This is a genomic window from Stenotrophomonas maltophilia group sp. Smal32, from assembly GCF_030237085.1.
GTDB classification, from domain to species: domain Bacteria; phylum Pseudomonadota; class Gammaproteobacteria; order Xanthomonadales; family Xanthomonadaceae; genus Stenotrophomonas; species Stenotrophomonas maltophilia_Q.
On the sequence record NZ_JASJSI010000010.1, the window covers coordinates 1 to 56208 of the forward strand.

Annotated in this window: 54 protein-coding genes, 1 tRNA gene and 1 pseudogene; 38 read left to right on the top strand and 18 right to left on the bottom strand. The window is 62.9% G+C overall.

What is annotated here, in order from left to right:
* The 4 genes and pseudogenes from QRO91_RS04030 to QRO91_RS04045 all read left to right on the top strand — a co-directional run.
* Window positions 1-138: pseudogene (locus tag QRO91_RS04030) on the top strand (methionyl-tRNA formyltransferase); the annotation flags it as partial.
* 3 nt (window positions 139-141) lie between these two features.
* Window positions 142-1473 carry a 16S rRNA (cytosine(967)-C(5))-methyltransferase RsmB gene (rsmB, locus tag QRO91_RS04035; RefSeq protein ID WP_049428930.1) on the top strand — a complete coding sequence of 444 codons (1332 nt, stop codon included), beginning with the start codon at window positions 142-144 and terminating at the stop codon, window positions 1471-1473.
* Window positions 1474-1496: 23 nt separating this feature from the next.
* Window positions 1497-3218, top strand: a complete 1722-nt coding sequence (locus tag QRO91_RS04040) for a glycosyltransferase family 39 protein (RefSeq protein ID WP_049428931.1) — start codon at window positions 1497-1499, stop codon at window positions 3216-3218.
* Between the two features lie 117 nt (window positions 3219-3335).
* Window positions 3336-4625: an O-antigen ligase family protein gene (locus QRO91_RS04045; RefSeq protein WP_049428932.1), complete on the top strand. Its 1290-nt coding sequence runs from the start codon at window positions 3336-3338 to the stop codon at window positions 4623-4625.
* Here QRO91_RS04045 and QRO91_RS04050 read toward each other — a convergent pair.
* Entirely contained in the window at window positions 4598-5719 is a 1122-nt protein-coding gene (locus QRO91_RS04050; RefSeq protein ID WP_049428933.1) for a glycosyltransferase family 4 protein, read from the bottom strand. The genes QRO91_RS04045 and QRO91_RS04050 overlap by 28 nt on opposite strands.
* Before the next feature lie 43 nt (window positions 5720-5762).
* Window positions 5763-6581, bottom strand: coding sequence for a glycosyltransferase family 2 protein (locus tag QRO91_RS04055; RefSeq protein WP_049428934.1), 819 nt, complete (start codon window positions 6579-6581; stop codon window positions 5763-5765).
* Here QRO91_RS04055 and QRO91_RS04060 point away from each other — a divergent pair.
* Window positions 6580-7638: a CDP-glycerol glycerophosphotransferase family protein gene (locus QRO91_RS04060; protein WP_049428935.1), complete on the top strand. Its 1059-nt coding sequence runs from the start codon at window positions 6580-6582 to the stop codon at window positions 7636-7638. The genes QRO91_RS04055 and QRO91_RS04060 overlap by 2 nt on opposite strands.
* A gap of 69 nt (window positions 7639-7707) precedes the next feature.
* On the opposite strand, the gene QRO91_RS04065 is transcribed toward QRO91_RS04060, so the two are convergent.
* The 4 genes from QRO91_RS04065 to QRO91_RS04080 all read right to left on the bottom strand — a co-directional run bounded on the left by QRO91_RS04065 (window position 7708) and on the right by QRO91_RS04080 (window position 11962).
* Window positions 7708-9246 (bottom strand): PH domain-containing protein, encoded by a 1539-nt coding sequence (locus QRO91_RS04065; protein WP_049428936.1) that lies wholly within the window; start codon window positions 9244-9246, stop codon window positions 7708-7710.
* A complete protein-coding gene (locus QRO91_RS04070; protein ID WP_049428937.1) occupies window positions 9243-9743 on the bottom strand; it encodes a PH domain-containing protein in 501 nt (166 codons plus the stop codon). The genes QRO91_RS04065 and QRO91_RS04070 overlap by 4 nt, the downstream gene beginning before the upstream one ends.
* 75 nt (window positions 9744-9818) lie before the next feature.
* On the bottom strand, window positions 9819-10955 hold the full coding sequence (ribA, locus tag QRO91_RS04075; protein WP_100443698.1) for a GTP cyclohydrolase II RibA: 1137 nt from the start codon (window positions 10953-10955) through the stop codon (window positions 9819-9821).
* A gap of 86 nt (window positions 10956-11041) precedes the next feature.
* On the bottom strand, window positions 11042-11962 hold the full coding sequence (locus tag QRO91_RS04080; RefSeq protein ID WP_049429435.1) for a lauroyl acyltransferase: 921 nt from the start codon (window positions 11960-11962) through the stop codon (window positions 11042-11044).
* 61 nt (window positions 11963-12023) lie between these two features.
* Between QRO91_RS04080 and dtd the strand changes: the two genes are divergently transcribed.
* The 20 genes from dtd (at window position 12024) to QRO91_RS22555 (ending at window position 31630) form a co-directional block, all read left to right on the top strand.
* A complete protein-coding gene (dtd, locus tag QRO91_RS04085; RefSeq protein WP_043034581.1) occupies window positions 12024-12464 on the top strand; it encodes a D-aminoacyl-tRNA deacylase in 441 nt (146 codons plus the stop codon).
* Window positions 12465-12554: 90 nt separating this feature from the next.
* The gene (gene rpoD / locus QRO91_RS04090) at window positions 12555-14408 is read left to right on the top strand and encodes an RNA polymerase sigma factor RpoD (protein ID WP_197650459.1); all 1854 of its coding nucleotides are present in this window, start codon (window positions 12555-12557) and stop codon (window positions 14406-14408) included.
* 630 nt (window positions 14409-15038) lie between these two features.
* The gene (locus QRO91_RS04095) at window positions 15039-15317 is read left to right on the top strand and encodes a hypothetical protein (protein WP_197650460.1); all 279 of its coding nucleotides are present in this window, start codon (window positions 15039-15041) and stop codon (window positions 15315-15317) included.
* 40 nt (window positions 15318-15357) lie between these two features.
* Window positions 15358-15433: transfer RNA gene (locus QRO91_RS04100), tRNA-Ile, on the top strand.
* 176 nt (window positions 15434-15609) lie between these two features.
* Window positions 15610-16824: a phage integrase central domain-containing protein gene (locus tag QRO91_RS04105; RefSeq protein ID WP_285310273.1), complete on the top strand. Its 1215-nt coding sequence runs from the start codon at window positions 15610-15612 to the stop codon at window positions 16822-16824.
* Window positions 16825-17176: 352 nt separating this feature from the next.
* Window positions 17177-17434, top strand: coding sequence for a hypothetical protein (locus QRO91_RS04110; protein ID WP_285310274.1), 258 nt, complete (start codon window positions 17177-17179; stop codon window positions 17432-17434).
* A 14-nt stretch (window positions 17435-17448) separates the two neighbouring features.
* The gene (locus QRO91_RS04115) at window positions 17449-17649 is read left to right on the top strand and encodes a hypothetical protein (RefSeq protein ID WP_139727774.1); all 201 of its coding nucleotides are present in this window, start codon (window positions 17449-17451) and stop codon (window positions 17647-17649) included.
* Window positions 17646-18047, top strand: coding sequence for a S24 family peptidase (locus tag QRO91_RS04120; RefSeq protein WP_285310275.1), 402 nt, complete (start codon window positions 17646-17648; stop codon window positions 18045-18047). The genes QRO91_RS04115 and QRO91_RS04120 overlap by 4 nt, the downstream gene beginning before the upstream one ends.
* A 570-nt stretch (window positions 18048-18617) precedes the next feature.
* Window positions 18618-19550, top strand: coding sequence for a DUF6387 family protein (locus tag QRO91_RS04125; RefSeq protein WP_285310276.1), 933 nt, complete (start codon window positions 18618-18620; stop codon window positions 19548-19550).
* A 142-nt stretch (window positions 19551-19692) separates the two neighbouring features.
* Window positions 19693-19893: an AlpA family transcriptional regulator gene (locus QRO91_RS22540; RefSeq protein WP_019338908.1), complete on the top strand. Its 201-nt coding sequence runs from the start codon at window positions 19693-19695 to the stop codon at window positions 19891-19893.
* Between the two features lie 301 nt (window positions 19894-20194).
* On the top strand, window positions 20195-20371 hold the full coding sequence (locus QRO91_RS22545) for an AlpA family phage regulatory protein (protein WP_167692585.1): 177 nt from the start codon (window positions 20195-20197) through the stop codon (window positions 20369-20371).
* Entirely contained in the window at window positions 20371-21066 is a 696-nt protein-coding gene (locus QRO91_RS04130) for a phage antirepressor N-terminal domain-containing protein (RefSeq protein ID WP_285310277.1), read from the top strand. Before QRO91_RS22545 ends, QRO91_RS04130 begins: the two co-directional genes overlap by 1 nt.
* Window positions 21056-21589: an HNH endonuclease signature motif containing protein gene (locus QRO91_RS22550; protein WP_404830223.1), complete on the top strand. Its 534-nt coding sequence runs from the start codon at window positions 21056-21058 to the stop codon at window positions 21587-21589. Before QRO91_RS04130 ends, QRO91_RS22550 begins: the two co-directional genes overlap by 11 nt.
* Window positions 21590-21593: 4 nt before the next feature.
* Window positions 21594-22094 (top strand): hypothetical protein, encoded by a 501-nt coding sequence (locus tag QRO91_RS04135; protein ID WP_285310278.1) that lies wholly within the window; start codon window positions 21594-21596, stop codon window positions 22092-22094.
* 1401 nt (window positions 22095-23495) lie between these two features.
* Entirely contained in the window at window positions 23496-25172 is a 1677-nt protein-coding gene (locus QRO91_RS04140; protein WP_285310279.1) for a D-Ala-D-Ala carboxypeptidase family metallohydrolase, read from the top strand.
* 3 nt (window positions 25173-25175) lie between these two features.
* Window positions 25176-27437, top strand: coding sequence for a hypothetical protein (locus QRO91_RS04145; RefSeq protein WP_285310280.1), 2262 nt, complete (start codon window positions 25176-25178; stop codon window positions 27435-27437).
* A gap of 563 nt (window positions 27438-28000) precedes the next feature.
* Complete coding sequence (locus QRO91_RS04150; protein WP_051007173.1) at window positions 28001-28702, top strand: hypothetical protein; 702 nt, start codon at window positions 28001-28003, stop codon at window positions 28700-28702.
* Between the two features lie 353 nt (window positions 28703-29055).
* Window positions 29056-29307 (top strand): hypothetical protein, encoded by a 252-nt coding sequence (locus tag QRO91_RS04155; protein WP_285310281.1) that lies wholly within the window; start codon window positions 29056-29058, stop codon window positions 29305-29307.
* A gap of 635 nt (window positions 29308-29942) precedes the next feature.
* Window positions 29943-31115 carry a hypothetical protein gene (locus tag QRO91_RS04160; RefSeq protein WP_285310282.1) on the top strand — a complete coding sequence of 391 codons (1173 nt, stop codon included), beginning with the start codon at window positions 29943-29945 and terminating at the stop codon, window positions 31113-31115.
* A gap of 137 nt (window positions 31116-31252) precedes the next feature.
* Window positions 31253-31630, top strand: coding sequence for a 4-fold beta flower protein (locus tag QRO91_RS22555; RefSeq protein WP_404830225.1), 378 nt, complete (start codon window positions 31253-31255; stop codon window positions 31628-31630).
* A gap of 395 nt (window positions 31631-32025) precedes the next feature.
* Here QRO91_RS22555 and QRO91_RS04165 read toward each other — a convergent pair whose 3' ends face one another.
* The gene (locus QRO91_RS04165) at window positions 32026-32547 is read right to left on the bottom strand and encodes a hypothetical protein (RefSeq protein WP_285310283.1); all 522 of its coding nucleotides are present in this window, start codon (window positions 32545-32547) and stop codon (window positions 32026-32028) included.
* A gap of 61 nt (window positions 32548-32608) precedes the next feature.
* The gene (locus QRO91_RS04170) at window positions 32609-33412 is read right to left on the bottom strand and encodes a hypothetical protein (protein ID WP_285310284.1); all 804 of its coding nucleotides are present in this window, start codon (window positions 33410-33412) and stop codon (window positions 32609-32611) included.
* Window positions 33413-35429: 2017 nt separating this feature from the next.
* Between QRO91_RS04170 and QRO91_RS04175 the strand changes: the two genes are divergently transcribed.
* A complete protein-coding gene (locus tag QRO91_RS04175) occupies window positions 35430-35591 on the top strand; it encodes a hypothetical protein (protein ID WP_019658981.1) in 162 nt (53 codons plus the stop codon).
* Window positions 35592-36468: 877 nt separating this feature from the next.
* A complete protein-coding gene (locus QRO91_RS04180; protein ID WP_285310285.1) occupies window positions 36469-36918 on the top strand; it encodes a BLUF domain-containing protein in 450 nt (149 codons plus the stop codon).
* Here the strand turns inward: QRO91_RS04180 and QRO91_RS04185 are convergent.
* Entirely contained in the window at window positions 36900-37190 is a 291-nt protein-coding gene (locus QRO91_RS04185) for a hypothetical protein (protein ID WP_285310286.1), read from the bottom strand. The genes QRO91_RS04180 and QRO91_RS04185 overlap by 19 nt on opposite strands.
* A gap of 61 nt (window positions 37191-37251) precedes the next feature.
* Here QRO91_RS04185 and QRO91_RS04190 point away from each other — a divergent pair, with 61 nt between their 5' ends.
* Window positions 37252-37866 carry a hypothetical protein gene (locus QRO91_RS04190; protein ID WP_285310287.1) on the top strand — a complete coding sequence of 205 codons (615 nt, stop codon included), beginning with the start codon at window positions 37252-37254 and terminating at the stop codon, window positions 37864-37866.
* A 464-nt stretch (window positions 37867-38330) separates the two neighbouring features.
* Here QRO91_RS04190 and QRO91_RS04195 read toward each other — a convergent pair whose 3' ends face one another.
* A complete protein-coding gene (locus QRO91_RS04195; RefSeq protein ID WP_285310288.1) occupies window positions 38331-38891 on the bottom strand; it encodes a fasciclin domain-containing protein in 561 nt (186 codons plus the stop codon).
* Between the two features lie 157 nt (window positions 38892-39048).
* On the opposite strand from QRO91_RS04195, the gene QRO91_RS04200 reads away from it, so the two are divergent.
* Entirely contained in the window at window positions 39049-39516 is a 468-nt protein-coding gene (locus tag QRO91_RS04200; RefSeq protein ID WP_285310289.1) for a hypothetical protein, read from the top strand.
* 179 nt (window positions 39517-39695) lie between these two features.
* On the top strand, window positions 39696-40301 hold the full coding sequence (locus QRO91_RS04205) for a hypothetical protein (RefSeq protein ID WP_285310290.1): 606 nt from the start codon (window positions 39696-39698) through the stop codon (window positions 40299-40301).
* Window positions 40302-40476: 175 nt separating this feature from the next.
* On the opposite strand, the gene QRO91_RS22560 is transcribed toward QRO91_RS04205, so the two are convergent.
* The 3 genes from QRO91_RS22560 to QRO91_RS04215 all read right to left on the bottom strand — a co-directional run bounded on the left by QRO91_RS22560 (window position 40477) and on the right by QRO91_RS04215 (window position 43211).
* On the bottom strand, window positions 40477-40767 hold the full coding sequence (locus tag QRO91_RS22560; RefSeq protein ID WP_171956542.1) for an excisionase family DNA-binding protein: 291 nt from the start codon (window positions 40765-40767) through the stop codon (window positions 40477-40479).
* Between the two features lie 20 nt (window positions 40768-40787).
* Complete coding sequence (locus tag QRO91_RS04210) at window positions 40788-41150, bottom strand: hypothetical protein (RefSeq protein ID WP_285310291.1); 363 nt, start codon at window positions 41148-41150, stop codon at window positions 40788-40790.
* A 237-nt stretch (window positions 41151-41387) separates the two neighbouring features.
* Window positions 41388-43211: an FG-GAP-like repeat-containing protein gene (locus tag QRO91_RS04215; protein ID WP_285310292.1), complete on the bottom strand. Its 1824-nt coding sequence runs from the start codon at window positions 43209-43211 to the stop codon at window positions 41388-41390.
* Between the two features lie 477 nt (window positions 43212-43688).
* Between QRO91_RS04215 and QRO91_RS04220 the strand changes: the two genes are divergently transcribed.
* Both QRO91_RS04220 and QRO91_RS04225 read left to right on the top strand, forming a co-directional pair.
* Window positions 43689-44330 carry a hypothetical protein gene (locus QRO91_RS04220; RefSeq protein ID WP_049429448.1) on the top strand — a complete coding sequence of 214 codons (642 nt, stop codon included), beginning with the start codon at window positions 43689-43691 and terminating at the stop codon, window positions 44328-44330.
* 61 nt (window positions 44331-44391) lie between these two features.
* Entirely contained in the window at window positions 44392-46167 is a 1776-nt protein-coding gene (locus tag QRO91_RS04225) for a serine hydrolase (protein WP_285310293.1), read from the top strand.
* Window positions 46168-46185: 18 nt separating this feature from the next.
* Here QRO91_RS04225 and QRO91_RS04230 read toward each other — a convergent pair whose 3' ends face one another.
* Window positions 46186-46578: a DoxX family protein gene (locus tag QRO91_RS04230; RefSeq protein WP_100443696.1), complete on the bottom strand. Its 393-nt coding sequence runs from the start codon at window positions 46576-46578 to the stop codon at window positions 46186-46188.
* Window positions 46579-46696: 118 nt separating this feature from the next.
* Here QRO91_RS04230 and QRO91_RS04235 point away from each other — a divergent pair, with 118 nt between their 5' ends.
* Together QRO91_RS04235 and QRO91_RS04240 are read left to right on the top strand one after the other, a co-directional pair.
* Window positions 46697-47116: an H-NS family nucleoid-associated regulatory protein gene (locus tag QRO91_RS04235; protein WP_049429450.1), complete on the top strand. Its 420-nt coding sequence runs from the start codon at window positions 46697-46699 to the stop codon at window positions 47114-47116.
* A gap of 49 nt (window positions 47117-47165) precedes the next feature.
* Window positions 47166-47573 carry a hypothetical protein gene (locus QRO91_RS04240; protein WP_049429451.1) on the top strand — a complete coding sequence of 136 codons (408 nt, stop codon included), beginning with the start codon at window positions 47166-47168 and terminating at the stop codon, window positions 47571-47573.
* Window positions 47574-47596: 23 nt separating this feature from the next.
* On the opposite strand, the gene QRO91_RS04245 is transcribed toward QRO91_RS04240, so the two are convergent.
* Window positions 47597-48238: a glutathione S-transferase family protein gene (locus QRO91_RS04245; protein ID WP_049429466.1), complete on the bottom strand. Its 642-nt coding sequence runs from the start codon at window positions 48236-48238 to the stop codon at window positions 47597-47599.
* A gap of 475 nt (window positions 48239-48713) precedes the next feature.
* Here QRO91_RS04245 and QRO91_RS04250 point away from each other — a divergent pair, with 475 nt between their 5' ends.
* Window positions 48714-49166, top strand: coding sequence for a PA2169 family four-helix-bundle protein (locus QRO91_RS04250; RefSeq protein WP_049429452.1), 453 nt, complete (start codon window positions 48714-48716; stop codon window positions 49164-49166).
* Window positions 49167-49237: 71 nt separating this feature from the next.
* Here QRO91_RS04250 and QRO91_RS04255 read toward each other — a convergent pair whose 3' ends face one another.
* Complete coding sequence (locus tag QRO91_RS04255) at window positions 49238-52594, bottom strand: autotransporter domain-containing protein (RefSeq protein ID WP_285310294.1); 3357 nt, start codon at window positions 52592-52594, stop codon at window positions 49238-49240.
* 188 nt (window positions 52595-52782) lie between these two features.
* Here QRO91_RS04255 and QRO91_RS04260 point away from each other — a divergent pair, with 188 nt between their 5' ends.
* Entirely contained in the window at window positions 52783-52983 is a 201-nt protein-coding gene (locus tag QRO91_RS04260; protein WP_197650466.1) for a hypothetical protein, read from the top strand.
* A gap of 156 nt (window positions 52984-53139) precedes the next feature.
* On the top strand, window positions 53140-53490 hold the full coding sequence (locus QRO91_RS04265; RefSeq protein WP_005411161.1) for a VOC family protein: 351 nt from the start codon (window positions 53140-53142) through the stop codon (window positions 53488-53490).
* Window positions 53491-53505: 15 nt separating this feature from the next.
* Here QRO91_RS04265 and QRO91_RS04270 read toward each other — a convergent pair whose 3' ends face one another.
* Complete coding sequence (locus QRO91_RS04270) at window positions 53506-54135, bottom strand: TetR/AcrR family transcriptional regulator (RefSeq protein ID WP_049429455.1); 630 nt, start codon at window positions 54133-54135, stop codon at window positions 53506-53508.
* Window positions 54136-54261: 126 nt separating this feature from the next.
* On the opposite strand from QRO91_RS04270, the gene QRO91_RS04275 reads away from it, so the two are divergent.
* Window positions 54262-55734, top strand: coding sequence for an MFS transporter (locus tag QRO91_RS04275; RefSeq protein WP_049429456.1), 1473 nt, complete (start codon window positions 54262-54264; stop codon window positions 55732-55734).
* A gap of 11 nt (window positions 55735-55745) precedes the next feature.
* On the opposite strand, the gene QRO91_RS04280 is transcribed toward QRO91_RS04275, so the two are convergent.
* Window positions 55746-56039: a KGG domain-containing protein gene (locus QRO91_RS04280; RefSeq protein ID WP_197650467.1), complete on the bottom strand. Its 294-nt coding sequence runs from the start codon at window positions 56037-56039 to the stop codon at window positions 55746-55748.
* Window positions 56040-56208 lie beyond the last annotated feature (169 nt).

Sequence of the window (56208 nt, forward strand, 5' to 3'; positions counted from 1 at the left end):
GCGCGTGGCCGCGACGGCATCGACATTGCCTGTGGCCAGGGCGCGCTGCGCCTGCGCGTGCTGCAGCGTGAAGGCGGCAAGGCGATCACCGCTGCCGACTACCTCAACGCTCGCCGCGATCTGCGCGTGGGGGCATAAGCGGTGTCCAAGCAGAACGATTTCTCCGTCGCCAAGGCGGCACCGGGCGCGGCCACGCGCATGCTGGCCGCACGCGTGCTGGCACAGGTGTTCACCCGTGGCCGTTCGCTGAAGGCCGAACTGGCCTGGGCACTGCCGAAGCTGGCCGACAGCCGCGACCGTGCGCTGCTGGAAGCCCTGTGTTTCGCTGTGCTGCGCCGTCGCAGCACGTATGACGCGGCCTTGCAGGCCTGGATGCAGAAGCCGCTTTCGGCGCGTGATGCCGACCTGCGTACGTTGCTCATGGTCGGCTTCGCCCAGCTGGACGTACTCGAACTGCCTGCGCACGCGGCGCTTTCGGCCACGGTCGATGCGGCGCGCGCGCTGGGCCGTGAGCGCCAGGCCGGCCTGGTCAACGCGATCCTGCGCCGCGCCCAGCGCGAGGGATTCCCCGAACAGCCTGCGCGCGACGCCTTCCCGGAATGGTTGGCTGATGCGATCGAACGCGATTGGCCGACGCAGGCCGAGGCGATCTTCAGCGCCAGCCTGCAACCCGCGCCGTTGTGGCTGCGTGCCAACCGCCAGCACGGTGGTCGCGACAAGGCCCTGGCGACGCTGGCCGAGGCCGGCATTGCCGCTGAAGCCACTGCACTGTGTGCCGATGCGTTGCGCCTGGCGGCCCCCGTTGCCGTGAACCAGCTGCCGGGCTTCGGCGACGGTGCACTGTCGGTGCAGGACCTGTCGGCGCAATGCGCGGCCGATGCGCTGGCGCCCGCGACCGGTGCCCGCGTGCTGGATGCCTGCGCGGCACCCGGCGGCAAGTCGGCGCATCTGCTGGAGCGTGACCCGAGCCTGCGCCTGCTGGCGCTGGATATCGACGCGCGCCGGCTGGCCCGTGCGCGCGACACCTACACCCGCACCGGTGTGGGCGAACATGCGCAGACCCTGGTCGCCGATGCCAGCGATCCCGGCGCGTGGTGGGACGGCGTGCCGTTCGACGCGATCCTGCTGGATGCGCCGTGTTCGGCCACCGGCGTGATCCGCCGCCAGCCGGATGTGATGTTCCACCGTCGCGCCGAAGACATCGATGCACTGGTGGGCGTGCAGGCGCGCCTGCTGGAGGCCTGCTGGTCGATGCTGCGCCCGGGCGGCGTGCTGCTGTATGCCACCTGCTCGATCCTGCGCGCCGAAAACATCGACCAGGTGCGCGCGTTCCTGAAGTGGCATCCGGACGCCGTGGCACAGCCTCTGGGTGACGCATTCGGCGTGGATTGCGAGGGCGTGGCACGCCAGCGGCTGCCCGGTGACAACGATGCTGACGGTTTCTTCTACGCGCGTCTGATAAAAGCAGGCTGACCCCCGCTGCCGTTTCGAGTCCCATGCTGAAAACCCACGCGTCGCGCCAGACGTGGTTGTTCGTGGTGGTGGCCCTGCTGGTGCTGGGGGCCGGTCTCGGTCTCCGCGATCCGTGGCCCTCTGACGAGCCACGCTTCGCGCTGGTGGCCCGGCAGATGGTCGACAGCGGTTACTGGTTGTTCCCGCATCGCGGAACCGAGCTGTATTCGGACAAGCCGCCGATGCTGATGTGGTGGCAGGCCTCGCTGTACGGCCTGGTTGGCCACTGGCGCGTGGCCTTCCTGCTGCCCTCGCTGCTGGCCGCACTGGGTACGCTGTGGTGCGTGGTCGACCTCGGGCGCCGGCTGTGGACGCGCCAGGTCGGGCTCTACGCCGGATGGGCACTGCTGTTCGCGCTGCAGTTCACCTTCCAGGCGAAGAAGGCGCAGATCGATCCGCTGCTGGTGCTGTTCATCACCCTGGCCAACTATGGCCTGCTGCGCCACCTGCTGCTGGGCCCGGCCTGGCGCTGGTGGTGGCTGGGCTGGTTCTTTGCCGGTATCGGGGTGATCACCAAGGGCGTGGGCATGCTGGCGCTGCTGATGATCGTGCCGGCGGCCATCGCTGCAGCCCTGCACTGGCCCCGTGTTTCCCTGCACGCGCGCGATGGCCGCTTCTGGCTGGCACCGCTGGCCTTCCTGCTGGCGGTATCGCTGTGGCTGGCGCCGATGCTGCTGGCCGCGCTGGGCACCGGGTCGGACGAGTACCGTGCCTACATCAACGACATCCTGGTGCGGCAGACGGCCCGCCGCTACACGCAGTCCTGGGACCATCACCAGCCGTGGTGGTACTTCTTCGGTGTCATGCCAGCGATGTGGATACCGGCGTTCCTGGCGCTGCCATGGGCGATCCCGGCGTGGCGCCGGCGCCTGTGCCGCCGCGATCCACGCTACCTGCTGCCGCTGGCCTGGTGGGTGCTGGTCGTGCTGTTCTTCTCGATTCCCCAGGGCAAGCGTGATGTCTACATCCTGCCGGCGCTGCCGATGTTCTGCCTGGCGCTGGCACCGCTGCTGCCCGGGTTGCTGAAGCGACGGGATGTGCAGGCGGTACTGGGAGGGTTTGCCGCGTTGCTGGCACTGGGATTGAGCCTGGTCGGGGCGCTCGCGTTGCTGGGTGATCCGCGCTTCGAGGTGAACCTTGCCCATGGACGTGGACTGCCGCCCGGCGCCACCGATGCATTGGCGTGGACGATCCTTGCGATGGGGCTCTGGGGTGGCTTGAGCCTGGTGGTGGCTGGCTGGCGTCGAAGCCATCTGGCGCTGGTATCGACCCTGGCCGTGGCCTGGGTGCTCTACGGCCTGCTCGGCTACCCGTTGCTGAATGATTCAAGCTCCGCGCGTGGTCTGATGCGTGACGTCGGCACGCGTCTCGGGCCAGACGCGGAGCTGGGGCTGGTGGCCTGGAAGGAACAGAATCTGCTGATGGCGGACCGCCGCGCGGCAACCTTTGGATTCGAGAACCGCTGGCATGAACAGCTGCAGGCGGCCGTGCGCTGGCAGCGCTTGTCCCCCCTGCATCGCTGGTTGCTGGTGAATGACGATGCGATGCAGGGGTGCATTGATCGTTCGCAGGCGGAGATGGCCGGCATATCCAACCGCCGTCGCTGGTGGCTTGTTCCCGCCACGGCGGTGTCCGGGGCCTGCGTGCCTGACCTGAAGGAGCTGGAGCGCGAGTACCGGCTGCAGGGGCCACCGGATGCGGACTGAACGAATGAGCGACAGACGTGGCCAGCCTGCATCAACCAGCGGCCTGCTCTGTCCTAGAATGAGGACCGCTCCCGGCACCGTGCCGGTCTATCGCTACCGACCTGCCGACCGCACCACGTGACTCCGCTTTCCCTGCCTACCTCCCGCACGACGGGCCTGCTGGCCGGCGCCTACGCCGTGGTGCTGGGCGCGTTGCCGACGTTGCTGATGATCACCATGGAGGGCGGCAGCGCGGGGTTCTACCTGGCGATCCTGCTGTCGGTCGTCCTGCTGCTGGTCCCCTCGGCTGCTCCGCGCCTGCTGCCCGGTTCCGCCCGGCGCTATGCGTGGATGGGCATCGGCATGGGCGTGATGCTGGCCGGCGTGCTGATCAGCCTGGGCGTGCATGGCATCTGGAAGGGATCGGAGGTCGAGAAGGCCGCGCGCCTGTTGTCGATGCTGCTGATCCTGTTCGCCGCGCTGCGGGTGCCGCGCAGGATCCTCGCGCGGGCGATGCTTGGCACCCTGCCCGCAGTATGGGCGGCAGCAGCCATCATTGGCTGGTTGGCGCTGGAGACAGGCGTGCGGCCTGCCACCCAGCAGTTCAATGCGGTGACCTACGGCGACCTGACCCTGTTGTTCGGTGTGCTGAGCCTGTTGTCGCTGGGCCTGCCGGTGACCCGTTTCACTCGCATCGAAGCCACGCTGAAGCTGCTGACCGGCATCCTTGGCCTGGTCGCATTCCTGTGGACACAGACCCGCGGTGGCCTGCTGGCGATTCCCTGCTTCCTGCTGATCGGCCTGCTGGTGATGGGGCGCCGGCTTGGCCGGATGAAGATCCTGCTGGGCCTGGTGCTGGCGGCCGGTGTCGGCATTATCGCCACCCATGATGGTGCGCTGCGCGATCGCATCGATGCTGGCGTGAGCGAGTATGGCGATTGCAGTGCCGACCACCTGGCCGATACCTCGGTCTGCATCCGCCTTCAGTTGTGGACCGCGGCGGGCTACATGATCCGCGAGCAGCCGGTGTTCGGTGTCGGTGGTGGCGATCGCTTCCGCCAGGAACTGGAACGACTTGCAGGACAGGGAAAGGTGTCGGCGATGGTCGCGCGTGATTTCGGCGAGACCCACAACGACCTGCTGTATTTCCTGGCCACCTACGGCGTGCTGGGGGGGCTTGGCCTGGTGCTGGTCTACGTGGCCCCTGCGCTGGTGTTCGTGCCACGCCTGTGGCGTGGCGACGAACGGTCGCGGTTGCATGCCGCGGCAGGGTTGAGCATCTGCGTGGCATTCGCCGTCTTCGGGGTCACCGAAATGATGCTGCGTGACATGCGAACCGCTTCGTTCTATGCCGCCTGGGTTGCCCTGCTGCTGGCCCTGTCCGAGCCGCGCCGGGCAGATCAGGCCGAGGCCAGCACCGCTTCGTAACTGGCCAGGGTCGCCCCGGCGAAAGTCTGCAGGCCGAACTCGCGCTCCGCATGGCGGCGTGCGGCCATGCCCATCGCCGGCAGCGCCTGGCGTTGTTCATACACCGCCCGCACCTGCGCGGCGATGGCGGCCACGTTGCGGGTGGGCACGACCCAGCCGTCGACACCCTGCTCGATGTTTTCCGGCAGTCCCGCGTAGTCGCTGACCAGCATCGGCCTGGCGCTGGCCATCATTTCGCGGCAGGCGAAGGAGATCGTTTCGATGTCGTTGGACAGTACGAAGCCGACGTCGCCGGCGGCGATCAGTGGCCGCGTATCGGCCAGCAGGCCGGTGAAGTGGACCTGCGCGGCGACGTCACCGAGGGCCTGCACCTGCGCGCGTTGCTGCGCGCTGGGCAGGTGCCCGGCGACCGCCATGTGCACGTGCGGGCGGATCGCGTCGGGGAGCAGGGCAATGGCCTGCGCCAGGTCGATCCAGCCCTTGTAGTCATCGGTGCCGGCGTTGCTGACCAGCAGCAGCGCATCCGGGTCCTGCGTCCATTGCCGTCGCATCGCCTGGCCGGCGTCGGCCGGCAGCGGTGCGAAGCGGTCCAGGTCGACGCCGTTGCGGACAACATCGATCGGGCAGCGTCGGTAGGGCCCCTGCTCGAGCAGACGCCCGGTGTGGGCCGAAACCGCAATCACACGGTCGGTGGCCCAGCGTGCCCTGACGGCATTGCCCAGTGTACGGGTGGGCTTGCTGTTGTGCTTGGTCAGGATGATCGGTGGGCGGCGCATGCCGAGCAGTCCCTGCATCACGAAGCGGTGGTCACGAGCACCGTTGACGTGGACCAGGTCGATGCCCTCGTCACGCACCAGCCGGCGCAGCGCGTGTTGCTCGGCCAGTTGCTGTGGCAGGGTCGGCAGGCCGCTGCCAAAGGCCATCGGCAGCGGGGTGGCGATTCCTTCCTCGGCCACCGTACGCAGCAGGCGGCTGTCGGCGGGGGCTGCGACATGGAGCGTGTGCTGGCCATGCAGGGCTCGCGCCAGCGACACGATGTACGTGGTGTGGCCGCCACCGTCGCCGTAGTGGAAGTTGGTGTAGAGGATTTTCATGGGGGATCTTCAGGCAACGCGCGGCAAGTGTGACACAGCCGGCTCAGGGCCGTTCCACGGGAGCCGGAGGATCGGCCACCGCCTGTCCGTTGCCCAGCATCCACAGCATGATGGTTTTCTGCCGTACGTAGTTGGCACGCACATAGGCATAGACCAGGCCGTGCCAGCCGTCGCGGAAGCCGCCGCGGAACAGGAAGCCGCGCCAGAACCGCCAGGCCGGGGCCAGCACCAGTTTGCCCAGCGTGGCCCGCTTGCCACGCGCGAATTCGTGCTCGGCCATCATCCGCGCGTACTTCTCGGTCTTGGCCAGCTGCTGCTGCAATGATCGATAGGGGTAGTGGATGAGATCGCCGCGCAGGGTGCCGACGCTGCCGTCGACGCTGGCCGCCTCGTGGATCTCGCGCTTGCCGCGCCAGCCGCCCTGGCGACGGTCGAACAGGCGCATCACCCGGTCCGGGTAGGCATTGCCGTGGCGCAGGAACCTGCCAAAGTATTCGGACAGGCGAGCGAAGCGGTAGCCGGCGTGGTCGGCGAAGCCGCCGTCACGGGCCTGTTCGATGGCCGTACGCAGCTCGGGGCTGATGCGCTCGTCGGCATCCAGGCACAGTACCCAGTCGTGGCTGGCCTGTTCGACGCAGAACGCCTTCTGGCTGCGGAAGCCCTCGAACACGCGCTGCAGCACGCGGGCACCGGCCGCCTCGGCGATGGCCACGGTGGCATCGGTGGACTGCGAGTCCACCACCACGATCTCATCGCAGAAGGCCAGCGAGGCCAGGCAGTCGCCGATGCGCCCGGCCTCGTTGAACGCGATAATGCACGCCGAGATGCGAGGCCGTTCGATGGGAGCGGTCGTGGAGGACATGATGGCCGGATACCTGTTGTTTGCGACGGAGCGCTATGCGCTGCCTATTCTCGCCCCGTTGGCGCAGGCCTTGCACGCGTCCGGGCAGGAAGTTGCGGCCTGGTTCGAAGGCGGCGCAGCCGGCAGCAGCTTGCCGGGGGTGCCCAACGTTGGCCTGAAGCAGGCCCTGGCAATGCGCCCGCGGGCGGTGTTCAGCGCGGCCAACTGGGTGCCGACCTTCCTTTCGGGGGCCAAGGTACAGCTGTTCCATGGCTTCAATGTGGAAAAGCGCGACAGTGCGCGCGGCCACTTCCGGGTGCGCGGCATGTTCGACCTGTACTGCACGCAGGGGCCGGCCACCACCACGCCGTTCCGCGAGATCGCGGCCCAGCAGGGCCACTTCGCGGTGGCCGAGACCGGCTGGCCGAAGCTGGACCCGCTGTTCCGCGATGACGGTGGCGAGAGCGCCGCACTGCGCGCGCCGGCCGGCGACCGCCCGGTGATCCTGTTTGGTTCTACCTTCACCGAGCGGCTGAGCGCGGCCCCGCACCTGCATCCGCAGATCGCCGCCGATATCGCGGCCGGTGGGCGTTACTGGCTGCTGACCCTGCATCCCAAATGTCCGCCGGAACTGTTCGAGCGCTACCGCGCGCTGGCCGGTACCAATGCCCGCTTCATCGAGCCGGAGCAGGTGATGGCCGCGCAGCGTGCCGCCGATGTGCTGGTGTCGGACACCTCGTCGATCGTTTCGGAATTCATCGTCCAGCACAAGCCGGTGGTGACCTTCCGCAACCGCGTGCCGAAGCCGCACATGATTGATTTCGACGACCAGGCACAGTTGCCGGCGATGCTGCAGCGCGCGCTGCACCCGGACGCCGCGCTGCAGGCGGAAATCGTGCGCTACGCCGATGCCATCCACCCGTACCGCGATGGCCTTTCCAGCGAGCGCGTGATCGCGGCCACCGAGGATTTCCTGTCCGGTGAAATGGGGGCGCTGCGCCGCAAGCCGTTCGGCAGCTGGATGCGCGACCTGCAGATCCGCAAGGATCTGGGCTACTGGGGCCCCTCGCAGCGATGATCGGGGGGATGTAGAGCCGAGCCCACGCTCGGCTCTACAGTAGATCCACGCCATGCGTGGATGCCCGCATCACCAGCGCAGCTTGCGCCGCGCCAGCGCGGCCGCCAGTTGATCCATCGCCTGCTGTGCCTGTGCCTGCGGCAGATGATGCAGGGTGAGTGCCACGTCGCCATGTGCACCGGCGGTATCCAGTTGCAGGCTGCTGGTGCCCAGCAGCTTGTCCAGCGGTGAACGCTGCAGGCGCAGGCCCTGCACCTTGTCCAGCTCGGCCCAGCGCCACCAGCGTTTCCACCAGCCGCCGCGCACGGCCACATAGTGCTCGTCCAGATACCAGCCCATGCGCGCCATCTGCCGGTGTGCGACCAATAGTGCGACCGGCAGCCAGGCCAGCACGACCAGGCCCCAGGGGCCCCAACGCCAGTACGCGGCGACGGCCAGCAGTGGCACCAGCAGCAGCGCGCCCAGGCACAGCCGCCACCAGCCGCGCTGCGGAATGGACTGCCATTGCGCTGGCGGCCAGTGCAGCTGGGGTAGCAGGTGCTGCACCAGCTGTGTGCAGTGTTCGCGGGTTGCCAGCGGCGCCAGTTCGCGCAGGGCGCGGTCCTCATCACGCGAAGGGCCACCGGCGGCACTGTCGATGCGCAGCTGGCGCAGCCCGAACCAGCGCTGCAGGGTGCCTTCGCGCAGGGTCCAGGCCTGTATGCGGCGACGTGCCACGCTGCTGCGGGTGCGGCTGAACATCCCGGCCGACACCGTCAGGCGGCGGTCCTGCTCGACGAGGGTGAAGCCGTGGTAACGCAACAGGGTCAGCACCACTGACAGCATGCGCAGCGCCAGCCAGCCCAGCAGCAGGGCTGCCGCCACCAGCAGGAAGGCACCGGTCACGCCGGGATGCAGGTGGCTGGCATAGCCGAAGGCCTCACGGCCGCCGCGCTGGATGGCATCGTCCATCACCGGCCGCGGCACCGTCTGGAACAGCACGCCGAACGCGGCCACCGCCAGTGCCCAGCCGCGGTTGGAGAGCAGTCCCATGCGCACCACGTCCCAGCTGGACAGTCGCAGCAGCACGTGTTCGCTGTCGACGTCGGCAATGGGCGGCGCATCCACGGCGTCGTCGGCCTGCGGCGCCTGCCCGCGCTGGCGGACCAGCCGTTCCAGCGCCAGTGCCTGGTCCAGCTTCAGTACCCGCATCTCCGCTTCCGGGCGCACACCGCCGGCCGATTCCAGGCGCAGCTCGGCCACGCCGAACAGGCGGTGCAGCGGGTTCTGCCGCACTTCCACGTTGTGGATGCGGGCGAACGGGATCTCGCGGCGGTTGCGCGCCAACAGGCCACTGCGCACGGTGATCGCGTCGCTGCCGATGCGGTAGCGGTAGCTGAGGTACTGCAGCACCGACACCAGGACCAGCGCGGCAATTGCCGTCAGCGGAATCAGCTGCGCCCACATCGGATCGCGGTCGCCGCGCTGGCCGAACACCAGCAGCGCGACCAGCGGCAGCAAATAGTGGCGCAGCTGCATCAGCAGCACGAACAGCCACGACCACGGGTGCAGCCGGTGGTCCTCGGTGCCGGCGGGCAGCGGTGCAGGCAGGGGGGGCGGCAGGCTCACAGGGCGTCGGCGTCCTGGTCGAGCTGGTGGGACAGGGTGTCGCGCAGGCGTTCGGCGTCGGCTTCGTCCAGGCCGCTCACGGTCACCGCACTCATGCGGGTGCCGGCGGTGTGCACGATCAGCGTGGCCAGGCCGGCACGGCGCTCCAGCGGGCCCCGGCGCAGATCGAGATGCTGCACTCGCGAGAGCGGGATACGTGTTTCCAGCTGCCACATGAGGTCGCGGCGCAGGCCCAGGCCCTGTGCGTCCAGCCGCCAACGGGTGCGGACCAGGCGTCGACGGCCCAGCCATGCGCCAAAGGCGATTCCCATGAGCAGTCCGGCTGCAGCGGTCCACAGGCCACCGGGCAGATCGAAGAACCACGCCGCCGCCGCCAGTGGCAGGCCCGGGATGAACAGGCCGCCAAAGGCACCTTCCAGTGCGGCCAGGCGGGCCGCACGTTGCGGCAGTGACTGCCAATCGGTGTCGGGTGGTGCAGGAATCGAGGCGTCGGTCACGCGGGCTCCGTCAGGCAGCAGGGCGGGCGGTAGCGGCCATGGCCGCACCGCGCAGACGGTAGCAGGTCGGCTGCGTTACTGGGCAGCCTGGATCAGCGCATCGACATCCAGCAGGTGGCCGGCGCGGTCGGCCTTGGTGCGCAGGTAGTGCTCGTTCTCGGCGGTGATCTCGCCGGTGACCGGAATGCAGTCCAGCACCTCGATGCCGGCGTTGCGCAGGCGCTGCGCCTTGGTCGGGTTGTTGCTGAGCAGGGCCACGCGGGTGATGCCCAGGCCGCGCAGCATCGCCACCGCGCTGCCATAGCGGCGTTCGTCGGCACCGAAGCCCAACTGCGCATCGGCGTCGATGGTGTCCAGGCCGTCGTGCTGGTAGCCATAGGCGCGCATCTTGGCGGCGATGCCGGTGCCGCGGCCTTCCTGGTCCAGGTACAGCAGCACGCCACCGCCCAGATCCTTCAGTTTGCGCAGGCCGCGCCGCAGCTGGTCGCCGCAGTCGCACTTGAGTGAACCGAACAGGTCGCCGGTCAGGCACGAAGAATGCACGCGCACCGGCACCACGGCCGACAGATCCGGCTCGCCGACGATGATCGCGACCTGGTCTCGCTGCGCCACGCCGCCGCGGAAGACTGCGAAGGTGGTCATGCCGACGTCGCGCAGCGGCACTGGCGAACGCGCCACCAGTTCGTAGTCGTGGGCCGCATGTGCTGCGCCTTCGGCCAGGTCGCACAGGGCCACCTCGGCCGCACCGTCGAAAGTATGGTCATCGACGTCCAGACGCACCGCGACCATCGCTGGCAGCAGCAGGCCCAGGCGGGCCAGTTCCACCGCGCCGGCATCGAAGGCGTCGCCGGCACTCCAGCCTTCCGGCATCGGACCGGGTTCGCGCAGGTAGCCCAGCGAGGGCAGGGCATCGAAGGCCACACCGCTCAGCGGCAGGCGCGCGCCCTGCGGTGCCTCCACGCCGAGCACGCGGGCACGGGTGGCGGTCAGGAACAGATAATGGCGCTCGCGGGCGGCAGTGGCGAAGGCGGCGAAGCTGCTGGCCGTGGCGCTGTCCAGCGCGATCACCGCCAGGCGCTGGCCCTGGCTATCGTGGAGCAGCACCGGGCGACCGGCACGCAGTTCGGCAACCGCGCGCTCGCAGCGGATCGCGGCCGGATCGCCGAACAGGGAAGAAGCAGCAGACATGGCAGGACCGGGGGAGGCGGACATCGCAGTCTCTATGGGGGCGACGGCGTCGTATTCAACGTGGTGCGGCCGCGGGTAGCAGGGACCGCGCGGCCCGGGGCGCGAGGCCGTCAGTGGGGATGCTCTTCGGTCGCGTAGGGATCTTCCTCATCGCTGCCCGGTGGCCGCAGCGTATAGCGCTTGTAGGTCCACTGGTACTGCGCCGGGTCGCGGCGGGCGATGCGTTCGATGCCGGCGTTGAGGGCGGTGGCCGCCACCAGCGGGTCCGGATCGGCCACGGCCGGGTCGGTCGGCTCGATGTGCAGGGCGAATTCCATGTCCGGCCCGATGCGTTCGCACCAGCCATAGAGCACGGTGGCGCCGGTGCGTTCGGCCAGCCGGTTGACCAGGGTCATGGTCAGCGCCTGCACGCCGAAGAACGGCACGAACACGCCATCGCCGGCCTTGGGCTGCTGGTCGGGCAGGATGCCCGTGGCACCGCCGTCCTTGAGCACCTTGAACAGTTGGCGCACGGCCGGGCCTTCGGCGCGCACCTGCTGCACGTTCTGCCCGCCGCGCACCAGCTGCAGGAAGGCATCGCTGGCTTCGTCCTCCGGCGGCTTGTAGACGATGGCGATCTGCCCGCGCGAGGCCAGCCACTGGTTCAGCAGCTCCCAGTTGCCGTAGTGCGGGGCGGCCACGATCACGCCCTTGCCGCTGGCCAGCGCCGCGTCGTACAGGGCCTCGCCATGGCGCTGCTTCAGGTGCAGGCGCAGGTTGTCGGCCGGCGTCTGGCTCCACAGCCGCAGCGTTTCGATGGCCTGCAGGGCGGTGGAGCGCAGCAGTTCCCGGTGCAGGCGATCGCGGGCAGCGCCGTCCAGCTCGGGGTAGGCCAGCTCCAGGTTGCGCCGGGTGACACGGCTCTCGCGGGCATTGAGGGCGATCCACGCCCACGCCAGGGCGCGCGCGAACGCCCGCAGCAGCGGCCAGGGCAGGCGGGCGAACAGGGTGGTGGCGCGGTAGACCAGCCGGGCTTTGCGTTGCGGATTCATCGGCGCCAGTTTAGCCAAGGGCGCTGCTATCGTGGCCGGCCCTGTTCATTGGAAGCCCACGATGCTCGTCCTGATCCAGCGTGTCAGCCAGGCCGCCGTCCATGTCGACGATGAGGCCGTGGGGCAGATCGGGCCCGGCCTGCTGGCCCTGGTCGGCATGGAGCCGGGCGATACCGAGGCCCAGCTGCGGCGGATGGCCGAGCGCCTGCTGGGCTACCGGGTATTTGCCGACGAGGCCGGGAAGATGAACCGCTCGCTGCGCGATACCGGCGGCGGCCTGCTGCTGGTCAGCCAGTTCACCCTGGCCGCCGACACCCGATCGGGCATGCGGCCGAGCTTCACCACGGCCGCGCCGCCGGACGAGGCTGAACGCGGGTTCAATCGTTTTGTCGAGATCTGTCGTGAAAATCACGCGCCAGGGGTGGAAACGGGCCGATTTGGTGCCCATATGGTCGTCAGCCTGGTCAATGACGGTCCCGTGACCTTCCTTCTCAGGCCCTGAGCCTGCGGGACCACCGCCCGGCAGGCGGGGCCCCGGGCTGGTATAATGCTACGTTCCCTATTTCTCCCTAGCCGGTGGCGCGAGCACTACATGGCCAACGAACGTCCTGCCCAATCCGAAATCAAGCAACTGATCAGCAAGGGCCTGGAACAGGGCTACCTGACCTACGCCGAAGTCAATGACCATCTGCCGGACGACATGGTCGACCCGGAACAGATCGAAGACATCATCGGCATGATCAACGGCATGGGCATCGATGTCCATGAAGTTGCGCCGGATGTGGAAACCCTGCTTCTCAACGATGGCAACACCGGCAACCGCGAAGTCGATGACACCGCGGCCGAAGAAGCTGCCGCCGCGCTGAGCGCGCTCGACACCGAAGGTGGCCGTACCACCGACCCGGTGCGCATGTACATGCGCGAAATGGGCACCGTCGAGCTGCTGACCCGCGAAGGCGAAATCGCCATCGCCAAGCGCATCGAGGAAGGCCTTTCGCAGGTCCAGGCTGCCCTGGGCCAGTTCCCGGTCTCGGTCGAGTCGCTGCTGACCGATTACGAAGCCCACAAGGAAGGCAAGAAGCGCCTGGCCGAAGTGATCGTCGGCTTCAACGACCTGTCCGACGAAGAGCCGGCACCGCCGGCCGCCGCTGCCGATGACAGCAGCGATGCGGACGCCGAGGGCAACGAGGACGAGGACGATGATGTCGAGGGTGGCGAGGAAGAAGCCGCACCGACCGGTCCGGACCCGGAGGAAGTCGCTGCACGCATGCAGGCGTTGAGCGATGCCTTCAACGCCTTCAAGAAGGCCGCGACCAAGGGCGACAAGAAGAACCTGCCGCGCCTGCGCGAAGAGATGTCGGCGGTGTTCGTCACCCTGAAGCTGCCGCTGCCGCTGACCGATGTGCTGACCAAGCAGCTGCGCGACACCATGGCGTCGATCAAGGCCCATGAGCGCCGCGTGCTGAACCTGGCGACCGTCACCGCGCGCATGCCGCGCAAGGACTTCATCCGTTCCTGGGAAGGCAACCAGACCAACCTGGAGTGGGTGGAAGACGCACTGAAGCGCAAGCAGAAGTGGTCGTCGGCCCTGCGCGAAGTGAAGGACCAGATCATCGCCGAACAGCAGGCGACGATCGACATCGAGACGCTGACCCAGCTGGACCTGGAAGAGCTGAAGGAAATCAGCCGTGCCATGGCCTACGGTGAAGCCAAGGCGCGCAAGGCCAAGAAGGAAATGGTCGAGGCGAACCTGCGTCTGGTGATCTCGATCGCCAAGAAGTACACCAACCGCGGCCTGCAGTTCCTCGACCTGATCCAGGAAGGCAACATCGGCCTGATGAAGGCGGTGGACAAGTTCGAATACCGTCGCGGCTACAAGTTCTCGACCTACGCCACCTGGTGGATTCGCCAGGCGATCACCCGCTCGATCGCCGACCAGGCGCGCACCATCCGTATCCCGGTGCACATGATCGAGACGATCAACAAGTTGAACCGCATTTCCCGCCAGATGCTCCAGCAGTACGGCCGCGAGGCTACGCCGGAGGAGCTGGCCAAGGAAATGGACATGCCGGAAGACAAGATCCGCAAGGTGATGAAGATCGCCAAGGAGCCGATCTCGATGGAAACCCCGATCGGCGACGACGAGGATTCCCATCTGGGCGACTTCATCGAGGACACCAACGTGGAGTCCCCGATCGAGAACACCACCAACATCAATCTGTCTGAAACCGTGCGCGACGTGCTGGCCGGCCTCACCCCGAGGGAAGCCAAGGTGCTGCGCATGCGCTTCGGCATCGACATGAACACCGACCACACGCTGGAAGAGGTCGGCAAGCAGTTCGACGTGACCCGCGAGCGCATCCGCCAGATCGAAGCGAAGGCCCTGCGCAAGCTGCGTCACCCGAGCCGCTCGGAGCAGCTGCGCAGCTTCCTGGATATCGATTGATATCGGGCGGTTGTTGAAGCGTTGAGAGAAACCCCGCCTGGTGCGGGGTTTTTCTTTTTGGGGTGCCTGCGCTTTCTGTAGAGCCGAGCCATGCTCGGCTGCTGTTCGCGATGACGTATCCGGCGGGTCTTCTTAACTGGCGTCGGCTGCTTGCCGCACCTTGTGACGCAACTGGCCTGAGAATTGTTGAGGCCTTCGCTGCGATTCGCTGCCGTGGGAAGTGGTCATTCAGCCGAAACCCCAAGTGCCTCAATGAAATGAGTAGCCGGATGTGAGTGATAAGCGCACGCAATGTCGCATTCACCAATTGAAGCCTCTAGCCTTCCTTCCACACAGTCCTCCGCAGGTGATCAACACACCGTCGTAGGCGGACTGTCTGCTGCAACAGCAGGCAATCCAAGGTCAAACCGCAACTCTCGCCATTGCGGTGAGCCAAGGGTTTCTGGCCGGGTGGCGCGCAGTCATACAAGACCCTGCAAGGGGGAAAGCTGCGGGCGGCCCTACGACCGTGTTGAAGCGCCCGGTCGCCTCTCTCAACAGGAGGCGGAAGAGGTTCGACGAATCGTAGGAGAGTGAGTATGGAGCTGAAGGAAATTGCTGCCGGGCACGGTAGGCGTGAATCGGACGCGCATGACTGCGCGTTTTGCGCCGCTACTGGATTGGGAAGATGTGATGCGCGACGAGCGCGAGGATTCACTGGGATTCGCCCGAAGAGCAACATTGGCGTTGCTGACGCAGTCGGGTGCTGGGTTGCTTGCGAGCTTCGGAGGCGACAAGCAGAAGGGGCTGGAAGAGGCCGGGAGGACGGTGGCGCTGTTCCACGCACACCTGCGGCGGCAGGTGTGGTTTGCGGACGTGGCGGAGAAGCGGTTGGGACGTGCTGCTGAGGCTCTTGCTGCTGCCGGGTAGCCTATCGAGCGCGGCCTCCACTACACTGTGGCGCTGCGCAGGGCCTATAGCTCAACGGTTAGAGCAGGGGACTCATAATCCCTTGGTTTCAGGTTCGAATCCTGGTGGGCCCACCACATTGACGTCCAGCGAAGTCCAGAGACGTCCGCAAAACCCTTGAGTTGCTTGATTTAAGCCCTGCGAGGCATCCAGCGCCGTCCAGCGGCATCCACTTGCATCCACAAAAAAAGTGAGTCAGGCTGTGTGTCAGCGGGCTAGACGCCCCTAAACGACTCACAGGCGCTCGACTCACATGCTGACCGACACCAAGTTGCGCTCGCTCAAGCCGAAGGCCAGTCCCTTCCGTGTGGCTGATGCCAACGGCTTGTGCATTGAAGTGCGCCCCTCGGGAGCCAAAGTGTGGCGCTACCGCTACCGCTATCTGGGAAAGGCCAGCATCGTTACGCTCGACGAGTACCCGTCGATGTCGCTGCAGGCTGCCCGCGTCGAACGCGACCGTCTGCGCTCGCTCCTGCGCGGCGGGGCTAATCCCGCTCAAGTGGCCAGGGTTGAAAAGGCAGTCCAAGGAGAACGGGCTGCGAACACCTTCGGAGCCATCGGCTTGGAGTTGCTCGCCAAGCGAACGAAGGAGGGCCTTTCCCCTGGATCGGTTGTGCGTGAGCGTCGGCTGATCGAGAAGGATCTGGCTGGACTGGCGGATTTGCCTATTGGGGACATCACCGCCCCCGTACTGCTGGCTGCGCTGCGGAAGTTGGAACAGCGCGGTGTTGTAGAAACCGCGCATCGCGCCCGGGCACATGCTGGGCGGGTCTTCCGCTACGCCATCGCGACGGGGCGTGCTGACAGAAATCCCGCTCAGGACCTCACAGGGGCGCTTGAACAGCCTCAGACCAAGCACTTTGCCAGCGTGACTGATCCTGCCGTTATAGGAGGCCTCCTGCGCGCGCTGTGGGGCTACCAGGGGGCACTGGTCACGCAAGCCGCTCTAAAGCTGGCCCCAATGGTGTTTGTTCGCCCTGGAGAGCTTAGGCAGGCGAAGTGGGCTGACATCGACCTTGATGCTGCAGAGTGGCGCTACGTCACCAGCAAGACCAAAACGCCGCACATCGTCCCTCTGTCCGATCAGGCCGTTGAGGTTCTCCGGGAGCTGTACCCGTACACGAAGCGGAGCGAATTTGTCTTCCCTGGCGTCCGCAGCTCGCTGAAGCCAATGAGCGAGAACACGATGAACGCGGCGCTCCGAAACCTTGGCTTCGACTCAGATACGATGGTTGGCCATGGCTTCCGAGCGATGGCAAGAACCGTGCTGGACGAAGTGCTTGGCTATCGCCCGGACTACATCGAGCACCAGCTGGCGCATGCCGTAAAGGATCCGCTTGGGCGGGCCTACAACCGGGCAACCCACCTGCCGGAACGCCGGAAGATGATGCAGGCCTGGTCTGACTATCTCGACCAGCTGCGCGTTACAGAACCGAACGTGCTGGTGTTCAAAGCCAAGCGCGCCTAATCACCGGAGATAGGCCTTTGAGGAGGGCCGAACAAAGAAGCACAGCCGCATAAACAAAGCGGCCGAGAAAGGGGCGGGAACCCCTAGCTCGGCCTACCACAACCGACTATTGGAGAGTCGATCATGGATTGCAGCATTGTACTTGTTGCGCCTGAACGGGCGCGCTCGGCCAAAAAATGGCCATCAAACACCATCGTGGCAACTCGCCCAATCACGCTCGTCCGAGTCCACCGGTGGCTCGCCCTCAACGACGACGCGAACACATACAAGCTTTGCACGGCGCTATTTGTCGCCGCCTTGGCATTGGCCACTGCTTCCCCTACGTCAGTCGCTACATGCCTGGAGGTGATCTATGGCTGCTTCTGAGGTGACCATTGAGGCCACGTATGGCGGGATTCCAGTGCAGGACAACGCGCCCACGTACAAGATCTGCGCCGGCATCGACACATCGCACGCACTTGGTGACGCCAGCCTTTACGTCAGTTTTGTGCGTTCCTTCTTCAGAACTTGCATGGAGAACGAATCGGTTCCCTCGTTCGATGATCTTGCCGTTCTAGATCATCTCCTGGAGCAATCCCAAGCACTCCGCCGTGCATCGAGGGCCGACTAATGGACGCGACAGCGATGGAAGGGCGTCTCACTGAGCTGCGCCACGCGCTCAACGATGCAGTACAGGCTATATGGGACATCCAAGGTGTAACCGATCTGCTCCTCAACTCCGGCGAGATGGGAGAGTCAGCGATCCCTCCTGCGGTTCGGGCTGTGGTCAATTTGGTCAACGAGAGAGCCGCCTCTGCTGCCGAGAAGATCGAGGAGGTTCTGTGAGCCGGGCAATCAGCCAAGCTATGGCAAGCTGTAACGGAGGGGAGCTTGCGAGTCCGTCGAAGGCCATGAAGGCGGCCCCTGTGGTTGACTGCTCGGCCGGCGAGCGCACGGGAGCAAGTGTCGCCTACGTGTCGGTCAAGGATGATCTGAACGCTCCAGCCTTGGAGGCTGGCGACGTCCTGTTGGTCGATCTCGGTGTTACCCGATGGGGATATGACGGTGTCTACGTCGTAGATATCAACGGAGAGGCTGTTGTTCGCTTTGTACAGGACCGAGGCGGTGGAGGACTTTACATGTACTGCCTGTCGCTCATGGATCAAGGGCAAGTGCTGCCGCGCGAGTCGGTGTCCATTCTGGCTGCAGTCAAAGCCGTTACGAAGATCAGGAGGGTCGCGTGAATAGATTGAGCACGCCTCGACATAGGCGCCCAGTCCGCTTCAACCGGACTCGTGCGAACCCCCTCCAGCGCCTCCCCTTCTATCGCCAGAGCCATGCAAAGGTGGGTGATTATTGGCGGATGCCGGAAGTCCATGGTCATCTGATGGGCAGGGAGCTGGGGAGGGTCTGCTGTATCGCCTTCCTTCAGGCGCTTAAGGCTGCTGCAGCAGACCCACGCACTAGCAAGAGTGCCCACCTGGCCGATATTGTCTGCTCGGCAGTTGAGGCCTACGGGGGGAGTCTGGACAGCGCTCAGCGAGGCGTTGTCGATGGATTCTTTGGGTCTGGATCACCGCTGAGGGAGGTTCTGATGCGAGGCCTTGAATCCAAGAGGGGGGCTGACTACACCATGGAGCAATTGGAGGATGCTCTCAGCGACTTGGCATCGGTCACCGTTGAGGAGTACGCCGGTAGACGCATGGTTCCAGCGCAATGTCTGATCCCTGATAGGTCCGACCATCCTGCTTTCGAATTGTCATCCCTGGACGCAAGGCCTCAGTAAGAGGCAGTTTCAATTGAGGAGGAACTACGTGGCCAGCACCAAATCCGCTAGCCGAATTCCCACTTGGTTCGATCTGAATGCTTACGACGATTTGACGGGCTTCGCTACTGAGAACTGGTTGAATCTCATAGTTGAACTCTCCATCGTGAGTGACGTCAGCGAGATCCTGCACTCTGTTGTAGAGGATGACGCTGAGCATCGAGTGGAGCTCGAAAAGATGTTCAGCACACTTCAGAAGAGCCTGGGTAGGCAGGGGCACGAGTGGTGGAAGGAAAAGTATGCCTCCAACCCAGAGATCTACGCCTTTGGGAGCGTTGCATCGATCACCAATTGGACGGTCGCGCAAATGGCAGCGCGTCTAGAAAAACTGGAGGGTTCCCAGGAGTTGGTTGGTAGCTCTCGACGCGTCATCGAATGTGAGCTAAGTGCGGATTACGAAGCGTGGCTGGAAGCTAAGGAACAGGTCCGGACCTATGAGGAATTCGGTCGTATACCGTTCTTTGTCGCGCTCCGTGACTCCCCTGAGTTCGCTAAGTCAGCACTGCCTTTGACCAACAATAGGGCTGTCGCGATTGATCTAAGCGTTCCAGATGCAACCATTCGGCAGGACTTTGATAAGTGGCTGGCGGCGATGAGGCAGCTAGACAGTCATCGTGCGGCCAAGCGCCCGTTCTCTCGAGCGGACTATTCCCGCTGGATACAGAGTGGCTACGTGCCACTGCTTGTACTGGATCACTGGCGTCGACTCACGGGGGACAAGATCACTTACGGGGACATGTGCGACGCGGCGTTTCCAGCCGGGCGTAGAGTCGAGGTTGATGACATCCGAAAGACTCTGCTGCCGAACGCTCGAGCCTGGGCTTCCAAGGAAAATATAGAGGCTTTGGCAGTTCAGGCTGCGAATGAGGATGCGGCGCAGATGCAGGAAAATTCAGGGGGGGAGAAATCTTCCGGAAAGTAGAAGTGTCGCAATACGGACGGAACAAAATGAGGGCCTCATTTGTCCCTTCTAGTGCAGATGCTGTGTGCTTAGTTTTACATCCGCCCGGACACAGCCGGGCGGGTGCGGACGCCGGTTCGTACCCATCTAACAGGTACGGACAATGGTCATTTCCACGAACGCTCTCGACCCCCTGCTCCACCGAATCCCCGACGCCTGCCGCCGGCTCAGCGTCAGTCGGACGACCCTCTACGAGTTGATCAAAGCGGGCGAGATCCGCTCGGTCAAAATTGGAACTCGATCCCTGATCCCTGAGGTCGATCTCCAGCGAGTGCTGTCCTCCAGACTGGAGGCCGTGCGATGAGCGGATTCGACTTCTCCGATCTGAGCCCAGATCAGCGACGTCTGCTGGACCTCGGTGGCTGGACCGCAGATCACCCCCATGCCGAGACCAAGCCGGGCCGTAAGGACGCCTGGGGCTTGATCGAGCGCGGGCTCCTTCTCGCTGTCAGCGTTCGGAGGCGTGACAGCTACGGCTCTTACTCCCTCACTGAGTACCGGGTGCCGGACACGGCCCGCCGGGCTTGGGCTCAGCATAAGGGGACCTCGGTATGACCTCCGATGCTATCCGGCTTGGGCGTGTGGCCGCTCAGGGCCGAACCCTAATGCGCCTGCCCGAGGTGATCGCGGCTTGCGGTATGTCCCGCTCTCTCATCTACAAGATGGCGAAGGATGGTAGGTTCCCCCGACCTATCCGAGTAGCTGCGCGCTTGTCTGCCTGGGACTCGGAGGCGGTGCGGTGCTGGATCGACTCCCGTTGCGAAGAGGGGAGGGCCGCCTAATGGCTACTGGAATCATCCACGTCGAGTTCCACGGCGCCGAACTCATCGGCCGTCTCCACCAAGGACAACCCTTTGTCGCCATGCGGCCCATCGTGGAAGGCATGGGTCTGGATTGGTCCAAGCAGCTTGAGAAGCTGAAATCTCACCCCGTCCTGGCTCGGCAACTGTCTACCTTAAGGGGGATGGTTGCTGGCGATGGCAAAAGTCGCCAGATGCAGGCATTGCCCCTGTCTAGGCTCCCGTTCTGGCTGGCCACAGTTAACCCTAACAAGGTGAAGGCTGCCATTCGGGAGCGCGTGGTGCTGTTCCAAGAGCAGGCGGCTGACGTTCTCGCGGCGGCATTCCTCTCAAATGACACGAGGCAGGATGCGGCAATGGCAAAGCGTGTCGCAGGCACCGTAATGTGCCGGATCCTGCACGACACCCTGGTTGGGCTGGGCAGGGACCCGAAGGGTTACGACTACGCCACCGAGCATCGACTCGTGAATCACTGCATCACTGGGGTCTTTGGCGGTGTCTGTGAGGACTCGCTTTCCACAGCCCAGCTCAAGCTGCAGCAAGAGCTCAGGATGCAGAACGCGGTGTGGATCGGGCAGGGCAGGTCATATCGTGAGCGCAAGCCTCTCCTTGAGCAGCATGCAGCCACTTGGTGCAGCACTCAGCAGATCGGTTGGGAGGCATCCAATGCTTCCTAACGCGACTGACAGGCTATTGCATTACGCCAGCGGTCTCCTCGTCTCGCCGAGTACTGGGGAGCTATGGAGCGCCTGCGGGCGGACAGTAGGCCGGAGATACCGTGACGGGTACATCAGGGTCATTCACCGCCGGGCAGGTGGTTCCTGCACAACCTGGTATGCCCACAGGCTCGTGTGGGAGGCCGTCCACGGTCCTGTACCCAAGAGGATGGAGGTGGACCACCTCGATGGTGATTCGTCGAACAACAGGCTGGACAACCTGCAATTGGTGACTGGTTCGGAGAATCGCCGACTTCAACGCGCACGGAACATAGCCAAATTCGGTAGCCCCTCCTCCCAGTGCAAGCTCAGCGTTGCAGAGGTGGAAGCGGTCCTGCGCACGGTGGGAATCGTTCCAACCAAGGTTTGGGCGCGCCGCTACGGCGTGAATAGTTCAACTATCAGGTGCATCCGCAAGAAGAAGACTTGGCGTCACGTGGACGCAGGAACGACCTGTAGAGCCAAACGTCCTAAGCGCGGCTGAGGCCGTGTTCCTTGCCCTTGGGGGGCACATGCACAGTACAAGCCAAGACCGCGCCCAGCGGTCTCCAGAGGGCGGCGCAAGCTATGGCCAGGCGCAACCCCAGAAGAACACTGACAGGCGGCGCCAGAAGCTCGTAGGGCGGTCGAAGGGCGCGCCGTTCCTGATGCTTGAGCACAGGATTTCCGACTCGCCGGAGTTCGGCCGGCTATCTGGTAACGCCGTAAAGCTGCTGCTGGAACTGGCCCGGCAATACAGGCCTGGCAAAAACGGCGATTTGAGCATCCCTTGGTCGATGCTCTCAACCCGTGGTTGGAGGAGCAAGGCGACCGTGCACGGCGCCAAGCTTGAGCTCCTCTCCGCAGGCTGGATCATCGAGACGCGCAAAGGTGGCAAGAACATGTGCAGCCTGTACGCGCTGACCTATTACGCCGTCGATGAGTCCGAAAAGCACCTTGAGCCACCGACCGTAACTCCACTGAACCTGTGGAGGAATCGCAATGGGTAGTCGCTATGTAGGCCAACTAGGTCGCTATGCAGGCCAATCCCGCTATGAGTTGGCCCGCATAGAGACCTACGAGGTCGCAATGCAGGCCAGTCAGGCGGTTATCCACACCCCTTCGAGGTCGCTATGTGTACACCCTTCTAGATATATACCAAGCGGAGCGCGCTCTTCTTGCTTCAAGGCATTGGCTTTAGGGCTTCAGGCCACGGCGGTCGTTTCTGAACGCCTCCAAGGAGAAGCGCGAACCGGTTCGCGAGGCGGAGTAGTCCGTCTGGCGGACGGGTCGTGCTGGGAGGCCGACCATGGCATCTCGAGAACATGAGCGGTACTTGGAGATGGTGCTGCTGGAGAACGAGGCAGTCGATTTGGTTGTGAGGAGCATCGCTGGTGCGTTTGGCTTCGGGGCGCCAACACGGCCCACAGTCCGGCATGCGACGAGGCGCTGCTCCAGTGAGGAGTCCTGCCCGGATGACGGTGCGTACCTACCTATTCATCGAGTGCACTCGATTGAGCAGGCCGCATCCAAGTACCTGCCGACGCAGGCGGCGGCCCGCAAACAAGCGCTGGATAGGTTCAGCCCGAGGGATCGCCAAGCGGTGCTGGATTTTGACCAGTTGGCAGTGATGCGCTCGTCGGCTGCGGCTGATCGTACTCGCCAGCTACGGAGCTGGAAGACGCAGGGTTCGCTTACGGCCGCGCCTGTCAGGGGGCAGAGCAGGCTGATGCTGCACGCTCTCGCGGATGCTCAGCTGGACGGTCCACTTGGCGCCTGGCTGATGCTGTACGCCATCGGTGACGAGAGAAGCTGGCCGTTGGTCTGTATGCACATGACCGCATGCGGCCATCCGGAGTGGGCTGCGTTGGAGGCGGCGCGGAGATTGCTGGTGAGTCGGCCTCAGCGGTCCTATCGGGAGGCGGCGAAAGACCAGGCCCTCCAAGAACAACGGTTTCGTACCGAGGTCCAGTCGGCTGAGAGGCGCCTGCTTGAATGGCTGAGTCGCGCCAGCCGGAGAGTCGCCGATGCCATGGGGAGCGCTTGCGAGTGAGGGACAGAAGCGCCGCAGCGTTGCCTTGAGGGCCTACGACAGACTGGATCGCGATAGGGAGTTCAACCGACGCAATATTGCGTCCGTTACCTACATCGACGTTAAGGGCGAGGTGAGGCGAGCAATCCAAATGACCAAGGTCGAATTCATTCGTGAATGGACGGCATTAGACCTAGGTGGACGCGGGAGTCAGAAACACCCAGATCCCGACCTATCTAGTAGGACCCCACGTCCCCCCAAGGGCGGGTCCAGGCGGCAGCCCCCGAGAGCTGCCGCCTTCTTTTTTTGCCGATGAAGGCGCGCCAGGCGCCCCTTCCCACTCGCAGCCAAGCGACTACAGACGGAGCTCCCGAATCTAATGGCCACCTTCTATGAATCTTTTGCTCAAGGCATGCAGAACGGTCTTGAGCGCCAAAAGGCAGTTACGCAGCGCAACATGCTGGCAGAGTTGCAGCAGCTGGCACCCAAGGTCATCGCGGGAGATTTGCCCGCGACCGATCGGGCGTTCGCCCTTGATCCGAAGACCGCGCAGGCCTATCAGACTGAAGGAGGCCGTCAGCACGAGAAGCTGATTGGTTTGGCGAAATCCCTGAAGCAGTACGCCAACAGCCCTCAGATGCAGGCGGGTATCTATCGCAGCGCAGTTCCTTACCTCAAAAGGAACTTCGGCGCAGAGATCCCCGACCAGTTCGATGCCACTACGGTGATGCCCATCGTTGAGCAGGTCCTCTCGGTAGCGAACAACACCCCAAACATCAGCGGTCAAACGCCTACCGATGTTCGCTCCTTCGAAATGATGACTACAGGGCTGTCGCCGGAACAGAAGGAAGAGGCACGCCAGATCCGGCTTGGCTTGAAAGGACGAGCCTCCAACGCTGGCTATGGATTCTTCGAATTCCAAGGAGCGGACGGTCTTAAGCGCATGGGCCGGAATAACCCGCGTACGGGATCGCGTGAGGTGTACGACGAGTCCACTGGGGAATTTGTTCCGCTGGGCGGCACTACTGGGATGGTCACTGCTCCGCAAGCCCCGACTGGTCCGCAGCCTGTAGCTACTCCGGCAGACGGCAATCACTTCGCGGCATTCAGCCAATTGGCGACTGAATTCCCGTCTGTGACCATGACCAGCGGTGCGCGCTCTGCCGAACGGAATGCCCAGGTTGGAGGTCAGCCCAACAGCCAGCATCTCAACGGCACTGCAGCAGACTATGCAGTCCCGGCCAACCAGAAGCCTGCATTCATCTCCCGTGCGCGCCAGCTTGGCTATCAGGCCATCGATGAGGGCGATCACATCCACCTGCAGCTCCCCCGTGGCGCGTCCAACAATATTAATCCTGCACTTGCAGTTGGTCGCAGTCCCGAAGACCAGGCTGCGCGTACTGCGCAGGCTACAACGAATGTGGAGAACGCCAACTTCCCGAACAAGCTCAATCAGGAGCGTCAGCTGCAGGATGTGAAGACTCAGGGGGCGATCACTCAGGCAGCCGGAACAGCAGCGGCGGAAGCACAGGCTAAGGACGCAGCACAGCGTCCGAAGCGTATCCAGCAGTACAGGCAGGCTCTGACTGCCGCCGGGAACGTGGAAACGTCGCTGGACAAGGCGCTCGGTCTAGTAAGCCCATATTCGACTGGCTTCGTAGGCGCTCGCTCTCGTGGCGTTGAGGGGAGCCCCTCCTACAACCTGGCTGCAGAATTGGAAACCATCAAGGCCAACCTCGGCTTCGACAGGCTGCAGCAGATGCGCGATTCGTCGCCCACGGGCGGTGCGCTCGGCGCCATCGCGGTACAGGAGCTGGTTGCGCTGCAATCAACGATTGCCAACCTCGATCCCAATCAGTCTGAGGCTCAGATCAGAGACAACATTGAGCGTGTAAAGACACACTACAAGAAGTGGAGGTCCGCGGTGGAACAGTCCTTGGCGGACGAGGAGCGGGCTCAGAGCGCAGCGCCCGCTGTAGGGGCTGGCCAGCACTACGGAGGCGCAGCTCCTTCATCAACGCCATCTTCTTCCAACTACAGCAATCTCTGGAACTGACCAATGGCCAAGAAATGGGTTGACGTGGCCGCTTCCCCTGCCTACCAGGCCCTTGCGCCAGAGCAGCAGGAGGAGGCTCGTAATCAATACTGGAACGAAGTTGTTGCTCCGCATGTGCCTGCTGCTGAGCATGCTCAGGTTCGTCAGGCGTTCGACAGTGACACCTCGCGCACTGTGAATTGGCCTGGACAGGCTCCAATGGAGCTCGAAGTTGTTGGCGGAAGACCTGAGCGGGCTGATTTCTCGAATGTGACCTCCAGTGTTTCCAGTACTGCAGATGGTCGCCAAGCCGATGGGTGGATGCCGGGCAGGGGGCGTGACTTCGCATTCGGCGTTCGCTCGGCGTTGCAGAGTGCTGGCGGTCTGCTAGGGGCAGTTGGCGGCGACGCGTTCAACAGCTATGTCGCCAATCCAGTGGCGCGTGCTGTGGGCCTGCAGGAGTCGCGCCCGTACCGAGAAGAGGCTGCAGCTCTGGCAGATCGGCTCGGCCTACCCAAGGCACAGACTGGCGCTGATCGTGTTTTGGGCGATGTTGCTGAAGCACTGGCGGGCACTAGCCTCACCATGGGTGCTGGCGTCGGGATCAACGCACTTGCCAATCTTGGAAGGAGCGCTGCAATACGAACCCCGGGATATGTGGCTCCCGTCAGGAATCGCCTTGCCGACCTCCTGACCACCCAGCCTGGTCTGCAGACTGTGTCTTCCATTACCGGATCTGGAGCATCCTCTGTAGCGCGCGAATCAGGAGCATCTGAACGCAATCAGCTCCTTGCCGGGCTTGCGGGTGGACTCGCCCCAGGTGTTGCGACGGCTGGCGGCGCGGCTACATTGCGCGGTGCGGTTCGGGGCCGCTCCGGCCAAGGCATGCAGAACACGCTTGCTGACTTCCAGGCACTTGGTGCGACGCCTTCCGTTGGACAGGCTGCGGGGCCGGGATGGGTTCAGGGGATGGAGGGCCTGCTATCCAAGGGTCCTACGAGTGGTGGAGTACTCGGCCGATTTGCCGAGGACCAGGCTGATCGGATCGGCGCAGGGCTTAAAGCAAAGGCTTCCAACCTTTCGCCAAATCCGGGTTCGGAGAACGCTGGTCTCGCAATTGAGAGAGGCATGAATGCCTTTAAGGGCGACACAAACGCGGTGAAACGCGCGTTGTACTGGGCGGTCGATCAGCAGATCCCTGGAACCGCGCCGACTCCCATGGTCAACACGCAACGCGTTCTTCAGCGGCTCACCACTCCCAACCCGGGTGCACGGGCAACAACCGGGGATTTGATCCAGCCCAGCATGTCTAGGCTTCGGAACAACCTCGAAGCGGATCTCCAGGCGAATGGCGGAAACCTGACGTATGAGGCGCTCAAGCGCATCCGCACCGACATCGGTGAGCAGATCGGGCGCTCGTCGCCCCTGAACCCTAGCACTGATCTGCAGGAGCTCCAGAAGGTCTATGGGGCCCTGTCGGAGGACATGCTTGCGGCTGCGCAGAACAGTGGACCGGCAGCAGTGCGGGCCGCAGCACGTGCTAACAACTACACCCGGAACGTCGCTGAAAGGAATGATCTGGTTCAGCGCATTCTGAACAAGCATGGGGGCCCGGAGAAGGTCTACCAGGCAGCTACTTCGGGCACCAGGGACGGTGCAACCACGCTCCGTGCCGTGATGTACTCGCTACCGCAGAATGAGCAGAAGGCCGTATCTGCAGCTGTGATCAAGCGCTTGGGGCTAGCCACTCCGGGGAACCAGAACGTAGATGGCGACGTTTTCAGTTCGTCCACTTTCATGCGTAACTGGAATGACCTGAGCGAGGAGGCCAAGACGGTGCTGTTCGGTCGCTATGGCAAGAACTTCAGGGAGTCGATGAACCAGGTGGCCAGGGTTGCGCACAACATCAAAGAGGGCGCAAAGGTCTATGCGAACCCATCTGGAAGCGGGGACAAGGTCACCGCGATCGCTTACTGGGTTGGCCTTCTCAATGCTTTGGGCAGTGGCCATTTCAGGACTGCAGCGGGCGTGGCAGCGGGTGGAGTTGGAGCAAATGCGACTGCTCGCGCACTCACCAGCCCAATCGCCGTGAGGTGGCTTGCCTCACAAACCAACATGCCGCGGGGGGCGGCAGTGCCACAGGCGATCCTCCTGCAGAAACAGGCAGCGGCCGCGAACGATCCCGAACTGGAAGAGATCGCAAAAGCCCTAGTGGAACGGGCCAAAAATGACAGAGACCAGCATCCAGGTAGCGAAGACGAACAAGGCAATGATCGCTCCAACTGATAGGAATACCTTCCACCCATCAGTTGAGCTTGATGCGACTTCCTTCTCATGCTCCCGCTGCATCCAATCCTTAGGCCGTCCGCCAACATTGGACAGGTCTACCTTGTCACTGCTCATCGGGTCACTCCATCGGGTAGGTGGTTTTGGTTCATCGATGCTTCTCTGCGCATGACGATTCTTCAGTCTGAAGGCAGCAGACATAAGACCAATCCTCTGCGCTGTCCTTCCTTCTTGTCTGTGCGGCATTCCAAGCGACGGTCCCGCACTGCTGAAGGCCAATAGCCGTGCCAAGGAAGACCTCATTCGGCTCAGAAGAGGTCTTTGTGCCTTCGTAGTAGTAGACGTTGAAGGGCTTGGTTTCAAGTTGCTTGCAGGTGAATCGGGAGTATTCCTTGCAGGAGTCTCGCTCGCAGCCTGTGAGGGCGAATAGCAGAGCTAGGGAGGCAGCCGTCAGAGCGGGAGTAGTGAGTCTCCGCAGGCATCTGGTGTCCATAGCCCCCTCCTTGAGTCGCCAAATCGTAGCACCAGCAGGGCGCCCCCCCTGCATAGAGGAATTGAACCTCATGAGGAAAGAGAACCAACCCGCCGAGGACGCCAGCCAGCGCGCGGCGAAGCTCGATGTGCCGCTGGAGAAGGGGCAGACCCTGGAGGAGAAGTCGGCCGGGTTGATTGCTGAGGGCATTGCCAGCAACGCCTTCGTCAGCCTGCTGTTTGCGCAGCACTCCGGGGTGGCCGGCGGGAACGAGCTGAACGAGCTGGTGAAGTCGACCCGGGCGGCTGTAGGGCGTGCCGCCAAGGGCGAGACCGACCAAGCCGATAGGCTGCTGACCAGTCAAGCCATTGCCCTGAATGCGGTCTTCCTGGAGATGAGCCGTCGAGCGGCCCTCAACATGGGGGAGCACATGGGCGCCATGGAGACCTACATGCGGTTGGCCCTGAAGGCGCAGTCCCAGTGCCGGACGACCCTAGAGACCCTGGCCGAGATCAAGAACCCGAGAGCGGTGGCATTCGTGAAGCAGGCCAATATTGCCGGTGGCCACCAGCAGGTGAACAACCTTGCCCCGGAAAGTCCCGGGCCGGTCCCGGAAGAGACCGGGCGCGCGGGAACAAAAAGTCGGCGGAACGAACTATTGGAGGAGATCTCAGATGCGCAATGGCTGGACCCCAGAGCGGCGCCGGCGGCAGGCGCAGGCAATCCAGGACTGGCGACCGTGGGAGCAGGCGACCGGCCCGCGAAGCGTCGAAGGAAAGGCCAAGGCGGCTAGGAACGCTTGGAAGGGCGGGGAGCGGAAGGCGCTCCGTCAGCTGGCCGCTGTGCTCCGGGAAGTCAGGTGCTGACGCAGGAGTCCTCACGCGGCACAGTTTTGTGTAGCGCTTGGAAATCAATGAGTTATCTGGTCGGGATCGGTCCATCGGCGAGGGCGCTGGAATTAATGGACACCTCTACGCGGGCGAGCCCGCCGACCGCGACCCCGGAGTTTCGAGACCAGTACGCACACGCGCGGGGCCGGCCGGGTCTTCGGAGTTTTCCGACGCCTTTACGCGTGCGCGCGATGCGAGCGGAACGGCCTAGGTAGGCCTACGTCCAGTTTTTGGAGTCCCTAACAGGAGCGGTTCCATGTTGCTTTGTGATGCCCCCCAGATCCTTTCGGCAGAGGGGGAGGTGGACTACGTAGACCTGATCACCCGAGCCGGCCTGGCCAAGGACCTGATCGGCAAGATCAACTGGCACTATCTCCTGCATGAGGACGGGTGCCCTGGGGAGGTCGGTGAGGCGTGTGCCTGTGGCCTGGTCGTGGCCTTCGTAGGGCGGTCCGCCGTGGTCATGGTCGATAGCCACTACCGGCACAGGGCGGATCCGATCAACTAGGCCATTCCGACGTCGTTTTGTGGATTCACTCACTCGAGATCGCGCGCTAGAACTGCGTCAGCTAGATGCAGGACTGAAGGACTGGCGACAGATCTCCTTTTATTTCAAGTGCTTAGGCTGGAAGGCAACTGTCACCAGCCAGATATCTTCCGCCATGGTATTAGCTTGGTTGCGTTCGGCCGATGCATAGCTCAAAGTCGCCGGAGACGAGAAAGTGCCCATGGACGGTCAAGAAGAGCTATGAACAGCAGTTATCCGCCTCCGAAGCCGTGGCCCGGCCACCTTCCGGCTCAATGCCCTCCTGCGGATGCTCTACCACTGAACGGCAGGGTCTACATGCTCACTCGCAGTGTTCCGGCGAAGGCCAAAGACCTTGAGTCTGCGAAAGAAAAAGGGCTGTACGAGGGCCAAGATGAATGCTTGCGATCTGGCCTTTCGTGTGGCTTGACGGAAGTCTACTTGGTAGAGCTGCAAGAAGCCGTCCCGAATCTCCAGTCCAGACTCCGTGCTTACGCGGATTTTGCTCCGTCGGATGGGGTCTTTAAGCAAACTACTAAGAACCCCTTGCACCACACGATGTGGCTATTTCAACAGTCACTCCAGCTAGCCCCTTCAAAATTCTTACTGGTGCGCTCATGAGACAGGGATGGGTGCTCGGGCAGTCTGTGTTGCCAATCGATCTGCCTTTCGCAGACGTAATTGAGCTGCTTAACTATGACGGCCCCCAAATGGTGCTCGTGCGTCACAAGGGCGAGCGCCGGCTAGGCGTGGCTTCGGACGAGGTCGAGGACGGAAGTGTTGTTCGCTGGGTCTTTACCAAGGTATCGGGCGTGGAGCTTCGTGGACTTGCGAGCGGCAGCGCTCTGCTGCGGGACGCGTTTGATAAGCCCGATCTTCTCGTGTGCGATGTAGAAGGCTACTTTGAGCTGATGTCCAGCTGGATTTGTGATGTAAGCGAGGTGCCTGTTGACGCGCTTCCTTCACGTCAGATTCCGATGCCAAAGTCCGCACGATTCGTATTGGAACAAGCGCTTCCAAAAAGGTCTATAAACACGGCATCCGCCAAACTTTCGATGGCAGCGCTTAAGGATCCACGGGAGGCGGTCCCTTTCCGGATCGTCGCGTCGATTCTGAGCTGCTATCAGCGCTTCTGGACTGCATTGGGGCAGTATGTTGAAGGAGGGGCTGGTAACAGCCTTGGCCGATTGCCTGCATATGTCCAGGAGCATGCTGCCTTAGGCTTCGCCGCCGCGAGCCCTGGGTCACTTGAGATTGACGTTAAGCCAATGGATGAAATATTCCATCATTCCATTTCTGATGCGATGGTGAAATTGTTGCGCTCGTTCGAAGAGCCCTCAAGCGCTAGCTTTGATTTGACGACTGAGGCTGCTGCAAGAGTCATGAAGCGGTTCAAGGAGCTTCTTGTAAGTGTCGAAAAGCAGCAGGTGGACTTGCTCTATGAAACCTCAGCGGATGTGCTGTTTCTAAGTCCCTCAAAGGCAAGTCGCCTGCTTCGTGATAGCGATTCACTGGAAGTCATACATGAAACGGTCATTGCCTCGGGCTTCTTCCAGACGTTTAGTGAAACGGAAGAGCGGTTTGAGTTTTTTGATGAGCTTCGAGAGGTGTCATACAGAGGGTACGTGGGCCCCGATGTGTTACGGCAACAGTCCGGCGTGGTCGTTGGGCAGGAGGCCTCTTACGGCGTGATGATCGAATCGCTCACAACCCGCTCGGCGTTCAACCGGAACGACACGAAGTACATGCTGTCCTCGATTGTTGGTCGCTTAGATGACGCAAAACCTTAAGACGGAAGCTTTCTAGCGGTCCCGCAGGCGTCGCCGAAATCTTCGGATAGGCATAGGCGTCGGCCTTACAGTGATGTCACTGGGGCGTCAGTACTCGCGGTAAGATGATCCTGTCCGATCAATGGGAGAGCGCAGACATGGTTGTGACGTTGTTCGGGCCCGATGGCAGTCATTTCGGGTGGATGCTCGACGGGTATGTATTCGACGCAGAGTTTCAGCCGCTAGCTTTCCCTGATGGAGATGATCTCTACTCTTTCTCCGAGTGCCGTTGGCTAGGAGTCCACGACAGTAATGCTGTGTATGGTCGGGACGGGCGAGTGGTTGCGATTTCCCCCGGCCTTTTCCCTCTGCGCATTGTTCCCTCAAAGCTTGGACGGTTGCCGCCAAGAATTAAGCCCTTGGCTTCACCTCTTCCTAAGCAATATAGAAGATCAGTAGACGTGGCTGAGGCGTCTCATGCGAAGCGATGGGCGGGGTTGGACTTAGTTGAGTGGCTCGGGCAGGAGGATCCTTGATTCGATGTGGAGAGCGGCCACGCTGCTTGCCGTCTCTCAACGTGATCGACCTCTGCGCTGTGCGGCTTGGCCGAAAGGGTGTGCGCTGAGTGAGGGGAGGCTACCGGAAAGCGGTAGTCATCTCCGGCCTACTTAACCGGAAGAGTCCGGCCATCCCGCATGCACTGTGCAAGCCTCTGCTCGAATTCGTGAGACCCTTCCTGCAGCTGGGACAATCCGGTGCAGGCACGCGCTTCGAAGACCGCGAGGTGGGAAGCCAGAGCGACCCCGCCGGCAGGCAGGGCAAGAGCAAGCATCACCACGGTGCCAAGTCCCAACGAATTCACGTTCTACATCGAGTTGCTCATGTGCGCTCCAATTGATGGAGCTACGTTCGCGGAGGACCCCTGCGTCATCTAGTCAGGGATTTCCTGACCTGGAGCACTTGGCTGGGCCTTGGATTGAATTCCCAACTGGCCGCGCCAGAAGTCCAAGGTCTGCGTTAGGAGTCTCCGGATGCTCACGCGTCGACCTTCGGGGCTATCGAAGTAGATTTCCATCGCCTCGGCAAACACACCTTGGCCGAAGGGAGCGTTAAAGATGCCAGGGGTCGATTGTAGTTGATCGGCTCCGCTGATCTGCCGGGTCCTATTCTGAAGCGATGCGAGCCTTCCATGCTTGGCTGCATCAGCTGCGTCGGCGAGTAGCTGCAAGTCTGGGTGAAGACCTGTCAGGGCTAAGCGGCCGTGGCTCACTGCGTCGCCCATCGCCTTCTTGGATTGGCTTCCCGCGTAGTTGTCCATCACCCAGTAATCGACCATGTGAGAGGTCACGATCAGGGACAAGATCCCTCGGCGGAAATCCCACGGTCGCTCGAAGTATTCGGCGCAGGTTGGTTCGACTATCAAAGCGAAGTAGTTCTCGGCTTCAACCAGCATTTGAGGCACTCGTTATGGAAATTGAAGGGTTGAGAAGGCTGGGATAAGGATTCGGGGTGCCTTACGGTTGGGCTCTGCGTGGTTGAGGCGGAGTAGCTATAGCCAGGACAAACTCCCCCAGCACATCGAAGATGGTCTCGAAATCGGCAAGCATCTGGGGGTGGAGCAATACCGGCCCGGTGCTGGGCGCGAATGAGGAGACCATTAGGTAGCCATGCCCCTGGATGGCACCCATTTCTTCCTGAAGCATAAGCGCACCATCCCAATCAGCCGCTTCTGAAGCGGTTTGAATGCGGCGCTCTAGATCTTGTAACTTGCGTGCTTCTTCGGGTGTGTGGGTTTCCGGGATATACGGCGGAATCCGATGCGCTAAAGAGTCTCTGTATGGCTTTAGATAGGTGTCTCGCCACGAAGTCAGGTTTGGGCTGTTTAGATGGTTGGTCAGGCTGATCGGGAGCCTCTCCTGCATCTTGGTTTTGAAGAGGTCAACATCGTTCCGATAGATTTCCTGTTCTATCCCGTGCCAGTAGACGTAGGCCCAGGCCATGTTGTCCATGATGCCTACGGTATGGATGAGGAAGGCTTGGAGATTTATGGTGGCATTCTTCAAAGCATCTCGCGTCACTCTGGTGTTGCTTGGCGGGATGAGAGAGAAGACCGCGTTGGTCGCCTCAAGCATGGTTGTCAGCCGTCTTCCGATACCCTGGCCCATTTGCTCTTGCGCTTTTGGCGGCGCAGTTCCAGCCATGGTCAGAAGACGGAGGAGCATGTTAGTGACTCTCGGAGTCAGCTTGCGCTGGCTTTCGATCAGATGCTGCGCCGCCTTGAGTTCGTAGCGGGACGAGTTTGGCTGTCGATTGGACATGGGATGAAATATACCCTCGATGCAGTCGGCGACCGAGTTCTGGTGCAGGGTCCGATGAAGGTCTGGGCAAGGGCGCGTAGAGCGCAACTAAGGTAACTGGGCCGACTCCGCAAGTTGTACAGCGTGGCTTTTTCAGCTGAGGGCACGGCGCCGGAGCGGTCCCTGGCGACAGGCGAGTGAGCACTGTGCGCAGGTCATCTGTCCCCCAGTCGTTGACTACGCCCGTGATCTCAAATGGGTTGCGGTACAGGGTGTTCGAGTCCTAATTGGCAATAGATGACGGGAGCGGCGGCCCTGGCTAGGCTGATCGGTCCAGCAGTTGTAAACGGATGTAGCCATGAACGAACACGATAGCTCGGTGCCATTTGAGCTCAGAGCGATAAACGCGGCTGCTGTGGGGGAACTTCTGGGGCTGACGCCTCGATCCGTCCTAGAGACGGTGGCGTGTCGCCCGGACTTCCCGGTACGCCTGACCATGCGCCCGGCCACATGGGTAGCCGGGGAGGTATTGAAGTGGCGAGAGACTAACCGATACGGTCAGCGAGCTTGCCAGCGTCGTAAGACCCGAGGACGATTGCGCATACGGAGCAGCTGAAGAGTGGTTCTCGAACCCTTCTGCACCGTTACGTCACAGTGACGTCGCCTGTGACGTTAGGGCGAACGCCCTCTGTTTGGGGCAGCCGCCTCGAGCAACTGCTCGACTGACTTCCAATGCGTTCGTCATGCTTTGGGGATGCGTTCGCATTGTGTTTCAGATTGGTTCGCGTCCTCTGTCTGCCTTGCTAGCTGTGCAGTGGGGTTCTGCTGCACTTGCCAAGCAGCGACGTGCGCTGGGCGGAAGTGGAGGCATCGACCTAGTTCGGCGCCCCAATCTGATCTGTGAGCAGTGCGAGCGCATGCTGCAGGACGAATCGACCACACATGGCCGGAGGGTGGCCTGGCCGGAGAAGGCGGAGCTGCTGCTGGATACGGAAAGCCCGGGCATAGTTGTCCAAGCGACCTGCTGCAGCAGATCCTCTAGGTTGTTCCGCGGCGTGCTGACCGCGCGGCTGACGTGGCAGCTCAAGCATTGTTGGCGGCTTGCTACGCCTCCCGTTCATTCTTCTCGTGTCGTATCGCAGGGTAGTAACGGGACAGCGCGCACCATCGTCATGCGGTGAATTCATCGCGATGGAGTGATTTATGTATGAACGACGTCGAGGGCTACAGGTACGCATCCAGCACCAATTTGAAGGGCTGCGAGCGATATGGATACGGGTCAAGTATCGGAGTGAAAGGCTTCAAGCGATACGGGTACATGCTCGACGCAGAAGTGATCGTTCCATGGAGGCTGCGTTCCTGCGAGCAGCGAATCCAGCTCAAGATGTTCAGTGAGAGTCGCGCGCGAATCTAGTGGAGCAAGTTTGGAGTGCTGAAGTCTTGCAAGGGTAAGTGAGAACGACTGGTGTGAAGCTGGAATGGATGGCGTATAGATGCGCCGTCCATCTTCGTTCCATTTGTCTGCAGGTGGTTGGGTGTGTGGCTATCTAGATGGCCGTGCAGCGCGACTGCTTGAGAGGTTGGTTGTCAGCAAAATAGGGGGCATCAGGAGAGGAGATGGTCCCAGCATCGAGACCCAAGGCGTCTTGCAGCGGCCTCATTGCCTGTACGGCCAGAACGCATCTCTAGCCTTTGAATCAAGTCGTCAGCCCAAGCTTCGCGGCTTCCGTGGGGATCTCTTATGTAGATATCACATGCAATCTTGATGATCGGCTGGATATCTAGCCCGAAACTGGCGCCTGGGAATTCGCCAGTCCCGAACTTAGCGCGCCAGTGGATAATTTCTTGTTCCACATCAACATAACTCCTATCCCTGTTCATGGCATTTTCCTCGAATGTACCGAGGTGACTGTACGCCTGTTGGTCGAATGGGCTCATTCATGTGCCCGATTCAGTCTTCTCTTGCAAAGCGACCTGCAGCTAACAGGGGGACGTGCATGCTTCTGATGCGGTGAGTCCACCGCGATGGAGCAATGTTATGAATGACTTCAAACGTGATGCATCCAATACCAACAAGCCGGCTGTGGCGGAGCCGGATGCAGGGAAGCAGAAGCAACAGCAACAGGAGCAGGAACGCCAGGACAAGGAGTCCAAAGAGCGCAACGCCAATGAAGGCGGGGCTCATAAGTCGAATAAGTAAGATCGACTGCGAGTAGTTGAGAGAGGGTGGCGCAGGCTTGCGCTGCCCCTTTTCTGTGGAAGGAGCGGTGATCCGTGGATAGGTTGAGAGATAGGGGCACGGATGCAGAGGCTTTGATGGTGCGGATTGCCTATCAGCTCCGTAGCCCGTCAGAGACTACTTTGCTGCCGTGTAAGAGGTGCCGGAGGCCAAGTCCTGGTGGCTATCTGTGTGCCAATTGTCTTTGTGATGACCTTGCAATTTTGATTGAGAATCGTGGTGCAGCGGGGAGATGGCTTTCTTCAATAAAAATCGCCCTCCAAGACGAAGAAACGGTCCTTCGCTATGCGAGGCAAGCTTCATCCAAGCAGGAGGCATCTTCCGACTGAACGGACATTCGCCTAGCATTGCTCATCGTTTTTCGAAACGATTTCAACGGCAATGCAGCTTTGGCTCTGCTTAGTCTACGCTTGGTGCTGAACGACCATCGCCCAGAATGTGCTCACACTCCACCAAACGGGCATTGCTGACCATCTGCCTGGCCCCGCACTTTCCGCAAGTGAGCACAGTGCCACCAGGCAACGCTTCCAGTTCGGCTCTTGTAGAGCTAGTAATCGTACTGCAGCGGGCGCAACGTACCGCTAAGCTCGAGACGTAGGCGATTCTTCCCTGTTCATCGAGCACCGATTCAACATCAACTACGTAGAACAGTCCTGTATCAGGCATTGCCGCAAGCTCAAAAGTAGCTAACATGCTGCACGGTCTACCGCATGGGCGAAGTGAGAGCTTTCCCTGTTCACTGTGAGACCGCCATGAACGATTCATCACAAAGCGTTGATTCCTCACTCTCTCGTTTGGCACCGGCTGCTACGGTTGCTTCTCATCAAGGAGTGGCGCCATGCCCATCAGGGCCGTTGTATACGTGAGCAGTGCCGGCGAGGAAATCTCCGGCGATAAGCTGGGCCTGGTCAACGGAAAGCTTGATCTGATTGTGGACGACGCGGCCCGGTTCAACCGTAACGCTGGAGTTACGGGGGTGCTTCTCTTCGATGGCGAACGCTTCCTCCAATACATGGAGGGGCCGGAGGATGGATTGTCTGTGGCTTATTCCCGCGTGCTTGGCGCCAGCAGCCATAACGGCATCGTGGAGTTACAGCGGGGCAGCGTTGGTCAGCGCCGCCTGCCCTTCTGGCCAATGAAGTGGCTTCCGGTAGAACCGGGAGAGCTGAAGCGCTTGGCCCACGCCGACTGGACCCGATTCAATCAGCGCGGAGATGCCGAGTACGCCAACCCGACGGCCATGGGTCTCCTAGCTGCCTTGGTTGGGCCTTACGCCCTGGCTGCCTGATCTCCCTGATGCTTATCCCCGATTTGTTCGGTGAGTACGGTCAATGCCTGTTGGAAGGCCGCAGCGAAAAGATCGCTCGCGTCCTCTTTGTGCTTCGAGACGATGCCGGGTAGTAGTTGAAGCCATGCCTCGGAAAGTTGATCCTGAGCAGGATGGGTCAGTACGGAAAGCCGCACCGCATACTCCATCGCCTTGAGGTAGCCGCGATGCATCTCGAGACCGGCCTCGCAGGCTTGGAGGCGATCAAGGATTTCCGTGAATTGGGTGGTCATGGCAGTCTCGACAGGCTGGGCGGGGCAGGTGATAGTCTGAGGAACTCTAGACGAGTCCGCTATGAGCATCCTCAACGTTCTGCTGCGGCCAGACCAGTTCCTTGTTGCGGTTGACACCCTCGCGGAGGACGCGAGAACCGGGGTCCATTCCTCCGGAGCAAAGCTGCTACTGATTCCTCAGCACAACCTTGTGCTGGCTACTCGTGGCTCCACTCAGTTCTTCCTTAGGATCTACGAGCTGGCGCTGCAGGCGAGCTTCCGCGCCGACTTCACTATGGAACGGCTGTCCGCTGAGTTGGGTCTGGTAGTGGACCAGCTGTGGCCAAACTACATAAGAGCGGCAGCCGAGGCGCGCTTGCCAATCGAGAAGCTTGGTGCTGAATTTGTGCTGGGCGGCTGGTCGCCCCAGAGCGGTCGAATGGTGGCCACCGCTTACGCAAAGAGCGATAGCTCCAGAGCCACCGTAGTGCACCCGTTGGACGGTGGCTTAGCTTCTCCTGGCGATCCGCTGGCGGGCAGGCCGGATAGCTTCGCTCCAGCCGACGTCCTCGCGGCCGGCAGGATCCAAGCGACCTGGCTCAACAAACAGGTAGGGAGGCAGGTGGCGGGTGGGCGCCTTCTGGCCGCCGTGCTCCGTGAAGGGCAGGCGGTGATTCAGGACCTAGGGCCGATTTAGGTCGTCCGGCTCCACCCCTGCTAGCGCCAAGATTCTGTCCTGCCTCATCTGCTCGGCCCAGAGAATCCAAGCTTGGTCGCCGGTCAGTATTCCCGTCACCCCGCAGCCTGGACAGGTGAGCTTTACACCCCCCTCTACATCGGCAAGCCCATACCCTCGCGACCGTCGCGATTCGTCCCCACATGCGCCGCACTTAACCTGCAGAGTCTCTACTCGCTCGATCATTCCGTTGAGGCGCAGCACAGGGCGGATCCGAAGGACCCGGAAAGCAGTTGAGGGTGTCATGTGTCGTGCCTGTAAGGGGCTAGACACGGGGGCGAAGAATTTCGCGCCTGAGAGGAGCCTGATGCGTCAACCATACAGCATGAACAGTTAAGAAATTGGATTTGACAGATTGTTTATGCCAGATCCCTCGCCGGCCTCGCAAGCGTAGGCACCCTGAGGTGCCTACGGCCCGCGCTGGGTCACTTCGGCATCAAGACGGTGTCGATCACATGGATGACGCCATTCGACTGGCCAACGTCGGCGATGCTGATTCCAGCCTTGCCTCCCTTGGCGTCGACCACCCAAAGCTTCCCATCACGAAGCGCTACGGTGAGCGGCTCGCCCTGAACCGTCTTGAGAGTGGCCTTTCCGCCATGCTTCTTGGCGTCCGCCATAAGCTGGACGGAGCTGTAGTTGCCAGGAACTACATGGTAGGTCAGGATCTTGGTCAGCTGAGCCTTGTTCTCAGGCTTTACTAGGGTATCCACAGTACCCGCCGGCAGCTTGTCGAAGGCTGCGTTGGTGGGGGCGAAAACGGTGAAGGGACCGGCCCCATTGAGGGTGTCGACCAGGCCTGCTGCCTTGACCGCTGCGACCAATGTGGTGTGGTCCTTGGAGTTGATGGCGTTCTCGACGATCGTCTTGGTCGGATACATCTCCGCCCCACCGACCATGACTGGGCTGGCGGCGAAGCTGGACGAAGCTGCTGAAACAAGTACGGCGAGACTCACTGCGGCGGCAATGCGCTTAAGAGGGTTCACTGTGCGTTCCTCGATAGGTTGCCTGCGGTGCGCAGACACCCCAGATACGCCCTGGCAGCCAATCCGGATGCATCGCGAATCTACCAATGCAGGACGGTTCAGGTAGGTCGCTGGTGCGTTCGCAGGATTTGCGACGCCCAGTCCTATCCTCTCTGCCATGCTCCCCTCGCACGGCTACCAAGGCTTCAGCACCACCCCGATCCCCTCTGGCTGGGTCCAGATGGGGGACAGCTGGGTGCTGTGGTGGAGCGGCCGGCAGATCGCCAGCGTTTCCCCAGCGAGGGAGCAGGGCGTTCGAGTACACCTGGACGCCCGGAAGATGTGGCAGACCAAGGATGTGCTCGCGGCCAGCATCAGGCAGGGCATGCGCTACGCTGAGCGCTGGTGCGCGGCCAGGCTCTACCCCGATCTGCCACTGCGCCAGGCGGTCGCCCGGCTGACCGACGGCACCCCGATCCAGCCTCTGCCGCCACTGCCCGGCCTGCCGCCGACCCGCGAGCAGCAGCAACAGGCCCGGCGCCTAGCCGAGGCCGGAGCTGTGGAACTGGCGCGGATCAAGGAGGCGCTGGAGCCGCGCAGGCCGCCGGTCGCTAAGCCCATGGCGAAGGGCCCGATGAAAGCATGAGCAAGGGCGGGGAGGGAGCCGCTCTCCCGATAAGCCAGGTGAGATGCGCCCCTTTGATCTGCTGTGCCCGCTTCACCTGTAACCTCGGGCATACCACCGGCGGCCTACTCGATCCAATGGACTTGATACGACTTCTTCGATCGCTTGAGGAATTTCTGTACGAGCTTGTAGGTTGGCTCGTGTTCTATCCGCGAACGCTTTGGCGCGTGCTGGTTCGACCAGGTGAGGTTGCTCAGTACACCCGCCGGGAGTTCGCGAAGGATCAGGAGCAGCGCTTTGCGGATGCGATCAGTCCGGTTCTCATGCTGATCCTGTCTGTGGCGATAGCCCATGCCATCGAGATGGCAATGCGGATGGCCCCGCTGGTGGTCTCCGGCCCTGTCGGCAAGCTGCTCTTTGGCAGCGAGGAGGGGCTGCTGCTGACCAGGTCCGCCATCTTCTGCATTTATGCGCTTGGTGCGGCGCTGAGCACCCTTCGGAGGCAGTGCCTCCCGGTGAATCGAGAGACCCTGAGGGAACCTTTTTCCATCCAGGCTTTTATCGCCTGTCCCTTCGTGATCTTGCTCGCAATTTCGCAGGCAGTGACCTCGACGGAGACGGGGCCTTTGAATCCGCTGGGGCCGTTGATCGGTCTTGCAGCCGTAGCCTGGTACTTGTGGGCTCGGACGAAGACTTTCGTCGCGCTGAATGAAGGGGGGCATCTACGGGCATTTGGCTTCGTACTAGCGTCATTCCTGTTGACTTCAGCGCTGATCGTGGCGCTGGTGTTGACCATCGTCTCTTAGGAATAGTCACCGAGCAGCCGCGCCTGCCGCCGAAGGAGACCAAGCTCAGGGCGAGGGATCCCATGAAGGCGTGGGTCAGGGCAGGTAGAGACCTATTGTCCCGAGCTCGAATCTGATCCCCCTTTCAGGCGGGGGGCGATTGCCGGACCTTGCTGGCGTTGCAGCCCCTCTTTGCTTAGCGTCGGCGGGGGACCGTCTTGCCCTTGGCACTGATTCCCAGCCTCTTCTCGAGTCTCGCCTCCGCCGTATCGAGCGGTGGCGGGGGAATGTCACGTACAGATATTCTGGGAGCTGCTACAGGTCGCAGGCGGCATTGGTTCCACCAAGTCTCTAAGTCTTCTCTATGGATGCGATCCGACTTGGCGCTTTGTCCGAGTCTCACAGCGGTGAGTTGCCCGCCATCAATGGCTCTGCGTATCGTCTTGGCAGAGCACGCGCTCTGCTCAGCCGCTTCTGCTACGGTCATTAGCTTGCCGGAAGGGACCACTAGCGCTTCCCCTTGCGCTCGTCATAGCGCCGCAGCCGGACCAGCGCCTCCCTCATATCAGGCGAGGTTGCCACTAGGGTGGGCGTGGAAGCTACGGAGGAGCGCGTCCAAGCCTTGGCGCCATAGATTGCCTGATACAGAGCCCCCTTCGCATAGAGCTTTTTTCCCATGAACTTTCGCGGATCGAGATCGTATTCGTGGGCGCGGGCATTGAACTGGCTAACTGATACGCCGCAGTAGTGGGCGGCCTCGTCTGCTGTAAGCCAGTCCTTGCCGGACAGATCGACGCATAGCACCGCTATTTGCTGTCGAAGTGCCTTGATCTCGTTCAGCAGGGAGACGTCGGTTTCTGGGGTGCCCATATGGATCTGCTCCTACGCGCCTAGCTGCACCCTGCCACAGTGAAAGCCAAGCCGGAACCCCGAAGATCACTCAACCTGATTTCAAACCCATAACACGATAGGGAGAGGCCAAGGCCTCTCATCTATGCCGGCGCAATGCCGGCTCCCTACTGACTAGGAGCCTATCGTGTTCATCGAACGATCCAATTCCACTCTTGGAGGCCCCGGTCGCGATTCCTCGCAACCGGGGTGCTTGGCTCAGCGGATCCCGGTGTGCAAGCGCCAGCCAGGGTTGTAGCGGGTTGCGGAAGCTGGTGAGAACAGCAGGCCATCCGTTGCCTGCCCGTACCGGATTTCCACATCATCATTCGCCGACTGGATGAGAACGTCGGTGCGCCCGTCGCCATCGAAGTCGTTGGTCAACAAGTGATGCCCAGGGCTCCAGCTGGAGACGCTCTGCGCGGAGAACCGAAGACCATCACCGGCTTGGCCGTAGCGGATTTCGGAGTGTCCGTTCGCTGCATAGATCACAACGTCGTCTCTGCCGTCGCCGTTGAAATCACCCGTCAACAGCGTGTGCCCGGTGGACCATAGGTCGGCGGTGCTCGGTGCAAAGCGCAAACCGCCGTTCATCTGCCCATAGCGGATCTCAGTGGCTCCGTCGGCGGCATAGATCAGCACATCGCTGTATCCATCGCCGTTGAAATCCGCAATCTTCAATGTATGGCCAGCCCGCCATTGATCATGCTGACCGGGTTCTGCGCGCAGTCCGTCGGTGGCCTGTCCGTAGAAGAGGTCGACCTCACCGTTGGGTCCATACAGCAACAGGTCATCAAGGCCGTCGCCATTGAAGTCGCCAACATGCGGGCGGCTGCCCAGGGCGACCTGCCGTTGCGATTGTGGGGCGAAGCGCAATCCGCGATCACTGCCTCCGTAGCGGATCTCGAGAGCGCCGCTGTCCTGCAGGATGAGTACGTCGCTCCGTCCATCACCGTTGAAATCTCCTGCCATCAATTGACTGCCCACATTCCATGCAGTGCGTGATGGAAGATGTTCGGTGAATCGAGCGTCAGGACGTCCATAGTGGAGCCGTACGCTACCGTCGCCGCCGTGCACCAGCAGATCGGAGAACCCATCGGCGTCGAAGTCGCCACTGACCAGTTTGGCCGAGGTTGCCCATGGCGCCGAGGGGGCATCCGTCAGCGAATGGGTCACCAGGCCCGCATGGGGGGCCAGCTGTCCGGTTGCCACCGACGCGCTGCCAGAGGATGGGTTGTACAGGATGACGTCGCCGCCACCATCGCCGTTGTAGTCCACAGAGCGCACTGCAGCGCAACTGCCATTGGCGCGGCGGAGACTTCCGGCATGATCGCCTCGCGCAGGACATGATCGTGGTGCCAACTGCTCCACCTTGACCCAATCGACATGAAAATCTGCAGGCAGAACGGTGTTGGATGTCATCCGATTGTTGATGCCTCCAGGTGTTGTAGTCGGAGGTGCAAGATTAGTATTAAGATTCACGAGCATTGGAACGCTCGGAATATTCAGTGTTGTTCGATAGAACTCCACTCCATCCACAGAGTATGCGATGTGGATGGGGCTCCACTCTGCGGAGAACACATGATAGTTGCTGGAATAGTCGACAGATCCAAGCTTGGTGTAGGCTGAAAGCGTTGCATCCGCCACTGCGGTGGAGCAATCGGCAGGGTTCGTAAACCAGTAATGTTGCACATTGATCGTGCGTGGGTCGGACTTCTGCAGCCCAGTGGCCTCAAAGATATCTATCTCACCGCATGCAGGCCCATATGACACCAGCCAGAATGCGGGAATGACGCCTGGCGTATTAGTCATTTTCACACGGGCAGAGTAGCGACCATAGGTGAAGTACCTAGGGTAGTAGATGCCACCTGTCTGATAGAACGGGAAGGTGTCTTGGACATCACCGCGGAAGACAGCATCTCCTTGGGCCACGAACGCATTTCCAGGCTTGTAGGTGTACGACACTTTCCCGGACTTGTCGGTCACATCCCCTGCCCACGGGATCCAGTAGCTGAGACTAGGGTCATCGAAATGCTCTTCCATGACGGTGATCCACTCATTCTCTGTATTCTGCGCTTGTGCAGCTGACACGACTGAAGTCGCAACCGATGCGGCGAGTACAAGCTTCCTTAACATTGCCAATTCCCTGATGTAGAGCCGCGGGATGCGACCGCCTGCGAGTTTGACAGTTTGGCGGTGACTTCTTAGTGGCCAGGGCTTGGGGATGAGCCGTGTCCGCGGATTGATTGCAAGCGAAGTGTCTCGGAGAGCGGATTACGATAGTCGAACCGACTAGATGCCAGAACTGGATCCCTCGGCCTAGAGGCTCGGGAAGTGAGTCGATTAGTGAGTCCAAAGTGGATTGAAGTAGATTAAATGGCAATACAATCAATGGTTTAAATTGATATTGCGGTAGCTGATGGGCCACCAACCGACCTCGCATGACCGGTCGCAGGCCTCATCGCTCACCCCCGCGACCTGCAGCGTCGGTACCATCTGATCCGCACACAGGGATCGACCATGGCCAGCAACGATACCCCGGTGGAAGACTTCACCACCGAAATCGAAGACTGCCGGCACCTGTTTGCCTGGTGCTTGGTCCACTATGGCCAGGTGCCCGAGGCGCAGGCGCTCGAACAGGCACGGAAGCGCTATCCCGACCATAGCCCCGGCCGCGAATACGAACACGCGCTGATCTTCCACGACGAGCCCTGGCACTGGGCGATGCTGCACGTGAAGGGCGAAGGGTATTGGCAGCAGCACCCGGAACTGGCGGAGCCGTCGCTGGGCTACGAAGCCGAATCGGACGCACTGTGCCTGGCCCGCAGTGAGCGGGTCCCACTGCTGGATGAGGACGAGTACCTTGGCGCGCTCGCGCATGCGCGCCACATGCGTGCATGGACGCTGGTCCATCAGGCGGGTCGTTGGCCGGATGAAGCGCGCCAGGAGGCGCTTGGCTACTACGCGTATCATCCGCGCCATCATCGCGGGCGATTTCAGGTTCACGATCCGCGTGACGGCTGGTGCCATGTGATGAGCGCATTGCATGGCAACGACTACTGGGCGCGACCAGAGCTGCGGGAACCGCCACAGGCCTATTGGAGCGAGTCCCGCGCCTTTGTTTTGGCGCAGGGAATCCGCTTGCCGGACCCTCCGGGCTGAGGCCTGCGCAGCCGGCGAAGGTGCAGCACCATCGATCACCGCACTCTATGCCGAATGACACATGCCCTGCTATTTCTGCTGGCGGGAAGATGGCGGCATCCTGAAGTGGAGTGATCTGATGCCTGGTACGCTCAGCCGTCGCACCTTCCTGGCCAATGCCGCGGCTGTTCCTGCGGCCGCGCTCATGCCTACCGGTGTTGCTACCCTGGCGCGGCCAAGCGTCACCACCGCGAGCCTGATCGACGCGGAGCGCGGCGTGATCCGCTCCGCCATGCAAGGCAGCGGCATCGGTGCCGCTGCCGTCTGCCTGGTCGAAGGCGGGCAGGTGCGCTGGACTGAAGGCTTCGGTCACGCATCAGGCCAGGGCAGCGTGCCCGTAGACGCCAGCACGATGTTCAGCATCCAGTCCACCTCGAAGAATTTCGCGGCGGTGGCGGTGCTGTTGGCCGTGCAGGACGGCATCCTTGATCTGGACGCGCCCATTACCCGCTATCTGCCGTCGTTCACGGTGCGCAGCCGCTTCGAGCATGCTCCACAGGAGCGCATCAGCCTGCGCCTGCTGCTTGCCAATCGCGCGGGATTCACGCACGAGGCGCCCCTGGGCAACAACTACGAACCGGCGTCGCCGGGCTTTGATGCGCACGTCCGCAGCATCTCGCAGACATGGCTGCGCTTTCCGGTGGGTACGCGCTATCGCTACTCCAACCTGGGCTTCGACCTTGCCGGTCATGTCCTTGAGCAGGTTGCGGGCATCAGCTATCCGGCCTGGCTGCAGCGCCGGATCTTCGAGCCGCTGGGAATGCACGACAGTACGGCCGATGCCTCGATCTACCTGGCAAGCAAGGGGCGGGCACTGGGAACCCAGGATGGCCATGCGCAGGTACCGCCGGTGACGCCGCTGGTGGTGTCGGGAGGCGTCTGGACCAGTGCCGCCGACATGGCGAAGTATCTTGGCTTCCTGCTCGGTGGCGGCCAAGCCGGTGCGCAGCAGCTGCTTGAGCCCCGTTTCTGGGACGAGATGCATGGTTTCGGCCTGGGCGGTGACTACGGGCTCGGTGTCATGCGCAGCGAACGCCTCTACGGCAGTACACCGGTGCGGCTGCTGCACCACCGCGGCGGGGGCTTCGGATTCGGGTGCGTGTTCACCTACTGCAGGCAGGCAAACGCTGGATTTGCCGCGATGTTCAATCGCGCGACGTCTGCGGGGTACGGCATCGGCGAGCATCTGCTCGATCAGCTGTTGTCGGCGCGTTTCGGGCCCCGTCAGCCGCGTGTGCCCCTGTCAAGCTTGGCGCCGATCAGGTTGAACCAGGACCAGATGCAGCAGATGGCGGGAAACTGGATCGGGCGCAGCGGCAAGGCGAAGATCGTGATTGCCGGAAGCGGTGAACTGCAACTGCATCGTGGGGCGCAAGCTCTGGGCAGCCGTTTTGCGGCCCTCGACGGCGATCAGCTGTTCACCGTGGACACCGATGGAGAGGTTGCGACGTACCGTTACCATGCGGCGACGGAGATGCTGCCGGCGCACCTGGAATGTACGAACGGCGAGGATGGCCTGGACCAGAACGATCCCATCGATGGGTCCACCGGGCCGCACGCGCCCCATTGGCAACCCTGGCTGGGGCGCTATCGCATCGACCAATGGGGGAAACCGTCGATGTCCGTGGTGCTGGAGCAGCGACAGGGCTGGCTGTACATCGATGGCATCCGCCTGGTCACTGAAGTGGAGCCAGGCCTGCTGTTCACCAGCGATGGCGAAGCGGTGGATTTCCGCAGCTCCCCGCCGACATGGCGCAACCTGCGTCTGCAGCGCGTCCAGCCCGTGAGCCAGGGGTGATGGCGGCATGCCGCGTGCTCATCCGCGCCGCCCGCGCCCATCGATGCTGTAGCGCCCGGCCCCGGTGCAGGCCAGCAGCAGGAACCCACCGGCCAACCCCAGATTCTTCAGGAACATGATCTGCTGGGTCTGATCGGCGAAGTTGTGGTGGAAGATGAAAGCGGTGACCACGCTGAAACCTGCCAGCACGACCGACACCAGCCGGGTCTGGAAGCCCAGCAGGATGCACAGGCCGCTGCCGATCTCGAAGGCGATGGTGGGCCACAGCAGGATGCCGGGTACCCCCATGGCTTCCATGTAGCCCTGGGTACCGTTGAGGTCGCCGAGCTTGCCGATGCCGGATACCAGGAACAGCGCCATCAGCAGGATGCGCGCAAGCAGGTAGGCGAGCGAATGCGATGAGTGGCTCACGTCGGTTTCCTCGGAGATGGCTGGCGAAGGCGATCGGAGCCCACCGGCAGTGAAGCCCGTGTCTACGTAGCGGGCAAAGCGCCTTGACAGCTGGCCGCCCGCAGGAGACCTTTCCACCATGACGATCGATATTGAATCGCTCAGCCTTCGGGAGCTGGGCGCCTTGGTGGTTGCCGCTGAACAGCGGAAACAGCTCATTTCCAGCCGCCGCCCGGCCAGCGCGGTGCGGCGGATGTTGAAGTCCGCTGCGGCCGAAGCTGGTTACACCCTCGAAGAACTCTTCGGTGGTGAAGCCTCGGAAACACCTGCGCCCGCGCGCAAGCCCGCCCGCCGCAAATCCGGCAAAGTCGCGCCCAAGTATCGCGACCCGGAATACAAGCGCCTGACCTGGACCGGTCGCGGGCGCATGCCGCGCTGGTTGGCGTCCAAGGTGTCGATGGGCCACAAGGCCACCGATTTCCTGATTCCTGGCTTGGCCAGGCCGACTGCTGGCAAGACCAGCACCCTCGGCAAGCGGACCGTCATCAAGAAGGGATGAGGCTGCGGCGCTGCTACGCTGCCCGGGTCTTTGAACGAAGGAGTGCGGGATGGCAAACGAGGGTGGCATGACGATCACGCCGAAAGTCCTGTACACCGCCGCAGGCGCGGCCGTGCTGGTCAGCCTGTTGGCCTGGGCGGTGGAATGGAGCGGGATGGCCTATGTCTGCCCGTACTGCCGCGTACAACGCACTGTCATCGGTGTGCTGGGCGTGCTGACATTGTTCGCGCGGCCGGGCGGCATCGTCGTGCCCTGGCTTGCATTCGCCAGTGGTGGCTTCGCGTTCGTGGTCGCGGCAATGCAGCACTTCAACGGCTGGAAGCGCATTTCCGCTGGTGATTTCAGCTTCAACGCGCAGTGGTACATCGATCCGTGGCTGCTGTCAGGCTGCGCGATGCTGATCCTGGTGGCGCAGCTGATGCTGGTACAGGCCGCCTGCCGGCGCAGGTTGCCCTGAGTGTTTCCACGCGTGGCGTGGAGCTACCCGTTCTGGAATACCGCCAACTGCGCCGCGAACGCGCGCTGATAGGCGGGACGCTGCGTCGCCCGTGCCACATAGGCAACCAGCAGCGGGTACTCATCGAGCAGACCACTGCTCTTCAGGCGCAACAGCACCGAGACCATCATCAGGTCGCCCACGCCGAACTCGCCGTCAACCCACGCCGCCGCGCCCAACCATGCGGACAGCTGTGAGAGACGCATCCGCACGCGCTCGTCCAGCATCACCAATCGCTGCGCATACCAGGGCTGTTCGCGCTCCAGAACCCAGGCCATCGAGCGCTCGACGATGGGCGGCTCGACTGTGTTCAACGCAGCGAACACCCACATGATCGCGCGCATGCGAGCATCCGGATCGCGCGGCAGCAGGCCAGGGTGTAGCTCGGCCAGGTGCACGGCGATTGCGCCGGACTCGAACAGGACCTGGTCGCCGTCCTGCCAGGTAGGAATCTGCCCGAATGGATTCCGCGCCAGGTGGGCAGGTTGCTTCATTTCGGCGAAGGTGAGCAGCTGCACGTCGTAGGGCACGCCCAGCTCCTCCAGTGCCCAGCGCACGCGCATGTCACGGGGCAGGCCCTGGCCGCGGTCGGGGGAGGTGGCGAAGGCGGTGAGGATGGGGGAGATCGGGGCGCTCCTGCAGGCCGACGGGCCTGCCTCGTCCTGATTCGACGAATGACGGTCCCAGAATCGACATCGTCGATATCGATGTATACGTCGCCTGCACGGACTCTGCACGTACTCGCTGTCGCACATCCATCAGGCTGCCGGGGTCATCCGTGCAGAGAGGTAGGCAGACATGAATACTCCAGGCAAACCCACGCCCAGCTGGCGCCAGCGAAACGTACTGATGGGAGTGCTCGCCGCTGTACTGGTGATCGTGCTGATCATCCTCTTCGTGCCGTGGTGATGCAGGCGAAGGCTGTTCGATGTGAACGGCCAAACGCTGCGGCGTGAGGCAGTCAGTGCGGGTTGGGTGAAGTGACGTGCGCATCAACCGGTACTCACCTGCGAACCACGCCGAGGTGTCCACAGTGTTCCCACAGGCAGCGTCGTGATGCTGCTTTTCTCCCCCGCACATCGATCACACAGGAGCAACGCCATGAGCACCCAGTCCACCATCGAACATCGCCTCAACGACCTGATCGAGATCGCTCGTGACGGCAAGTCGTTCTATGAAGAAGCGGCCACCAAGGTGAAGGATGCCGAGCTGTCGGCCTTGTTCACCCGCATCGCCGGCGTCAAGGGCCGCATCGTCGCGGCACTGAGTGGTTCGGTGGCCGCCAGCGGTGGTAAGCCGGCCGAACATGGCACCATGGTCGGTTCGATGCAGCAGTTCTACGGCAAGGTGCGCGCCGCGTTTGGTGATACCAACTATGGCTACGTGGCCGAACTGGAAGAGTCCGAAGACCGCCTGCTGGGCGCGTTCAAGGATGTGCTGCAGGACAACGATCTGCCGCCGGCGGTACGCCAGGAAGTGACCCAGCTGATGCCGGATGTGCAGGAGTGCCACAACGTCATGCGGGCACGCAAGCATGCGATGAAGGCCGCTTGATCGATCAGGGCGGAACCTGAAAAAAAAGGGGCGGCCGCAAGGCCGCCCCAAACCGTCAAGAGAACACGCGTCTAGAAGCGAACCGACCAGCGCATGTTGGCGCTGTGGTCGCGGCTTTCACTGCCGTACTGGCCGCTGTAACCCAGCTCCAGCTGCTGGCGCGGGGTCAGCCACGCCGACAACCCCAGCTCGGCCACCACGGCGCTGTCGGCAATCGGCGCGCCTTCGACCGCGAACGCGGTGCTGTTGTTGGCGAAGGCAAGGTTGCCCAGCTGGCTGCGGTCGCCCGAGGCGCGGCGATAGCCCACGCCACCACGCAGGTGCAGCCAGCTGTCCTTCTGGAACGATGCCTTCAGGCCCTTGTCGAAGCGCAGGCCAGCGGTGGCGATCGTGGTGCTGGTGTCGTCCACCTTGCCGTGCAGGGCGGCTGCACCACCGCGCTCGTTGATCTGCTTCAGGTCCACCTCCACGCGGGCGACCTGCAGGTAAGGTTCCAGCCCGGCCTCCGGGTCACCAAAGCGGTAGCCGGCTTCGATGAAGGCCTGGCGGGTATGCGCGTTGTAGCGTGCGCTCAGGCTGTCGCTGAACCCTGCGAAGTCGACATCGCGGGTGCTCTTCACCTTGTGCTTGCTCCAGGCGACGCCGCCACGCAGGCCGAAGCCGCCCCAGTTGTGACTGGCATATGCACCGAAGTGGGTGTTGTCGATCTTCGACTTGGCACGACGGGCCTGCTGCTTGACGTCGGTGCGGCCGGTGCCAGCCAGCACGCCGACCTGCCAGCCGGAGAACTCGCGGTCGATACCGACCAGCAGGCCGTTGCTGTTGGCTTCGGTGCGGGCGGTGTTGCTGTTGCCGTCCAGCTTGCTGTTGCCGCCCAGAGCCTGCACCCAGGCGCCGGTGGCGTCGCCCGCATCGGCGCCCGGCGCGACTGCCCCTGCACCGCGCGACAGCGCAGCATCGCGTACGTAGCGGCTGCCTTCCACCAGTGCGAGCGGCGTAGCTGCGTGCAGTTCGCCGCTGAGGCCGTCGAGCACGCCGCCAACCTGCTGCGGGAACAGCTGGGTCAGCGGCTTGGGCAGGCCCTGGCTGATTGCCAGAAGATCGGCGGCCGTCGCTACCGCGCGCTGGTTCGGCGTGGTGGCTGCACTGGCCAGCGTGGCGCCACGCGCCACGTCGATGCGGGTGCCATTGGTACCGTAGGCGAGGCTGAACTTCAGGAACGGCGAGAACGCGCTGAAGTCGGTTTTCGCGAACTGGCCGTTGATGCCACCGTCGGCGCGGATGAAGTTGAACTGCTCGCCGAGATAGTAGATGCCCGGTTCCGGCAACGCGACCAGGGTGCCGCCGAGGGTGGCGGTACCGGTCACATGCAACTTGTCGCTGCGCCCGCCAGGCGCGAGTTCGGCGGCGTAGACGCCGGTCGGGCCCTGCACGTAGTTGCCGTTGACGGTCAGCGTGCCGATCGAATTGCCGGGGGCGATGGTGCCGTCCACCCGGGTGCTGCCCAACGTGCCGATACCCTTCAGCAGGCCGTTGCTGCCGACCGTGGTGGTGCCGCCGGTCTGCATGCCGTTGAAGGACACCACGCCGCCGTTGACGGTCAGGTTGCCGTCCTTCAGCACGCCGCCGGCGCTGACTGTGCTGACGCCACCCGTGGTGATGAGTGCGGTGGCGACCAGGCTGCCGTTGAGCAGGAATTGCCCGGCCTGCACCTCGACCGCGGAGGTGAGGGTGTTGGTGCCGTTCAGCTCCAGCGTACCCTCGCGCAGCAACGTGCCGTTGAAGCTGTTGTTGCCGCTCAGGCGCAGCCAACCGATACCGGATTTGGTCAGCCTGCCGGGGCCGCCGATGTCATTGGTCCAGTCGTCCCAGGCATCGCCTTCCCACACCTTCAGGCCACCGGCCTTCTGGTTCATCACCACGCTGGTATCCACGCGCAGCGAGCCATAGCCCTCGATGGCCCTGCGCAGGTCAACCATGCCCCAGCCATAGATCGGGTCGACGCCTGCGGCACCCAGATCGCGCGCGGTGGTCAGCAGGACGTCGCGCACCTGGGCGTTGTCCAGGTAGGGGAAGCGCTCGATCAACAGGCCGAGTGCACCGGTGATATGGGGGGCGGCCATGGAAGTACCGGTCTTCTGGCCGTAGTCGTACGTGGGATTCTGGCTGTCGATGAGAAGACGGACGTAGTCTGCGGTCTTCTCCAGACGTCCCCGGATGTCACCGGAAACGATGGTGCTCAGGATTGCCGTGCCGGGCGCGGAAATGCACCAGTTGGCTGCAGCGCCGCAGATGCTCGAGCCTGCGTTGATCACGTAGTCGGTTTCGCCATTGGCTGCATTGGGCTGGCGAACGTTGGCGACGGCCAGCCAGTAGGGCTCGATCTCCGGCTTCCAGCGCGGCAACGCCGCGGTGATGCCGGCAACGGCGCCGCTGCCATTGCCGGCCGACCAGACCTGGATCAACTGCGAAGCAGCGGCGTTCGCACTGTCCTTGTAGATGCTTCCGTATACGTCGTAGCCGGCGCCGATGCGTGCGTACTGGGCATCCAGCGCGGCAACGGTCATGTTCCGGGTGGAGATGCCCCAGCTGTGATTGATGGCACGCACGCCCTGTGCCTGCAGCTGTGCGTACATGTCCAGCGTGGCTGCGTCGTCGGGGTCCGTCCGTTCCACGGCTTCAGGCAGGTAGCCTCCGCTCGCCTGGCGCCTCCACTCGTAGTAAGTGTCACCAAATACACGGGCGGTCGTCAGATCGGCACCGAAGGCGACGCCGTGCATCCCCGTGCCATTGCGATTGGCGCCAATGGTTCCGAGGACATGCGTGCCGTGATCGGCATAGCGGAAACCCCATTCACGGCCTGCGGCAATGATGTTGGCCTGCAGGGAAGCAGGCACGCCCGCGCCGAGCGTGTAGTAGTTGATACCCGGTTGATCCCCCTGTGTCTGGCTGCACGCGCCGGTACCGCCGACGGTTCCCGGTGACGCACAGTTCGGGCCGATGGTGATGCTGGAGGTGTTGCGGCCGGCGAATTCGGGGTGAGCCAGTGCCGAGCCGGTGTCGAACAGCGCCAGGCGCACGCCCTTGCCGGTCAGGCCGCGGGCATACGCGTAGTCGGCGCCCATCGCACCCAGTCCCCAGTCGGCGTTGAACTCATCGCTGCGCCAGCTGGCGGCATCGCCCGGATTGCCGAGCAGGGCGGTGCCGGTTGCGGCTGGCGTGGTGGCCGTCGGTGCTGCAGGCGCGCTGACGGCGGGCTGTGCCCAGGCCGCCTGCAGCTGGCGCTGCTGCTGCCATGCGTCGAGCGCTTCGCTGGCCATGACGGGCGATGCGGCTGCAAGCAACAGAGCGCTGGACACCGCCAGGGCGAGGCGGCTGTGCAGCGGGGAGCGGGAGTGGGACGAACGGCCGTGCAGCGGGTGATTCATCGGGCAACTTCCTTGATGGACGGACAACAAGGCCGTTAACGCCAATCCGTGGCGATGTCCCCCATGAATGTGAAAGAAAAATTGTGAATGGGTTAAGTGTGCGTGACAGAGGGCTTCACTTCGTCTCCCCCTGTCCTCGCTAACGTGGTCCGGCCTGGGCTCACCAGGCTTATCAAGGAGTGATGGCGATGCGTGTTATCAGGAAGGTGATCGCAGTGGCGGTATTCGCGTTGGCGTGTACCGGTTCGGTGGCAGTGGCTGGGCCGGTCGAGCCCTGCGACCAGCCCTGCTGGCGGGCGTATCAGATGTGCCTGGCCAGTGGTGCCGATGCCGGTGAATGCCAGCAGGCGTACAACACCTGCGTGGTCGATCTGTGCATGGGCGTGTGAGTCGCGCCGTTTGAGCCGTACGTGGAGCCCCGTCATCGACGGGGCTCTTCTGTTTCAGCGATCGCCTCGGTTGGCGATGCGGGCGTCTGGCCTGAGCCCGCTTGCGGGCCATGCACGCAGCGGCGAGGATGGGGAATCGCATCGGAGCCGCTGCGCATGGCCGTCAAACGTATTGTCGCCAACATCGCCACGCCTGACCCGGCGCGTGCCGCAGCGTTCTATGGCGGGCTGCTGGGCATGCCGGTGGTGATGGATCATGGGTGGATCGTCACCCATGGCGGGCAGGGCAGTGCGCTGGCGCAGGTGAGCTTTGCCAGCGAAGGGGGTTCCGGTACTGCGGTGCCCGACCTGTCGATCGAAGTGGACGACCTGCAGCAGGTGCTGGAGCGCATGCACGCGGCCGGCATCCCGCTGGAGTATGGCCCGGCCGACGAGCCCTGGGGCGTGCGTCGCTTCTTCGTCCGCGACCCGTTCGGGCGGCTGTTGAACATTCTCGCCCACACCTGAGCGGGGAGCGCTGCTTCAGCGGCGACTGCCGCCGCGCGTCGGAGCTGCCGGAACGCCGACCATGCGCAGGCAATCTACTTCCACGGCGGCAATGAAGGCATTGGCATCCTGTGCCGGTGTGGCGATCAGGTCGTCGGTGGCGCCATGCACGCCGGCATAGATCAACGAGGCGGTGACCTGTGGAGCAGGCAGTTGCCACAGTCCGGCTGCGTTGCCCGTTTCGAGGATGCCCAGCAGTTGCTGCTGGATCGCATTGCGCTCGGCGTTGCCGCGCTGGTGGTGGTGATGGTTGGCGTACACCACGTCATGCAACGCGTGGGTGCGCACGTAGATCTCGACGTTGGCGCGGATCCAGGCGCGCAGGCGCGCTGCGCCATCACCGGCAGGGTGCTGCTGCACGGCCCGCTCGACCTCGCCAATGAACTGCTGCGTGTAGCGCTGCGCCAGCGCCTGCAGGATCTCGGTGCGGGAGGCGAAATAGGTATAGAAGGTGCCCTTGGCCACGTCGGCCGCGGCGACGATGTCGCTGATGGTGGTGGCGTCCACACCCTTCGACAGGAACAACGCCTGCGCGGCGTCCATCAGTTCCTCCCGGCGGGTTTCGGCGGGCTTGGTGCGAGGCCTGGCGACAGCTGGGGTCTGCATGGTGGGCGATATGAGGGTGTGACGGCCGCCATTCTAGCGGCCTCTTCGTATTGACTGACCGTCGGTCATTGACCGACGGTCAGTCAGTCGCTAGGATGCGCGCACATCCTCCCCCGGGATCCACGCATGAAACGCCTCCAACGGCCCGCCCTGGTGATGGCGGCCTACCTCGGTACGTTCCTCGCTTCGCTGGACATCAGCATCGTCAACGTGGCCCTGCCAACCCTGCAGCAGGCGCTACGGACCGACATGGCAGGCCTGCAGTGGGTGATCAACGCCTATGCGATCGCACTGTCGGCGCTGATGCTGTCAGCCGGTCCGTTGGGGGATCGCTATGGTCATCGGCGGATGTGGCTGCTGAGCGTCGCCACCTTCACCCTGGGCTCGCTGCTGTGCGCCTGCGCCAAGGACCTTTCGACCCTGGTCGCCGGCCGCGCGGTGCAGGGCGTGGCAGGCGCGCTGTTGATTCCCAGTGCGATGCCGATCCTGAGTCACGCATTTCCCGATCCAGGCCAGCGTGCGCGCGTTATCGGTGGCTGGTCCGCCTTCAGCGCGTTGGCACTGGTGCTCGGCCCGTTGCTGGGCGGTGCACTGGTGCAGCGCGCCGGTTGGCCCAGCATTTTTCTGATCAACCTGCCCTTGGGGCTGCTGGCGCTTGTGCTTGGCGCCTGGGGCATTGCCGAGCGACGCCACCCGCAGCACGCCGCGCTGGATCCGGCCGGGCAGCTGCTCAGCATCGTCGCGCTGGGCGCGCTGTGCTATGGCCTGATCGCGATCGGCGAGCATGGCCTGCTGTCCCGGGTGACGCTTCTGGCGCTGGGCGCCGCAACTGCCGGGCTGATCCTGTTCGGCATCGTCGAACGGCGGGTAGCACGCCCACTGCTGCCGCTGGACCTGTTTGCCGACCGCCGCTTCGGCATGCTCAACCTGGCCTCTTTCGTACTGGGCTTCACCGCCTATGCGAGCCTGTTCTTCCTGTCGCTGTTCTTCCAGCAGGCACAGGGCCACAGCGCCGCGGCGGCGGGCGCACAGCTGGCTCCTCAGTTCCTGTTGATGGGTGTCGTCTCGCTGCTGTTCGGTCGTCTGGTCGCCCACCTCGGCCTGCACGCCGCGCTGGTGATGGGCTACGCCCTGGCCGGGGGGGCGCTGTGCGTGATGGCCACGTTCGAACCGGCTACGTCGCGCGCTTATGCCGGTGCCGTGCTGATGCTGCTTGGCATCGGAATGGGGCTGGCAGTGCCAGCGACCGGCATGGCAATCATGAACAACGCACCGGCCGAACGCGCGGGTATTGCCTCAGCCACGATGAACGCGCTGCGCCAGGCAGGCATGAGCCTGGGCATCGCGTTGCTGGGCAGCCTGATGGGCCAGCGTGCCGTACAGCAGTTCACCGCTTCCGCGCAGGCCGCAGGTCAGCAGCGGCTTGTTGCGCAGGCGCGTGAACTGATCCTGCACCCCGGCTCGATGCACACCACGCCGCAGGTGCTGGCCTGGTACCGCAGTGCGATGGCCAGCGGGTTCGGTTGGGCGATGGCGGCTGCGGGTGCGCTGGCCCTGCTTGTGGCGCTTGGGCTGTATCGGCAGCGTGCCCCGGCCTGATCGTGCGGGGTTCACCGCTGCTGGGGGTGTGGATCCTCTGCACCGTGCTCGATCTGCTGCTGTTGCTGGCGTGCATTGGCGTGGCGTGCGTGCCCGCCTTCGCGTCCGATTGCGGCCATGTGCTGCCGGTCGCGGCTGATCGCTTCGCCGCCCTTGCGGCCTGCAGCACGCGCTTCGTCGGGGCTGAACTCGTGCGCGTTGCCGGAGGCGTGCGCCGCGCGCCCGCCCTTGGCGGCGATCGCGCGCTGTTTGTCCTGGTCCATCGAGGCGAAGCCCCGGTTGGGGCGGTGATTCTGGTCGGTCATGGGACTCTCCTGCTGCAGGGTCGGCGCCGTCGTCAACGGCAGCGCCCATGCTTGGCCATCATGTGCTAAGTCCAGGTCGCCATCCTCGCCATGGCCTTCACGCCACGTGCGCACGCGGTTGATGGCGTGGCCTTACCGGCGAACGCAGCGGGAGATGCCGTCGGCGAAG

What these genes read in the sequence shown, in the direction of transcription:
- QRO91_RS04040 (WP_049428931.1), top strand. Translation starts at nt 1,497, where the DNA reads ATGCTGAAAACCCACGCGTCGCGCCAGACGTGGTTGTTCGTGGTGGTG.
- QRO91_RS04050 (WP_049428933.1), bottom strand. Translation starts at nt 5,719, where the DNA reads ATGAAAATCCTCTACACCAACTTCCACTACGGCGACGGTGGCGGCCAC.
- QRO91_RS04060 (WP_049428935.1), top strand. Translation starts at nt 6,580, where the DNA reads ATGATGGCCGGATACCTGTTGTTTGCGACGGAGCGCTATGCGCTGCCT.
- QRO91_RS04055 (WP_049428934.1), bottom strand. Translation starts at nt 6,581, where the DNA reads ATGTCCTCCACGACCGCTCCCATCGAACGGCCTCGCATCTCGGCGTGC.
- ribA (WP_100443698.1), bottom strand. Translation starts at nt 10,955, where the DNA reads ATGTCCGCCTCCCCCGGTCCTGCCATGTCTGCTGCTTCTTCCCTGTTC.
- QRO91_RS04080 (WP_049429435.1), bottom strand. Translation starts at nt 11,962, where the DNA reads ATGAATCCGCAACGCAAAGCCCGGCTGGTCTACCGCGCCACCACCCTG.
- dtd (WP_043034581.1), top strand. Translation starts at nt 12,024, where the DNA reads ATGCTCGTCCTGATCCAGCGTGTCAGCCAGGCCGCCGTCCATGTCGAC.
- rpoD (WP_197650459.1), top strand. Translation starts at nt 12,555, where the DNA reads ATGGCCAACGAACGTCCTGCCCAATCCGAAATCAAGCAACTGATCAGC.
- QRO91_RS04095 (WP_197650460.1), top strand. Translation starts at nt 15,039, where the DNA reads ATGACTGCGCGTTTTGCGCCGCTACTGGATTGGGAAGATGTGATGCGC.
- QRO91_RS04105 (WP_285310273.1), top strand. Translation starts at nt 15,610, where the DNA reads ATGCTGACCGACACCAAGTTGCGCTCGCTCAAGCCGAAGGCCAGTCCC.
- QRO91_RS04110 (WP_285310274.1), top strand. Translation starts at nt 17,177, where the DNA reads ATGGCTGCTTCTGAGGTGACCATTGAGGCCACGTATGGCGGGATTCCA.
- QRO91_RS04115 (WP_139727774.1), top strand. Translation starts at nt 17,449, where the DNA reads ATGGAAGGGCGTCTCACTGAGCTGCGCCACGCGCTCAACGATGCAGTA.
- QRO91_RS22540 (WP_019338908.1), top strand. Translation starts at nt 19,693, where the DNA reads ATGGTCATTTCCACGAACGCTCTCGACCCCCTGCTCCACCGAATCCCC.
- QRO91_RS22545 (WP_167692585.1), top strand. Translation starts at nt 20,195, where the DNA reads ATGCGCCTGCCCGAGGTGATCGCGGCTTGCGGTATGTCCCGCTCTCTC.
- QRO91_RS04130 (WP_285310277.1), top strand. Translation starts at nt 20,371, where the DNA reads ATGGCTACTGGAATCATCCACGTCGAGTTCCACGGCGCCGAACTCATC.
- QRO91_RS22550 (WP_404830223.1), top strand. Translation starts at nt 21,056, where the DNA reads ATGCTTCCTAACGCGACTGACAGGCTATTGCATTACGCCAGCGGTCTC.
- QRO91_RS04140 (WP_285310279.1), top strand. Translation starts at nt 23,496, where the DNA reads ATGGCCACCTTCTATGAATCTTTTGCTCAAGGCATGCAGAACGGTCTT.
- QRO91_RS04145 (WP_285310280.1), top strand. Translation starts at nt 25,176, where the DNA reads ATGGCCAAGAAATGGGTTGACGTGGCCGCTTCCCCTGCCTACCAGGCC.
- QRO91_RS04150 (WP_051007173.1), top strand. Translation starts at nt 28,001, where the DNA reads ATGAGGAAAGAGAACCAACCCGCCGAGGACGCCAGCCAGCGCGCGGCG.
- QRO91_RS04155 (WP_285310281.1), top strand. Translation starts at nt 29,056, where the DNA reads ATGTTGCTTTGTGATGCCCCCCAGATCCTTTCGGCAGAGGGGGAGGTG.
- QRO91_RS04160 (WP_285310282.1), top strand. Translation starts at nt 29,943, where the DNA reads ATGAGACAGGGATGGGTGCTCGGGCAGTCTGTGTTGCCAATCGATCTG.
- QRO91_RS22555 (WP_404830225.1), top strand. Translation starts at nt 31,253, where the DNA reads ATGGTTGTGACGTTGTTCGGGCCCGATGGCAGTCATTTCGGGTGGATG.
- QRO91_RS04165 (WP_285310283.1), bottom strand. Translation starts at nt 32,547, where the DNA reads ATGCTGGTTGAAGCCGAGAACTACTTCGCTTTGATAGTCGAACCAACC.
- QRO91_RS04170 (WP_285310284.1), bottom strand. Translation starts at nt 33,412, where the DNA reads ATGTCCAATCGACAGCCAAACTCGTCCCGCTACGAACTCAAGGCGGCG.
- QRO91_RS04175 (WP_019658981.1), top strand. Translation starts at nt 35,430, where the DNA reads ATGAATGACTTCAAACGTGATGCATCCAATACCAACAAGCCGGCTGTG.
- QRO91_RS04180 (WP_285310285.1), top strand. Translation starts at nt 36,469, where the DNA reads ATGCCCATCAGGGCCGTTGTATACGTGAGCAGTGCCGGCGAGGAAATC.
- QRO91_RS04185 (WP_285310286.1), bottom strand. Translation starts at nt 37,190, where the DNA reads ATGACCACCCAATTCACGGAAATCCTTGATCGCCTCCAAGCCTGCGAG.
- QRO91_RS04190 (WP_285310287.1), top strand. Translation starts at nt 37,252, where the DNA reads ATGAGCATCCTCAACGTTCTGCTGCGGCCAGACCAGTTCCTTGTTGCG.
- QRO91_RS04200 (WP_285310289.1), top strand. Translation starts at nt 39,049, where the DNA reads ATGCTCCCCTCGCACGGCTACCAAGGCTTCAGCACCACCCCGATCCCC.
- QRO91_RS22560 (WP_171956542.1), bottom strand. Translation starts at nt 40,767, where the DNA reads ATGACCGTAGCAGAAGCGGCTGAGCAGAGCGCGTGCTCTGCCAAGACG.
- QRO91_RS04210 (WP_285310291.1), bottom strand. Translation starts at nt 41,150, where the DNA reads ATGGGCACCCCAGAAACCGACGTCTCCCTGCTGAACGAGATCAAGGCA.
- QRO91_RS04215 (WP_285310292.1), bottom strand. Translation starts at nt 43,211, where the DNA reads ATGGAAGAGCATTTCGATGACCCTAGTCTCAGCTACTGGATCCCGTGG.
- QRO91_RS04220 (WP_049429448.1), top strand. Translation starts at nt 43,689, where the DNA reads ATGGCCAGCAACGATACCCCGGTGGAAGACTTCACCACCGAAATCGAA.
- QRO91_RS04225 (WP_285310293.1), top strand. Translation starts at nt 44,392, where the DNA reads ATGCCCTGCTATTTCTGCTGGCGGGAAGATGGCGGCATCCTGAAGTGG.
- QRO91_RS04235 (WP_049429450.1), top strand. Translation starts at nt 46,697, where the DNA reads ATGACGATCGATATTGAATCGCTCAGCCTTCGGGAGCTGGGCGCCTTG.
- QRO91_RS04240 (WP_049429451.1), top strand. Translation starts at nt 47,166, where the DNA reads ATGGCAAACGAGGGTGGCATGACGATCACGCCGAAAGTCCTGTACACC.
- QRO91_RS04250 (WP_049429452.1), top strand. Translation starts at nt 48,714, where the DNA reads ATGAGCACCCAGTCCACCATCGAACATCGCCTCAACGACCTGATCGAG.
- QRO91_RS04255 (WP_285310294.1), bottom strand. Translation starts at nt 52,594, where the DNA reads ATGAATCACCCGCTGCACGGCCGTTCGTCCCACTCCCGCTCCCCGCTG.
- QRO91_RS04260 (WP_197650466.1), top strand. Translation starts at nt 52,783, where the DNA reads ATGCGTGTTATCAGGAAGGTGATCGCAGTGGCGGTATTCGCGTTGGCG.
- QRO91_RS04265 (WP_005411161.1), top strand. Translation starts at nt 53,140, where the DNA reads ATGGCCGTCAAACGTATTGTCGCCAACATCGCCACGCCTGACCCGGCG.
- QRO91_RS04270 (WP_049429455.1), bottom strand. Translation starts at nt 54,135, where the DNA reads ATGCAGACCCCAGCTGTCGCCAGGCCTCGCACCAAGCCCGCCGAAACC.
- QRO91_RS04275 (WP_049429456.1), top strand. Translation starts at nt 54,262, where the DNA reads ATGAAACGCCTCCAACGGCCCGCCCTGGTGATGGCGGCCTACCTCGGT.
- QRO91_RS04280 (WP_197650467.1), bottom strand. Translation starts at nt 56,039, where the DNA reads ATGACCGACCAGAATCACCGCCCCAACCGGGGCTTCGCCTCGATGGAC.